Annotated in this window: 53 protein-coding genes and 2 pseudogenes (1 of these 55 cut by a window edge); 34 read left to right on the top strand and 21 right to left on the bottom strand. The window is 70.8% G+C overall.

Annotation, left to right across the window (positions count from 1 at the left end; genetic code table 11):
• Positions 1-560, top strand: partial view of a cytochrome P450 gene (locus HLB44_RS17830; RefSeq protein WP_173124968.1) — the final stretch only. Its footprint begins 868 nt before the window's first position; 560 of the gene's 1428 nt are visible here — the last part of the coding sequence; the start codon falls outside the window, past its left edge; the stop codon is at positions 558-560.
• Here the strand turns inward: HLB44_RS17830 and HLB44_RS17825 are convergent.
• Positions 514-1131 (bottom strand): DUF1415 domain-containing protein, encoded by a 618-nt coding sequence (locus HLB44_RS17825; RefSeq protein ID WP_173124966.1) that lies wholly within the window; start codon positions 1129-1131, stop codon positions 514-516. The two genes, HLB44_RS17830 and HLB44_RS17825, sit on opposite strands and share 47 nt — an antisense overlap.
• A 32-nt stretch (positions 1132-1163) precedes the next feature.
• Between HLB44_RS17825 and HLB44_RS17820 the strand changes: the two genes are divergently transcribed.
• Entirely contained in the window at positions 1164-2168 is a 1005-nt protein-coding gene (locus HLB44_RS17820; protein WP_173124964.1) for a tRNA dihydrouridine synthase, read from the top strand.
• On the opposite strand, the gene HLB44_RS17815 is transcribed toward HLB44_RS17820, so the two are convergent.
• Positions 2114-2518 (bottom strand): DUF1761 domain-containing protein, encoded by a 405-nt coding sequence (locus tag HLB44_RS17815; RefSeq protein WP_173124962.1) that lies wholly within the window; start codon positions 2516-2518, stop codon positions 2114-2116. The two genes, HLB44_RS17820 and HLB44_RS17815, sit on opposite strands and share 55 nt — an antisense overlap.
• An 89-nt stretch (positions 2519-2607) precedes the next feature.
• Here HLB44_RS17815 and HLB44_RS17810 point away from each other — a divergent pair, with 89 nt between their 5' ends.
• The 6 genes from HLB44_RS17810 to HLB44_RS17785 all read left to right on the top strand — a co-directional run bounded on the left by HLB44_RS17810 (position 2608) and on the right by HLB44_RS17785 (position 6899).
• Positions 2608-3678, top strand: a complete 1071-nt coding sequence (locus HLB44_RS17810) for a sensor histidine kinase (RefSeq protein WP_173124960.1) — start codon at positions 2608-2610, stop codon at positions 3676-3678.
• The gene (locus HLB44_RS17805; protein WP_173124958.1) at positions 3675-4463 is read left to right on the top strand and encodes a LytR/AlgR family response regulator transcription factor; all 789 of its coding nucleotides are present in this window, start codon (positions 3675-3677) and stop codon (positions 4461-4463) included. Before HLB44_RS17810 ends, HLB44_RS17805 begins: the two co-directional genes overlap by 4 nt.
• Positions 4460-5746, top strand: a complete 1287-nt coding sequence (locus HLB44_RS17800) for an NAD(P)/FAD-dependent oxidoreductase (protein ID WP_173124956.1) — start codon at positions 4460-4462, stop codon at positions 5744-5746. Before HLB44_RS17805 ends, HLB44_RS17800 begins: the two co-directional genes overlap by 4 nt.
• A gap of 109 nt (positions 5747-5855) precedes the next feature.
• Entirely contained in the window at positions 5856-6167 is a 312-nt protein-coding gene (locus HLB44_RS17795) for a hypothetical protein (protein ID WP_173124954.1), read from the top strand.
• Positions 6168-6246: 79 nt separating this feature from the next.
• Positions 6247-6507: an AbrB/MazE/SpoVT family DNA-binding domain-containing protein gene (locus HLB44_RS17790; RefSeq protein WP_173124952.1), complete on the top strand. Its 261-nt coding sequence runs from the start codon at positions 6247-6249 to the stop codon at positions 6505-6507.
• Positions 6504-6899, top strand: a complete 396-nt coding sequence (locus HLB44_RS17785; protein ID WP_173124950.1) for a type II toxin-antitoxin system VapC family toxin — start codon at positions 6504-6506, stop codon at positions 6897-6899. The genes HLB44_RS17790 and HLB44_RS17785 overlap by 4 nt, the downstream gene beginning before the upstream one ends.
• Before the next feature lie 9 nt (positions 6900-6908).
• Here the strand turns inward: HLB44_RS17785 and HLB44_RS17780 are convergent, their stop codons facing one another.
• Entirely contained in the window at positions 6909-8687 is a 1779-nt protein-coding gene (locus HLB44_RS17780) for a glutamine--tRNA ligase/YqeY domain fusion protein (RefSeq protein ID WP_173124948.1), read from the bottom strand.
• Positions 8688-8865: 178 nt separating this feature from the next.
• Between HLB44_RS17780 and HLB44_RS17775 the strand changes: the two genes are divergently transcribed.
• Positions 8866-12153, top strand: coding sequence for a hybrid sensor histidine kinase/response regulator (locus tag HLB44_RS17775; RefSeq protein WP_173124946.1), 3288 nt, complete (start codon positions 8866-8868; stop codon positions 12151-12153).
• A complete protein-coding gene (locus HLB44_RS17770) occupies positions 12150-13325 on the top strand; it encodes an MFS transporter (RefSeq protein ID WP_173124944.1) in 1176 nt (391 codons plus the stop codon). The genes HLB44_RS17775 and HLB44_RS17770 overlap by 4 nt, the downstream gene beginning before the upstream one ends.
• A 6-nt stretch (positions 13326-13331) precedes the next feature.
• Here HLB44_RS17770 and HLB44_RS17765 read toward each other — a convergent pair whose 3' ends face one another.
• The 8 genes from HLB44_RS17765 to HLB44_RS17730 all read right to left on the bottom strand — a co-directional run bounded on the left by HLB44_RS17765 (position 13332) and on the right by HLB44_RS17730 (position 20547).
• A complete protein-coding gene (locus tag HLB44_RS17765) occupies positions 13332-14147 on the bottom strand; it encodes a LytR/AlgR family response regulator transcription factor (protein WP_173125576.1) in 816 nt (271 codons plus the stop codon).
• A 2-nt stretch (positions 14148-14149) separates the two neighbouring features.
• The gene (locus HLB44_RS17760) at positions 14150-15259 is read right to left on the bottom strand and encodes a sensor histidine kinase (protein ID WP_173124942.1); all 1110 of its coding nucleotides are present in this window, start codon (positions 15257-15259) and stop codon (positions 14150-14152) included.
• Positions 15260-15269: 10 nt separating this feature from the next.
• Positions 15270-15782: a DUF6622 family protein gene (locus HLB44_RS17755; RefSeq protein WP_173124940.1), complete on the bottom strand. Its 513-nt coding sequence runs from the start codon at positions 15780-15782 to the stop codon at positions 15270-15272.
• 121 nt (positions 15783-15903) lie between these two features.
• Positions 15904-17190: a hypothetical protein gene (locus tag HLB44_RS17750; RefSeq protein ID WP_173124938.1), complete on the bottom strand. Its 1287-nt coding sequence runs from the start codon at positions 17188-17190 to the stop codon at positions 15904-15906.
• A gap of 4 nt (positions 17191-17194) precedes the next feature.
• Positions 17195-17929, bottom strand: coding sequence for an outer membrane lipoprotein-sorting protein (locus HLB44_RS17745; protein ID WP_173124936.1), 735 nt, complete (start codon positions 17927-17929; stop codon positions 17195-17197).
• A 10-nt stretch (positions 17930-17939) separates the two neighbouring features.
• On the bottom strand, positions 17940-19223 hold the full coding sequence (locus HLB44_RS17740) for an ABC transporter permease (RefSeq protein ID WP_173124934.1): 1284 nt from the start codon (positions 19221-19223) through the stop codon (positions 17940-17942).
• Positions 19220-19888 (bottom strand): ABC transporter ATP-binding protein, encoded by a 669-nt coding sequence (locus tag HLB44_RS17735; protein WP_173124932.1) that lies wholly within the window; start codon positions 19886-19888, stop codon positions 19220-19222. Before HLB44_RS17735 ends, HLB44_RS17740 begins: the two co-directional genes overlap by 4 nt.
• On the bottom strand, positions 19888-20547 hold the full coding sequence (locus HLB44_RS17730) for a hypothetical protein (protein WP_173124930.1): 660 nt from the start codon (positions 20545-20547) through the stop codon (positions 19888-19890). Before HLB44_RS17730 ends, HLB44_RS17735 begins: the two co-directional genes overlap by 1 nt.
• Positions 20548-20738: 191 nt before the next feature.
• On the opposite strand from HLB44_RS17730, the gene HLB44_RS17725 reads away from it, so the two are divergent.
• Positions 20739-21689: an EAL domain-containing protein gene (locus HLB44_RS17725; RefSeq protein ID WP_173124928.1), complete on the top strand. Its 951-nt coding sequence runs from the start codon at positions 20739-20741 to the stop codon at positions 21687-21689.
• Between the two features lie 123 nt (positions 21690-21812).
• On the opposite strand, the gene HLB44_RS17720 is transcribed toward HLB44_RS17725, so the two are convergent.
• A complete protein-coding gene (locus tag HLB44_RS17720) occupies positions 21813-22301 on the bottom strand; it encodes a cupin domain-containing protein (RefSeq protein ID WP_173124926.1) in 489 nt (162 codons plus the stop codon).
• Positions 22301-22975: an RNA polymerase sigma factor gene (locus tag HLB44_RS17715; protein ID WP_173124924.1), complete on the bottom strand. Its 675-nt coding sequence runs from the start codon at positions 22973-22975 to the stop codon at positions 22301-22303. The genes HLB44_RS17720 and HLB44_RS17715 overlap by 1 nt, the downstream gene beginning before the upstream one ends.
• A gap of 275 nt (positions 22976-23250) precedes the next feature.
• On the opposite strand from HLB44_RS17715, the gene HLB44_RS17710 reads away from it, so the two are divergent.
• From HLB44_RS17710 to HLB44_RS17700, 3 genes are all read left to right on the top strand, one after another.
• A complete protein-coding gene (locus HLB44_RS17710; RefSeq protein WP_173124922.1) occupies positions 23251-23742 on the top strand; it encodes a hypothetical protein in 492 nt (163 codons plus the stop codon).
• 182 nt (positions 23743-23924) lie between these two features.
• Positions 23925-24521 (top strand): hypothetical protein, encoded by a 597-nt coding sequence (locus tag HLB44_RS17705; protein ID WP_173124920.1) that lies wholly within the window; start codon positions 23925-23927, stop codon positions 24519-24521.
• A gap of 13 nt (positions 24522-24534) precedes the next feature.
• Positions 24535-25083, top strand: coding sequence for a hypothetical protein (locus HLB44_RS17700; protein WP_173124918.1), 549 nt, complete (start codon positions 24535-24537; stop codon positions 25081-25083).
• Between the two features lie 12 nt (positions 25084-25095).
• Here the strand turns inward: HLB44_RS17700 and HLB44_RS17695 are convergent, their stop codons facing one another.
• The gene (locus HLB44_RS17695; RefSeq protein WP_173124916.1) at positions 25096-26688 is read right to left on the bottom strand and encodes a helicase HerA-like domain-containing protein; all 1593 of its coding nucleotides are present in this window, start codon (positions 26686-26688) and stop codon (positions 25096-25098) included.
• 70 nt (positions 26689-26758) lie between these two features.
• Between HLB44_RS17695 and HLB44_RS17690 the strand changes: the two genes are divergently transcribed.
• The 10 genes from HLB44_RS17690 to HLB44_RS17645 all read left to right on the top strand — a co-directional run bounded on the left by HLB44_RS17690 (position 26759) and on the right by HLB44_RS17645 (position 39036).
• Positions 26759-27607 carry an N-formylglutamate amidohydrolase gene (locus HLB44_RS17690; RefSeq protein WP_173124914.1) on the top strand — a complete coding sequence of 283 codons (849 nt, stop codon included), beginning with the start codon at positions 26759-26761 and terminating at the stop codon, positions 27605-27607.
• Between the two features lie 62 nt (positions 27608-27669).
• Positions 27670-28395 (top strand): YebC/PmpR family DNA-binding transcriptional regulator, encoded by a 726-nt coding sequence (locus HLB44_RS17685; RefSeq protein WP_173124912.1) that lies wholly within the window; start codon positions 27670-27672, stop codon positions 28393-28395.
• Complete coding sequence (purD, locus tag HLB44_RS17680) at positions 28392-29672, top strand: phosphoribosylamine--glycine ligase (RefSeq protein ID WP_173124910.1); 1281 nt, start codon at positions 28392-28394, stop codon at positions 29670-29672. Before HLB44_RS17685 ends, purD begins: the two co-directional genes overlap by 4 nt.
• Positions 29673-29681: 9 nt before the next feature.
• A complete protein-coding gene (hemF, locus tag HLB44_RS17675) occupies positions 29682-30593 on the top strand; it encodes an oxygen-dependent coproporphyrinogen oxidase (protein ID WP_173124908.1) in 912 nt (303 codons plus the stop codon).
• A gap of 68 nt (positions 30594-30661) precedes the next feature.
• Positions 30662-31381, top strand: coding sequence for a ribosome silencing factor (rsfS, locus tag HLB44_RS17670; RefSeq protein ID WP_173124906.1), 720 nt, complete (start codon positions 30662-30664; stop codon positions 31379-31381).
• Positions 31381-31851 (top strand): 23S rRNA (pseudouridine(1915)-N(3))-methyltransferase RlmH, encoded by a 471-nt coding sequence (gene rlmH, locus HLB44_RS17665; protein WP_173124899.1) that lies wholly within the window; start codon positions 31381-31383, stop codon positions 31849-31851. The genes rsfS and rlmH overlap by 1 nt, the downstream gene beginning before the upstream one ends.
• Positions 31852-31924: 73 nt before the next feature.
• Positions 31925-35779 carry a response regulator gene (locus HLB44_RS17660; protein WP_173124897.1) on the top strand — a complete coding sequence of 1285 codons (3855 nt, stop codon included), beginning with the start codon at positions 31925-31927 and terminating at the stop codon, positions 35777-35779.
• A complete protein-coding gene (locus tag HLB44_RS17655; RefSeq protein ID WP_173124895.1) occupies positions 35772-36374 on the top strand; it encodes a Maf family protein in 603 nt (200 codons plus the stop codon). The genes HLB44_RS17660 and HLB44_RS17655 overlap by 8 nt, the downstream gene beginning before the upstream one ends.
• A 45-nt stretch (positions 36375-36419) precedes the next feature.
• Complete coding sequence (gene rng / locus HLB44_RS17650) at positions 36420-37898, top strand: ribonuclease G (protein ID WP_173124893.1); 1479 nt, start codon at positions 36420-36422, stop codon at positions 37896-37898.
• Positions 37899-37923: 25 nt separating this feature from the next.
• Entirely contained in the window at positions 37924-39036 is a 1113-nt protein-coding gene (locus tag HLB44_RS17645) for a mannitol dehydrogenase family protein (protein WP_173125574.1), read from the top strand.
• A gap of 27 nt (positions 39037-39063) precedes the next feature.
• Here HLB44_RS17645 and HLB44_RS17640 read toward each other — a convergent pair whose 3' ends face one another.
• From HLB44_RS17640 to HLB44_RS17615, 6 genes and pseudogenes are all read right to left on the bottom strand, one after another.
• The gene (locus HLB44_RS17640) at positions 39064-40092 is read right to left on the bottom strand and encodes an amidohydrolase family protein (RefSeq protein WP_173124891.1); all 1029 of its coding nucleotides are present in this window, start codon (positions 40090-40092) and stop codon (positions 39064-39066) included.
• Positions 40093-40184: 92 nt separating this feature from the next.
• Positions 40185-41192, bottom strand: a complete 1008-nt coding sequence (locus HLB44_RS17635; protein ID WP_173124889.1) for an alcohol dehydrogenase catalytic domain-containing protein — start codon at positions 41190-41192, stop codon at positions 40185-40187.
• A 10-nt stretch (positions 41193-41202) separates the two neighbouring features.
• Positions 41203-41802 (bottom strand): transporter substrate-binding domain-containing protein, encoded by a 600-nt coding sequence (locus tag HLB44_RS17630; RefSeq protein WP_343051365.1) that lies wholly within the window; start codon positions 41800-41802, stop codon positions 41203-41205.
• A 214-nt stretch (positions 41803-42016) separates the two neighbouring features.
• Positions 42017-42733: pseudogene (locus HLB44_RS17625) on the bottom strand (amino acid ABC transporter ATP-binding protein); the annotation flags it as partial.
• On the bottom strand, positions 42717-43367 hold the full coding sequence (locus HLB44_RS17620) for an ABC transporter permease subunit (RefSeq protein WP_173124885.1): 651 nt from the start codon (positions 43365-43367) through the stop codon (positions 42717-42719). The pseudogene HLB44_RS17625 and the gene HLB44_RS17620, both read right to left, overlap by 17 nt.
• Positions 43364-44047 carry an amino acid ABC transporter permease gene (locus tag HLB44_RS17615; protein WP_173124883.1) on the bottom strand — a complete coding sequence of 228 codons (684 nt, stop codon included), beginning with the start codon at positions 44045-44047 and terminating at the stop codon, positions 43364-43366. The genes HLB44_RS17620 and HLB44_RS17615 overlap by 4 nt, the downstream gene beginning before the upstream one ends.
• A 244-nt stretch (positions 44048-44291) precedes the next feature.
• On the opposite strand from HLB44_RS17615, the gene HLB44_RS17610 reads away from it, so the two are divergent.
• On the top strand, positions 44292-44987 hold the full coding sequence (locus HLB44_RS17610) for a FadR/GntR family transcriptional regulator (RefSeq protein WP_173124881.1): 696 nt from the start codon (positions 44292-44294) through the stop codon (positions 44985-44987).
• A gap of 36 nt (positions 44988-45023) precedes the next feature.
• Here the strand turns inward: HLB44_RS17610 and HLB44_RS17605 are convergent, their stop codons facing one another.
• Entirely contained in the window at positions 45024-45776 is a 753-nt protein-coding gene (locus HLB44_RS17605; protein WP_173124879.1) for a TetR/AcrR family transcriptional regulator, read from the bottom strand.
• Between the two features lie 208 nt (positions 45777-45984).
• On the opposite strand from HLB44_RS17605, the gene HLB44_RS17600 reads away from it, so the two are divergent.
• From HLB44_RS17600 to HLB44_RS37890, 9 genes and pseudogenes are all read left to right on the top strand, one after another.
• Positions 45985-46875: a fumarylacetoacetate hydrolase family protein gene (locus tag HLB44_RS17600; RefSeq protein WP_173124877.1), complete on the top strand. Its 891-nt coding sequence runs from the start codon at positions 45985-45987 to the stop codon at positions 46873-46875.
• Positions 46876-46881: 6 nt separating this feature from the next.
• Positions 46882-47679, top strand: coding sequence for an alpha/beta fold hydrolase (locus HLB44_RS17595; protein ID WP_173124875.1), 798 nt, complete (start codon positions 46882-46884; stop codon positions 47677-47679).
• Between the two features lie 11 nt (positions 47680-47690).
• Positions 47691-48980 (top strand): metal-dependent hydrolase family protein, encoded by a 1290-nt coding sequence (locus tag HLB44_RS17590; RefSeq protein ID WP_173124873.1) that lies wholly within the window; start codon positions 47691-47693, stop codon positions 48978-48980.
• A 13-nt stretch (positions 48981-48993) separates the two neighbouring features.
• Positions 48994-50277 (top strand): metal-dependent hydrolase family protein, encoded by a 1284-nt coding sequence (locus tag HLB44_RS17585; RefSeq protein ID WP_173124871.1) that lies wholly within the window; start codon positions 48994-48996, stop codon positions 50275-50277.
• The gene (locus HLB44_RS17580; protein WP_173124869.1) at positions 50274-51221 is read left to right on the top strand and encodes a branched-chain amino acid ABC transporter permease; all 948 of its coding nucleotides are present in this window, start codon (positions 50274-50276) and stop codon (positions 51219-51221) included. The genes HLB44_RS17585 and HLB44_RS17580 overlap by 4 nt, the downstream gene beginning before the upstream one ends.
• A gap of 1 nt (position 51222) precedes the next feature.
• Positions 51223-52344, top strand: coding sequence for a branched-chain amino acid ABC transporter permease (locus HLB44_RS17575; protein WP_217283706.1), 1122 nt, complete (start codon positions 51223-51225; stop codon positions 52342-52344).
• A gap of 11 nt (positions 52345-52355) precedes the next feature.
• On the top strand, positions 52356-53609 hold the full coding sequence (locus HLB44_RS17570) for an ABC transporter substrate-binding protein (RefSeq protein ID WP_217283705.1): 1254 nt from the start codon (positions 52356-52358) through the stop codon (positions 53607-53609).
• A gap of 24 nt (positions 53610-53633) precedes the next feature.
• The gene (locus HLB44_RS17565; protein WP_173124867.1) at positions 53634-54440 is read left to right on the top strand and encodes an ABC transporter ATP-binding protein; all 807 of its coding nucleotides are present in this window, start codon (positions 53634-53636) and stop codon (positions 54438-54440) included.
• Positions 54440-54949, top strand: a pseudogene (locus HLB44_RS37890) (ABC transporter ATP-binding protein); the annotation flags it as partial. The gene HLB44_RS17565 and the pseudogene HLB44_RS37890, both read left to right, overlap by 1 nt.
• Between the last annotated feature and the right edge of the window lie 245 nt (positions 54950-55194).

Genomic DNA, 55194 nt, shown 5'->3' with positions numbered 1-55194 from the left:
CCAGCACGCTGGCCTGGCTGCTGGTGCTGCTGGCGCAGCATCCCGAGGTCGCGCAGGCGCTGGCCGCCGAGTGCGACGCGGTGCTCGGCGACGCGCCGGCGGTGAGCGACGCGGCGCTGCTCGAGCAGCTGCACTACACCGAAGCGGTGATCCACGAGACGCTGCGCCTGAAGCCGGCGGCGCCGGTGCAGGCGGTGGAGACGCCGGTCGAGCGTGAAGTCGGCGGCGTGCGGGTGCCGGCCGGCACCCGCGTGTTCATGCTGACGCGCCTGGCCGCGCTCGATCCGGCGCGCTTCGACGCGCCGCTGGACTTTCGCCCCGAGCGCTGGGCCGGCCACACCGATCCGGCCAGCGAGCCGAACCGCAAGATGCTGCCCTTCGGCGGCGGGCCGCGCTTCTGCCCCGGCCGCTACCTGGCGCTGGTCGAAGCCAAGCTGGTCGCCAGCATGATCGCGCGCAACTTCCGCCTCGAGCCGCTGCCGGGCCTCGATGCGGTGCGCGAGGTCTTCACCTTCACGATGAATCCGAGCGCGGTGCCGGTGCGGCTGCGTCCGCGCTGAGCGGCTCGCCGTTCCAGCGTTTCTGCAGCGCCGCCCAGCCCTCCGGTCCCAGCCGCTGCATCGTCTCGATGTTCACCTCGTAGATCGCCTCGGCTTCGGGGAAGGCCTCGACCGCGCGGTCGATGCTGTCCTCGCGCAGCAGGTGCAGGATCGGATACGGCGCGCGGTTGGTGGCGTTGCCGATGTCGTCGGGCTCGGCATCGGCGAACTGGAACTGCGGGTGGAAGCTCGCCACCTGCAGCACGCCTTCGAGGCCGAGTGCCTGCACGGCCTCCTCGGCCAGGCCGAGGAACTGGTTGAAGTCGTCGAAATCCTGCAGCACCTGCGGGTGGATCAAGAGCGTCGTGTCGACCTCGTCGGGGTCGGCCAGCACCAGCTCGCGCAATTGTTCGACCAGCTCGACCTGCAGCGCCTGGACGTCGGTGGCGTCGCTGACGACGTAGCGGATCTGGCCCTTGGCGTGCACGGCCTTGGCGAACGGGCACAGGTTGAGCCCGATCACCGCGTGTTCGAGCCAGGCGCGGGTCGAAGCGATCACCGCTTCGTCGGAGGGCACGTTCGGCGCATTCATGCGCCCATTGTGGGCCGCGAGACAATCCACGGATGCTGTTACTTGCCCCGATGGAAGGGCTGCTCGACTTCAGCCTGCGCGACATCCTGACCCGCGCCGGTGGCATCGACCGCTGCGTTTCAGAATTCATCCGCGTCACCGACCAGCTGCTGCCGGACCGCGTCTTCCTGCGCGTGATGCCCGAGCTGCTGAACGGCAGCCGCACGCCGGCCGGCGTGCCGGTGCGCGCGCAGCTGCTCGGCTCGGACCCGGCTTGCCTCGCGGACAACGCCGCGGCACTGGCGGCGCTCGGGCCCGCCGGCATCGACCTCAACTTCGGCTGCCCCGCGAAGACGGTCAATCGCCATCGCGGCGGCGCGGTGCTGCTCGACGAGCCGGCGCTGATCCACGACATCGTCGCCGCGGTGCGCCGCGCGGTGCCGGCCGGCATGCCCGTGTCGGCCAAGATGCGGCTGGGCAACGCCAGCGACGGCCGCATGCTCGAGTGCGCGCAGGCGCTGGCCGCGGGCGGCGCCGAGGAGCTCGTCGTGCACGGCCGCACCAAGCTGCAGGGCTACAAGCCGCCGGCCTACTGGGATGCGATCGCCCGCATCCGCGAGGCGGTGGCGGTGCCGGTGATCGCCAACGGCGAGATCTGGAGCGTCGACGATGCACGGCGCTGCCGCGCCGAATCCGGCTGCGATGCGCTGATGCTGGGGCGCGGCATGGTCGCCGACCCCGGGCTGGCGCTGGCGATCCGTGCGCCGCATGCGCCGCCGCTCGGCTGGGACACGCTGCGGCCACTGCTGCGACGCTACTGGCAGGTGATTGCCGGCCACACCGAGCCGCGCCACCGGCCGGGGCGGGTCAAGCAGTGGCTGAACCTGCTGCGGCGGCGTTTCCCGCAGGCGCAGCAGACCTACGACGAGCTGCGCACGATCAACGACAGCGCCGCGTTCGAGGCGCGGCTCTTCGGCGCCATCGCGCCCATCGCACAGCCAGCCTACTTCCACCAGGCCAGCAGCCCGCCCATCAGCGTCAGCGAGAGCACGTGGTAGCCGCTGTTGATCAGCCACAGCACGACCGAGCGGCGTTCGAACAGGTCGTTGATTCCGAAGCACATCGCCACCCAGCCGATGCCGGCGGCCGCGCCCGCGGCCAGCCCGAAGCCGACCGTGGCCTGCGCGCCGAGAAAGGCCGCGAGGTTGGCCGCCATCACCAGCGAGCCCAGGTAGGCGAGGCCGAAGGTCCTGCCCATGTGAGCGTTCTTCAGCTGCTCGTCGCTCAAGCCCGTTTCGCGCTGCCAGCGCTTCGCGAACAGGATCGGCGAATACCAGACGCCCCCGATCAGGAAGGACAGTGCGGCGGCGACGGCGATTGCCAGCGGGTTCAGGTGCATCGACTCCATGGTGGGCGGGCCCTCGTGATGGTGGATGCAGCGCAGGCTAGGCGCCGCGTCGCCCGCCGCCCAGCGCCGCGGCACCGAAGCCGGATGCGATGGCGCTGAAGCCGGAATTCGTGCCGCCGAAACCGGTGCGGCGTGCCCACTTCGACGACCGAGCGCTGATGGCCGTCGGCATCCCCGCGTTCGGGCTGACGATCCCGCTGTTCTCGGGGCTGCTGCAGTTGGAAGCGCCAGGCATCACGCCGGACCAGGGGCCCTTCTGGGCCGGCATGGGCTGGTTCGTCGGCCTCGCGTTCTGCATCTGGTGGGGCAATCGCTGGCTGCTGTTCAAGCAGCGTGAGCACTGGGACTGGTTTGCCCAGCCGCTGCGCAAGCTGTCGATGCTGGTGGCGGCCTGCACGCTGTACACCGCGCCGCTGACGATCGCCTGGCTCGCCGCCTGGTACGCGGCACTCGGGGCACCGACCGACTGGGCGGTGGTGCGCATCGTCGCGCTGACCAACGTGATCTGCGTGATCTTCGTGACGCACGCCTACGAGACGCTGTTCCTGATCCGCGAGCGTGAATCCGATGCGCTGCAGCTGGCGCAGCTGCAACGCCTGCGCAGCGAGGCCGAGCTGGCGGCGCTGAAGGCGCAGGTGGATCCGCACTTCCTGTTCAACGGGCTCAACACGCTCGGCCACCTGATCAGCCACGATGCGCGCACGGCGCGCGAGTTCTGCGACTGCCTGGCCGAGGTCTACCGCTACGTGCTGGCCAACGGCCGGCGCGAGCAGGTGCCGCTGGCCGACGAGCTGAACTTCGTGCGGCAATACTTCCGGCTGCTGGAGCTGCGCTTCGGCAGCGACGCGGTGCAGCTGGACACGCCGCCCGAGTTGCCCGCGGGCCGGCTGATCGTGCCGCTGGCGCTGCAGGTGCTGGTCGAGAACGCCGTCAAGCACAACGCGGTCGCCGCGGACCAGCCGCTGCGCATCGGCATCGCGCTGCGCGCTGGCGATGCCTTGCACGTGCACAATGCGCGGCGGCCGCGACAGGGGCCGGCGCCGTCGACCGGCGTCGGCCTCGCCAACCTCGACGAGCGCTGCAAGCGGGTGGCTGGACGCGGCCTGCGCATCGAGCAGGATGCGCTGCATTTTGCCGTCGAGGTGCCACTGCTTTCATGAGTTACGCGCTGAAACTGCTGATCGCCGAAGACGAGCCGCCCGCGCTGGCGCGGCTGGTCGAGGCGTTGCAGCGCATCGCGCCGGCAGCCGAGGTGGTCGGCGCCGTCGGCTCGGTTCAGGCGGCGCGGCGCTGGCTGGCGGCGCACCCGGCGCCGGACCTGATGCTGCTGGACATCCAGCTCGGCGACGGCCTGTCGCTGGCGCTGTTCGAGGACCCGGCCGCGGCGCCGAGCGCGCCGGTGATCTTCACCACCGCGCACGACGCCTTCGTGCTCGATGCCTTCCGCTGCAACGCCATCGACTACCTGCTGAAGCCCGTCGCCGATGACGCGCTGGCCGCGGCCTTGGCGCGTTATGAACGCTTGAGCCGCCACTTCGCCGGCAACTTGGAAGGCCTGCTCGCCGCGCTGCACCTGCGCGGCGCCGAGGGCTCGGGCCGAGCCGGCTACCGCCAGCGCCTGGTGCTGCGCAAGGGCAGCGCCTTCGCCAGCGTGCGCAGCGAGGACATCGCCTGGTGCGCCTCGGTCGACAAGCTGACCTTCGTGCTGACGAAGGGCGGCGAACGGCTGCTGGCCGACGAGACGCTGGCCGAGCTCGAAGCCGGGCTCGACCCGCGGCGCTTCTTCCGCGCCAACCGACAGACGCTGGTGCAGCTCGATGCGGTGAAGAGCTTCCGCCCGCAGGGCAAGGGCCAGTTGAAGCTCGAGCTGCAGCCCGCCGCCGAGGCGCCGGTGCTGGTGAGCCAGGAGCGGGCGCGGGCGTTCAGGGAGTGGCTGGCTGGATGAGCGGTAACTACTACGAATCGACAATCGGCTTCCGCCCGCCGACGCGGCCGCTGGCCGGGCGCAACGAGACCGACGTCTGCATCATCGGCGCCGGCTTCGCGGGCCTCGCGACCGCGCTCGGGCTGATCGAGCGCGGCCGATCGAACCTGGTCGTGCTCGAAGCCGAGCGCGTCGGCCACGGCGCATCGGGCCGCAACGGCGGCTTCGTCTTCGGCGGCTACAGCCTCGACAACGCCGAGCTGCTGAGCCAGCTCGGCCCCGAGCGCGCCCGTGCCGCCTACGGCCTGACGCGCGAAGCGCTCGGCACGATCCGCCGCCGCATCGGGCAGCACGGCATTGCCTGCGACAAGGTCGAAGGCGGCGCGCTGCTCGTCAACTGGTTCGACGAGCCGGCGATCCTCGAGCGGCAGCAGCGGCTGATGCGCGACGCTTTCGGCGTCGAGTGGGGCTTGATCGACAAGCGCGAGCTGGACGCCTGCCACGTGCGCTCCGATCGCTACTTCGGCGCGCTGCTCGAACCCGATGCCTTCCACTTCCATCCGCTGAAGTACACGCTCGGCCTGGCCGCGGCGATCGGCGCCGGCGGCGGGCGCGTGCACGAGCACTCGCCGGTGCGTTCGATCCGGCGGCGTGGCGCCGTCTGGCGCGTACGCACCGCGCACGGCGAGGTGCACGCGCGCGAGCTGGTGATTGCCGGCGGCGGCTACCTGCGGCATCTGGTGCCGGCACTCGAACGGGCGATGCTGCCGATCGCCACCTACGTGATGGTCACCGAGCCGCTGGGCGCGCTGGGCAAGGCGCTGATCCCGAGCCCCGCGGCGATCTACGACACGCGCTTCGCGTTCGACTACTACCGCATGCTGCCCGACACACGGCTGCTGTGGGGCGGCCGCATCAACGTGCGCGACCGCCGGCCCGAGGACATCGCCGACTTTCTGAAGCGCGACCTGCTGCGCGTGTACCCGCGGCTGGCCGACGTGAAGGTCGACTTCGCCTGGAGCGGGCTGATGAGTTATGCCCGCCACAAGATGCCGCAGATCGGGCGCCTCGCCAGCGGCCCCTGCGCCGGCGCCTGGCATGCGATCAGCTTCGGCGGCCACGGCGTGGCGCCGACGACGGTGGCCGGCGAGCTGCTCGCCGCGGCGATCGCTTCAGCGCAGCCGATTCCCGAGGCCTTCGGCCGCTACGGCCTGCCGCGCACCTGGGGGCCGCTGGGCCTGGCGGCGGCGCAGGCCACGTATTCGTGGCTCGAAGCGAAGGACTGGATGCGCTCCCGCGGTTGAGGCATCGACATCCAGGTCGGGGGATGACGTGCGGCGCCCGCGAGCCTAGGCTCAAGTCACGCATCACCATCGAGCGCGCCGCGCCCTCGGGCCCGCGGTGCCTGCAGCCATGCACCACGCTTCGTTCACCGCAACCGTCGAAGGCGACCAGCTCGCGCGACGCGCGAAGGATCGTTCGCAAGCCATCGCACTGCTGCGTGAGCGCCGACACGCCGGCTTCTCGTGGACCCATGCCGGCTACTTCGCGGCCGGCGCGGTGGCCGGCTGGAGTGCATCGCTGGGCAACGACACGCCGTGGCTGGTGGCCGCCGCGGCCGGCGCGGCGCTCTTTCTCGCTGCCGCGGCGTGGCGCGAGTGCGCGATCCTGCGGCGCCGCGAGCAGGCGATCCTGAAGCTGCTGCTCGACCGGCACGCGCACTGAGCCACCGCGGTAAGAAACCTCCGGCTTGTCGGAGTGGCCTCCTGCAGTAGGATTGGCGCCGACATTTCGGAGCGTTGGCATGTCTTCCGTTTGCACCGTCAGCGACAAGGGGCAGGTGACGCTGCCCAAATCGTTGCGCGATCAGCTGGGCATCGGGCCCGGCACGCGCTTGCAGTTCAGCATCGATGGCGACGGCCAGCTGCGGGCGCAAGTGCTGTCGCGCGGCGCGGTGGGACTGTTCGGCCTGCTCGCCAAGCCGGGCGAGCGTGCGCGCAGCCTCGACGAGATGGACGCCGCGGTGGGCCAGACGGTGCGCGCCCGCGCGGGGCGCAAGTCTTGATCGCCGTCGACACCAACGTGCTGGTCCGGCTGCTCGTCAACGACGACGCGGACCAGGCGGCCAAGGCGCGCCGCTTCTTCGATGCCCAGGCCGAGCGCGAGGAGCCGGTATGGGTCGCCGATACGGTGCTGGTCGAGCTGGGTTGGACGCTGCTGCGCGCCTACGGCCGGCCGCGCGCCGACCTGGTGGTGGCGCTGCGCGCCTTGACGGCACACGCCACGGTGGCGCTGGAATCCCCCGAGGCGGTGTCCGAAGCGCTGGCGCTGTTCGAGCGCGGCCCGGCCGACTTCGCCGACTGCCTGCTGTGCGCCAAGGCCCGCCTCGCCGGCTGCGGCGGCGTCGCGACCTTCGATCGCGCAATGAAGACGCTGGCCGGAGTCAAGCTGCTGTAGTAGCGCCGCTCATTTTCCCCAGCCGTCCTTCAGCCCGGTGATGCGGTTGAACACCGGCGCATCGCTCCGGTGGTCCTTGCGATCGGTGATGAAGTAGCCGTGGCGCTCGAACTGGAAACGCGCTTCCGCCGGCAGGCCGGCGAGCGAGGGCTCGACGTAGCCCGCAACCACCGTCTTGCTCGCCGGGTTCAGCACGTCGCGGAAGTCGCGGTCGCCGGCATCGGGCTGGGCTTCGGTGAACAGGCGGTCGTAGAGCTTGATCGTCGCCGGCACCGCGTCGTGCACGCCGACCCAGGTGATCGTGCCCTTGACCTTGACCGCGTCGGCGCCCGGCGTGCCGCTCTTGGTGTCCGGCACCACGGTCGCCAACACCGATGTGACGCGGCCATCGGCGTCCTTCTCGCAGCCGGTGCACTCGATCACCATGCCGTACTTCAACCGCACCTTGTTGCCAGGGAAAAGGCGGAAGAAGCCCTTCGGCGGCACCTCGGCGAAGTCGTCGCGCTCGATCCACACCGCGGGGCCGAGGCTGAACTGGCGCTGGCCGAGCTCGGGCCGCTGCGGGTGCGCCGGCGCGTGGCAGGGCTCGTGATGTCCGGCGCCGAAGAGTTGATCCCAGTTCGTCAGTGTCAGCTTCAGCGGATCGATCACGGCCATCGCGCGCGGCGCCTGGCCCTCCAGGTCGTCGCGCAGCGCGATGTCGAGCGCGCTGTAGTCGACCCAGATGTTGGTCTTCGAGGCGCCGGTGTTCTCGGCCATCGTGCGCACCGAGGCCGGCGTGTAGCCGCGCCGGCGCATGCCGGCCAAGGTCGGCATGCGCGGGTCGTCCCAGCCCTCGACGATGCCCTCGTCGACCAGCGCCTTCAGCTTGCGCTTGCTGGTGATCACGTAGGTCAGGTTCAGCCGGCCGAACTCGTGCTGCTTGGGCAGTGGCCGCTGCAGCAGGCCGTTATCGGCCAGCGCGTTCAGCAGCCAGTCGTAGAACGGCCGCTGGTCCTCGAACTCCAGCGTGCAGATGCTGTGGGTGATGTTCTCGAGCGCGTCCTCGATCGGGTGCGCGTAGGTGTACATCGGGTAGATGCACCACTTGTCGCCGGTGTTGTGGTGGTGCGCGCGCTTGATGCGGTAGAGCGCCGGGTCGCGCAGGTTGATGTTCGGCGAGGCCATGTCGATCTTCGCGCGCAGCACCATCGCGCCGTCGGCATGCTGGCCGTCGCGCATCTCGCGAAAGCGCGCGAGGTTGTCCTCGCGGCTGCGCTCGCGCCACGGGCTGTTCGTGCCCGGCGTCGTGAAGTCGCCGCGGTTCGCACGCATCTGATCGGCGCTCTGCTCGTCGACGTAGGCCAGGCCGGCGTCGATCAGCGTCTCGGCGGCGCGGTACATGAAGTCGAAGTAGTTGCTGGCGTAGTACAGGTGACTGGTGCCGTTGGCGTCCCAGCTCCAGCCCAGCCAGTGCACCATCTCGACGATCGCGTCGACGTACTCCTGCTCTTCCTTCTCCGGATTGGTGTCGTCGAAGCGCAGGTGGCAGACGCCGCCGTAGTCGCGCGCGAGACCGAAGTTTAGGCAGATGCTCTTCGCGTGGCCGACGTGCAGGTAGCCGTTCGGCTCGGGCGGAAAGCGCAGCCGCACCTGTGCCGGATCCGGCCTGCCCGCCGCGTGGTGCGCTGCGTCGCCCGGAGTGCCGCCCCACTGTCGGCCTGCATAGGCGCCTTCGGCGAGCTCACGCTCGATGATCGTGCGCAGGAAGTTGCTGGGCTTGGGCGGAGCAGGCGGGGCAGCGGACATGGGGCGGCGCCGGCCAATGGGGCTCGAGCGCGTGTCGGGAAACGGATGCAAATTCTAGCCAGCGCCCTCCGTGCAGCTTGCCAGGCCCCGGCGCGTGCTCTTCCGTAGCGTCAACAGGCCCTGGCGGCCATGCGCATGGCATGATTGCCCACATCCGTCAGGGGGGGCATAGACCGAGATGGACAGCACCGCCGCAGCGGCCGGAGTGCCGCTTCGCCGCAGCCTGGTGGCGGCCGCGTTTTTCGCGGTGTTCGCATCGCTGCTGGTATTCCTGGCGGCGACCCATGTGTTCGTCGTGCGGCCCTCCATCGACGACTTGGCCAGCGCGCAGCTGCGCCTGGCGTCCGGCCGCGTCGAAGCCGACATGCGCACGCTGGTGCAGCGCATCGAGGCCGTGGTGCGCGTGAACCGCGACTGGGGCCGGCGCGGCCTGATCGACGAGACCGACGCGCTGCGCTTCGATACCTTGCTGGTACCGGCGCTGCGCCACGGGCCGCACCTGTCGTCGGTGGTGGTGGCCAATCAATCGGGGCGCGAGCTGCTGCTGCTGCGCCAGGGCGACGGCACCTGGCTCAACCGCCTGACCGACTCGGCCGCGCATGCCGGCCGCGCGCGCTTGCTGACCTGGGACGACCGCGGCCAGCTGCTGAAGGACGAGTGGCAGCCGTCGGACTACGACGCCCGGACCCGCCCCTGGTTCAAGGGCGGCATGGCGCTGGCCGACGACGAGGCCATCTTCTGGAGCGAGCCCTACGTGTTCCGCTCCTCCGGCGAACCGGGCCTGTCGGTCGTCGTGCGCTGGGTCGGCGCCGATGGCGTGCGGCGCGTGATGACCAGCGACATGAAGTTGCGCGACCTCTCGCGCACCACGCGCGAGATCGTGGCCGGCCAGAACGGCTTCGTCGCGGTCATGACGCGCGACGGCCAGGTGCTCGGCCTGCCGCGTGCGGCGGCGCTGGCGGACGAGGCGGCCGTGCAGCAGGCGCTGCTGAAACCGGCCGAAGCACTGGCCCTGCCGCCGCTGAGCGAAGGCCTGAAGCGCTGGCGCGCCGGCGGCGCGCGCGACGGCGAGCTGCTGCGCTTCGACGCCGCCGGGCAGCGCTGGCTGGCACGCATCGAGCCCGTTCAGTTCGGCGCCCAGACCTTCTGGCTGGCGACGATGGCGCCGGCGGCCGACTTCACGCCCGGCGGCCGCACCGAGCTGGTGGTGCTGGCGCTGATCGTCGCGCTGACGCTGCTGCTGGCCTGGGTCGTGGCCGCGCGGCTGGCCCGGCGCTTCGCCGACCCGCTGGCACAGCTGGCGCGGCAGAGCGAACGCATCGGCCGCCTCGAGCTCGACCAGCCGGTGGTCGTGCAGGCACCGTGGTGCGAGTTCCAGACGCTGGCGCGGGCGCAGGAGGCGATGCGCGGCGAGCTGCTGGCCACCACGCAGCGCCTGGCCCAAGCCAATGATTCGCTCGAGGCCAAGGTGGTCGAGCGCACGCGCGAGCTCGCCGATGCACGGGATGCTGCGCAGGCCGCGGCGCGCGCGAAGGCCGATTTCCTGGCCAACATGAGCCACGAGATCCGCACGCCGATGAATGCCGTGCTCGGCATGACCGACCTGGCGCTGCGCACCGAGCTGTCGCCGCGCCAGCAGGGTTACCTGGGCAAGACGCGGCAGGCGGGGTTGTCGTTGCTGGGCCTGATCAACGACATCCTCGACTTCTCGAAGATCGAGGCCGGCAAGCTGCAGGTCGACCAGCTGGAGTTCACGCTGCAGGCGGTGTTCGACCGCGTCACCGCGCTGGTCGGGCTGAAGGCCCACGAGCGCGGGCTCGAACTGCTGATGAACACCGCGCCCGACGTGCCGGCGCGGCTGGTGGGCGATGCGATGCGCCTGGAGCAGGTGCTGGTCAACCTGTGCAGCAACGCGGTGAAGTTCACCGACGAAGGCGAGATCGTGATCGTCACCGTGCGTGCGCTGCGCGACGACGGCGAGCGCATCGTGCTGCGCTTCTCGGTGCGCGACACCGGCGTGGGCATCGGCGCGGAACAGATTGCCGGGCTCTTCCAGCCGTTCAACCAGCTCGACACCTCGGTCACGCGCCGCCACGGCGGCACCGGGCTGGGGCTGGCGATCTGCAAGCAGCTGGTCACGCTGATGGGGGGCGAGATCGGCGTGCACAGCCAGCCCGGCAAGGGCAGCGACTTCTTCTTCACGCTGTCGTTCGGCCGCGTGCCGGGCGACGTGGCCTCCGCCGTGCCGGTGGCCCTGGCCCCGCTGCCCACCGGGCTGCGCATCCTGGTGTGCGATGACAGCGCCAATGCGCGCGAGATCTTCGAGGGACTGCTCACCGGCATGGGCTACCGGCCGGTGGTGGTGTCGGGCGGCGAGCAGGCGCTGGCCGAGCTGCGCCGGTCCCGGCCGCCGTACGACCTGCTGCTGCTGGACTGGAAGATGCCCGGCATCGACGGGCGCGAGGTGATCCGCCAGCTGCGCGCCGATCCGTCCGTGCCGGCGCCGGCCATCATCCTCGTCACCGCCTACGGCGACGAGGACCTGGTGCGCTGGGCATCCGAGCAGCGGCTGGCGGGCTGCCTGGCCAAGCCGCTCAGCGCATCCACGCTGCACGATGCGATGGCTGGCGCGCTCGGGCGGCAGGCGCGGGGCGCCGCGCCCGCCGGCCCGGTGGTGGCGCAGCCGCCGCCGGCGCTGCGCGGCCGCCGCGTGCTGCTGGTCGAGGACAACGAGTTCAACCAGATCGTCGCCTCCGAGCTGCTCGGCGACGTGGCCGGCATGCAGGTGGTGCTGGCGATGCAGGGCGAACAGGCCCTGCAGCGGCTGCAGGAGGGACCGGTCGACGTGGTGCTGATGGACGTGCAGATGCCGGTGATGGACGGCTACCGGGCCACCCGGCTGATGCGCGAGAACCCGGCGTGGGCCGGGCTGCCGATCATCGCGATGACGGCGCATGCGATGCAGGGCGACCGCGAGAAGTGCCTGGCCGCGGGCATGAACGACCACGTCGGCAAGCCCATCGAACCGGCCGCGCTGTTCGCGGTGTTGCAGCGCTGGCTGCGCGACGATCCGTCGCCGGTCGCCGCCCCGGGCGGTGGGAACGGCGTGCGCGGCGTGGGCGTGTCCTTCGAGCTCGGGCTGCAACGCTGCCTCGGCCGGCGCGAGCTCTACGAGCGCATCCTGCGCGTCTACGTCGAAGGCCATGCCGAACCGGTCGCGGCGCTCGCCGCTGCACTGACCCACGGTGACGCGCCCGCAGCGGCGGCGGTGGCGCATTCGCTGGTGTCCACCGCCGAGACCATCGGTGCCGAGGCGATGGCCGCCGCCGCGCGGCGCATCGAGCTGGCACCCGACCTCGCCCTGCCGGCGCGCCGCGCCCAGCTGCTGGAGGCCTACCAGCGCGAAGCGCGCCGCGTGCTGGCGGACATCCAGGCTTACCTGGGCAGCGAGGTGGCGGCGCCATGAGGGGAGCGGGCAGCGTCGGCCTGTACCTGGCGGTGGTGCAGTTCTTCTTCGCGCTGAGCTGGATCGTCTACGTGATCTACCTGCCGCAGCTGGCCGAGCGGGCCGGCCTGCCGCGCTCGGTGGTGCCCTGGCTGCTGATGCTCGATCAGCTGCTGTTCATCGTCTGCGACACCGCCGTCGGCTTCGCCAGCGATCGGGCGGCGCAGGTGCTGGGCAAGGTCGGCCGCTGGATGATCGTCGCGACGCTGGTGTCGATGGCCGCCTTCGTCGCGCTGCCCTTCGGCGCGCCCGGTGGGCCGGTGCTGCTGACGCTGCTGACTGTGGTGTGGGCGATCAGCTCGTCGGTGCTGCGCGCCCCGCCCTTGACGCTGCTGGGCCGCTACGTCGCGAAGCCGACGCAGCCATTGCTGGTTGCGCTGATGCTGCTGGGCAGCGGCATCGCCGCGGCGGTGGCCCCCTACCTCGGGCTGGTGCTCAAGCAGATCGACCCGCGCTGGCCGTTCGCGCTGTCGTCGCTGGCGCTGGCCGCGGTGGTGGTCGGCATGGTCGCGGCGGAGCGGGCGCTGGCGCGCTCGCATGCGGTGCAGCCGGCGCCGAAGGTGGTGCGGACGAAGCCGCTGACGACGCCGATTCCCGGTTTCCTGCTCGCCGCGCTGCTGGCGGCCGCCGCCTTCCAGCTGCATGCGAACGTGCTCAGCGCGCCGCTGTACCTGCGCCACGCGGCCGCCGCCGAGCTGCCGTGGCTGATGCCGGTGTTCTGGGTCGGGTTCAACCTCGCGCTGCTGCCGGCGAGCCTGTTGACCAAACGCTACGGTTCACTGGCGATGATGGCCGCCGGTGCCTTTGCGGCGGCCGGCTGCACGCTGCTGGCTTGGGCCGCCGGCAGCCTGCCGGTGCTGCTGGCGGCGCAAGGGCTGGCCGGCGCGAGCTGGGCCGTGCTGTTGATGAGCGGGTTCGCGTCGGCGCTGTGGTTCGGCCATGTCGGCCGCGAGGGTCTGCTCAGCGGCGCGATGAATGCGCTGCTGGCCGGCGCGGCGCTGGCGCGGCTCGGGCTGGTGGTCACGGTCGCGCCGGCACCGGCGGTGGCGCTCGGCTGGGGCTGGGTGCCGGCGCTCGGCTTCGTGCTCGGCGCGGCGCTGCTCGCGGTGATCTGGCAGCGCTCACGCGCCTGAACGGAGTCACATCCCCTTGAACAGGTGCGCGTAGAGGCGGCTCGCGGTCAGCTTCTCGGGCCGGCCACGCAGCGTCAGCACCACCTTGCCGGAGTCGTCGCGCAGCGCGGTGGTGATCGCGCTGGCGCGCACGACCAGGCTGCGGTGCACCTGCCAGAACTTCTGCGTGTCCAGCTGCGGCATCAGCTCACGCAGCGACAGCCGGATCAGGTGCTCGCGCTCGGCGGTGATCACGCGGATGTACTTGTCGGCGGCCTCGAAATACAGCACCTCGTCGACCGGCACCATGTGCACCAGGTTGCCGACGCTGGCCTGGATCACGTCGAGCCGCGGCGCCGCCGGCGCGGCGCTGGCGCCGAGCAGCGCGCGCAGTTGTTCGAGCGTGCGGTCGAGCGGGCTGTCACCGGTGTCGGCGGTGGCCGGCGCGCGGTCGCCCAGGCGCTTCTTCAGCCGCTCGATGCAGGCCGCCAGCCGCGCCGGCTCCACCGGCTTCACGAGGTAGTCGACCGCCTGCGCGTCGAAGGCCTGCAGCGCGTACTGGTCGTAGGCGGTGACGAAGACCAGCAGCGGGAAGGGTGCCGCATCGTCGGGCCAGTCTTCGGCCAGCGCCTGTGCGGCTTCGAGGCCGGTCAGCCCGGGCATGCGGATGTCGAAGAAGCACAGCGTGGGCTGCAGCGCCAGCGCCTGCGTGACCGCACTGGCGCCATCGCCGACGATCGCCGCGATTGCCAGCTCAGGCCACAGGCGCGCCAGCTCGGCCTTCAGCCCGGCGGCGAGCAGCGGTTCGTCTTCGGCGATCAGCGCGGTGAGCTCGGCGGTCATGGTCATGAGGAGGTCGTCGGCAGCGGCAGCGAGACGGTGGCCAGCACGCCGCCATCGGCGTCCGGCGCGGCGGCGAGATAGAACGACGCGGCGCCGCCGAACAGCGCGGCGAGGCGCTCGCGCACGTGCGCGGTGCCGAAGCCGCTGTCCGCACGCGCTGCCGCGCCGCTGCCGAGGCCGACGCCGGTGTCGCGCACCGACAGCAGCAGCCAACCGCTTTCGCGCTTGGCCGACACGACGAGGCGGCCCGGTCCGACCTTGGGCTCCAGCCCATGCTTGATCGCGTTCTCGACCAGCGGCTGCAGCAGCAGCGGCGGCACCGGCAGCTCGCGCAGCTCGGCGGGCAGGTCGAAGCGGGTTTCCAGCCGCGGACCCATGCGGATCGCCATCAGCGCGAGGTAGTCGGCCAGGCGCTCGAACTCCGCCGCCAGCGTGTGCTGGCTGGCGCGCGAGCCGTTCAGCGTTGCGCGCAGGAAGGCGATCAGCCGGTCGAGCATCGATTGCGCGGCCGGCGGGTCCATGCCGATCAGCACGCGCAGGTTGGCCAGCGTGTTGAACAGCATGTGCGGCTCGAGCTGCGAGCGCAGCAGGTCCAGCCGCGCCAGCGTCGCATCGCGCTCGGCGCGGGCCAGCAGCGCCTCCTGCACCGCCGTCTTGCCGCGGTGGTAGTAGAAGCCGGAGATCAGGGCGCCGATCGTCGCGGTGATCGCGATGTCGCGCGCGAGGTTGCGGCGGCCGAGGCGGTAGGTGTCGAACGGCGACCAGCCGTAGATCATGTCGCCGATCGCATGGCCGACGATGAAGCCGAGCATCGTGCCTCCGGTGATCAGCACGATGATGCGCCAGCCGCGCGGCCAGCCGCTGAGCGGATCGAGCTCGAACGCGAAGCGGCCGCCGTCGATGCTCAGCCAGGCCGACAGGCCGATGCACTGCGAATAGACGATCTGTTTCAGGTATTGGCCGTCGCCGACGAAGCCGAGCACCAGCCCGACGACCAGGTTCACCGCGGCCACCGTCAACCCGTGGCGCAGCATGTCGAGCCAGCGCGGGGTGCACTGCGGCTCGATCTCGCCGGTGAGCGGCGACAGCGTGAATCGGGTCGGAGCGGGCATGGCGGGATTGTCAGGCCAAGGCCGGCCGCGCCACTGCGGCGCTGCCGAGGATGCGCAGCGCGCGCCCGGCCATCAGGCCGGCCGGCAGGCCGTAGAGCAGCGCGGCACCGGCGCCGAAGAGCGTCTGCTGTGCCAGCGCCGGGACGACGGCCAGCGAGACGTTGACGGCATAACGCATGAAGAACACGGCCATCATCGTCACCAGCGGCAGCGCGCTGCCGCCGAGCAGCAGGCGGCCCTCGGGCAGCGCCTGCACGCGGCCTGCCGGCGGGAAGACACGCGTCAGCGCCAGGCCGAGCAGCACGCCGAGCAGCCACGGGCCTTCGACGGCCGCATGCAGGCCGAACGCACCGGCCACGCCCGACAGCGACAGCACGCCGAGCACGACCGGAAGGATGATCACCCGGCGCCGCGTGACCTCGCGCTCGCGCAGTTGCGCGAGGCCGAGCACGATCAGCCCAGCCAGCAGGACCCAGACCCAGACGGGGGTGCGGCTGATGATGGTCAGGAGGAAAGTGCTCATCGGTGTTCTCCGGGGCTTGTCGGTTGCGATGTCCGCATGGTGCGGATCGCCGGGGCTCGCGACGAGCGAGCTGCGACGAAACGGCGCCGCAGGTCGTGAAGTGGCGGCGGCGCGCCGCCAGTCAGAACGGCCGCGTGGCCGCCAGCAGCACGCTGCGGCGCGTCGGCAGCTGCGCGATCACCGCCTCGGCCGGCCCGCCGTTGATCCGTACCGCGGCATTCAGGCGCCAATGGTCGCCCTGCCACTGCAGGCTCGCGGTCAGCATGCGGCCGCGGTCGGCCGGCGTGATCAGCGCGTCGAAGGCCAGCTGCCAGGGTTCGGGCTGCCACGACAGGCGCACGAACAGGTTGTCGCGGCGCAGGCTCTGGGCGTTGAAGGGCGTCGCCTGCCAGGCCAGGTTGCCGGCCTTCGCAGCGGCGGGCACCGGCGGGCTGGGCAGGCGCTTCAGCGCGCTGCTGCGCGCGTTCCAGCGCTTCCAGTCGGCATCGGCGAGCGTCGTGCCGTCGTGCCAGTACTCGAGCAGCACCCCCTGGCGCTGCAGGCCGGTCCAACTGGCGCCGACCAGCCATTGCGTCGCGTGGCCGAGCGTGGCCGGCTGCCACGGGTTGCCAGCCACCGGCGCATCGCCTGCGGCGGGTGAGAAACGCCAGCCGTCATGACGCTGCAGCAAGCGGATCGAGCCGTGCAGCTCGAGCTCGTCGGTCGCGATCCAGGCCAGCGCGCTGCCGATGCTGGCGCCGGTGTGCGCGCCGTGGCGCGCGAAGCCGAAGGCATCGAGCCCGCCGAAGCGCCGGTAGGCGCGCCACGCGAACGCGCTCTCGGCCGCACCGCGGCTCGCGGCATCGTCGGCCGACCAGCGCTGCGGATTGACCCACACCAGCGACAGTGCGCTGTCGGCGTCGAAGCGCTCGAGCTGCAGCAGCGGCCGCCCCTCGGGCGTCGACGACAGCAGCGTGCGGCGCACCTCCTGCTGCACGAAGTCGTTGGGGCGGAAGCCGTAGCCGACGTCCCAGCCGAGCACCTTCTTGCCGGCGCTCGCCTGCCAGGCACCGAAGTCGGCCGACAGATGCAGCTCGTTGACCCGGGCCTCGCCGTCGGAGGCGCGGCCCTCGGCATGCTGGTGGCCGAGCCACAGGTTGCCGGCCAGCGAGAGCGGCGTTGCGCCGAGCCGAGTGCGCAGCATGTGGCGCAGCTCGGCCTCGGCGAGCAGCGCGCTCGCCGGCGGCGGCGCGATGCCCGGCTGCAGCGCTTCTGCCGCGGCCAGCGGTCCGCGCGAAGAGGCGCTGCGATCGGTCCACGACAGCCGCAGCTCGCCGCTCGGCGTCTCGCCTTCCGCCTGGACCGCGAACGACGCGCAGCCCGCCGCCAGCGCCACGCTCGCGAGGCGCTTGATCGACAACGATCGCACCGCGTTACTCCAGCGCCGGATTGCGCGCCAGGAACATCGGGTTCAGCCAGGCCTCGGGCACCTGCTTCGCCTGCCGCGAGACGTAGCGCACGCGCGTTTCCTTGTGCGAGCTGAGCTTGTCGGTGAGCACCATCTCCTGCACCTGCCCACCCGGCTTGTCCATCACGAAGCTGGCCAGCTTGGCGAGCTTGTCGGACTGCACGTAGAGCTCGGCCTTCAAGGGCTCGCCGCGTGCCTTGCCCAGCCACAGCTCGATGCGCGCGTACGACAAGCCCTTGCGCGCCGACTGCAGCGTGACGTGTAGGCACTTCTGCGCCTCGCACTGCTCCTCGCCGACCAGCGTGCCGGTGTAGTCCTCGGCCCAGCTCAGCGTCGCGATGTCGCCGGTCGACGCGTCGCCGAGCAGCTTCTGCGACGGCGTGATGCGCAGCGGCCGCTGGCTGCCGGGCAGCAGCAGCCAGAAGTCGTCGCCGAGCATCAGCACCTTCTGCCCGGCTTCAGCCGGCGAGCGCATCAGCACCAGCGACTTGTGCTGCGCCTGCGCGAACACCGTGTAGCGGCGCTCCTTGTCGGGCGAGCCGTCGCGGTTCAACACGGTGACCTGGGTCTCGACCTGCAGGTCGGCACCGCCGCCGGTGCGGTAGCGGTCGGCGGTCTTCAGCAGCGCGCCGACGTCGGTCGTCGCCTGCGCGGCAAGTGCGGCGGCGGCCAGCGCCAGCGCAGTGAACAGCTTCTTCATGATGAATCCTTCAGACATGGGCCAGCGCATCGACGATCGGCTTGTTGACCGTGCGCCGCGCGACCAGCGCCGAGGCGATCGTCGCCAGCAGCACCATCGCCGCCAGCGTGCCGAGGTACAGCGGCGCGTCGATCGCCACCTGCAGCGGGTAGCCGACGTTGCGCCCGGGCGGCGGCGGCATCTGCACCGGGAACACCAGCAGCGCGATCGCGACGCCCAGCGCGATCAACGCACCGACCAGCGCCCCGGCACCGCCGAGCAGCAAACCTTCGAGCGCGAAGCCACGCACCAGCTGCGAGGGCAGCGTGCCGACCGCGCGCAAGGTGCCGATCTCGCGGGTGCGCTCGATGATCGCCATCGCCATCGCATTGGTGACGACGAAGACCACGATCACGCCGATGATCAGGCCGAGCGCGCCGAAGATGCGGTTGTAGAGCTCCTTGACGCTGCGGTAGAAGCTCGCCTGGTCGATCCAGGTGCGCACCTCGAGCTGCGGCAGGGCGCCGCGCAGCCGCGCCTGCGTCGGCTCGGTCGATTCCATGCGGTCGAGGAACACGCCGAGGCTCGACACGCGCTGCGTGACCAGCAGCTTCTGCGCGGTGGCGATGTCGGTGTAGACCAGGCGCTTGTCGATGTCCGAGATGCCGGTCGAGAAGACGCCGGCGACCGTCACGTCGAGCGCGTTCAGCGCGCCGTCGGTGGTGCTGGCCAGCAGCGTCAGGCTGCTGCCCGGCGTCGCCTTCAGGCTGCGCGCGAGGCCCTCGCCGAGCATCACGCGCAGGGTCTCGCCGCTGGCGAGCACCTGGCCGGCGTGGATTTTCAGGAACGGGCCCTTGACCGCGAACTCGGCGTCCGGGTCGATGCCGGCGGCCATCATCACGGTGGACTTGTCGCCGTTGCTGATCAGCCCCGAGAACTCGATCTTCGGCAGCACCTGGCGCACGCGGTCGTCGACCAGCAGCTTGGCCCTCAGCGCGGCGACGTTGTCCAGCCCGTGCTGCAGCGGCGTGTCCTCGTCCTTCGAGAACTGCTCGGGCTTGCCGATGATCAGGTGGCCGGTCGAGCGCGCCGACGATTGCGCGAGGCCCTGATAGGTGTAGAGCGCAAAGCCGCCGGCGAGCAGGATCGCCGCGGTGCCGAGCGCGGCGATCGTCACCGTGACGGCCGAGCGGCGGCGGTTGCGCAGGGTGTTGAGCCAGGCGAACTTCAGCCATGGCCAGAACGCGAAGGACGTGCCGTGGTTGGCCGCGCCGATCGGCAGCGTGCCCGCGGACAGCGGTTGGTGAACGCTCATTGGATCCTCCCATCGAGCAGGGCTATCACGCGATCGCAGCGGCCGAGCAGCCGCGCGTCATGGGTCGCGACGAGAAAGGCCGCGCCGTGCGCGTGGCCCTGCTCGCGCATCAGCGCCAGCACCTGGTCGGCGGTCTGCGAATCGAGGCTGGCGGTCGGCTCGTCGGCGATCACCAGCGCCGGGCGCTTGACCAGCGCGCGGGCGATCGCCACGCGCTGGCGCTGGCCACCCGACAGCGCATCGGGCCGGTGCTTCGCATGCTCGTGCAGGCCGACCGCGCGCAGCATCGCCGCGACGCGCTCGCGCCGCTCGGCCGCCGGCACGCCGGCGATGAACAGCGGGTAGTCGACGTTCTCGGCCACCGTCATCACCGGCACCAGGTTGAAGCTCTGGAAGACGAAGCCGATCGCGTCGCGGCGCAGCAGCGTCGCGGCGTTGCCCGAGAGGCTGGCGACCGGTTCGCCGCGCAGCAGGATCTCGCCCTGGTCGGGCGTGTCGATCAGGCCGGCGAGGTTCAGGATCGTGCTCTTGCCGCTGCCCGACGGCCCGGTCAGCGCCAGCATCTCGCCCGGCGCCAGGCCGAAATCGACGCCTTGCAGCGCCGGCACGACGTGCTCGCCGAGCCGGTAGGTCTTGTGCACGCCGCGCAGTGAGAGCGCGTCCATCACAGCTCCTTCAGCTTGGCTTGAGCGGCCGCCGCCTGCGGCGCGCCACTGGCCACCACCTTCTCGAACCACTGCCGCGCTTCGGCCGCGTTCTGCCCCTTCGCGGCTTCCTGCCCGGCGCGCAGCCACACGGCGGCCTTGAAGGGCAGCGGCGAGCCGTCGAGCAGCGGGCTCTTCGCGACCTCGTCGAGCAGCTTCGCGCCGCGTGCCTGGCGGTTGAACATCGACGGCAGCGCGAGGAAGGTGCCGGCAGCGGTGAAGCGCGTCTCCAGGCTCGCCGGCACGCCGCGGTAGCCGGGCGCGTCGTGCTGCGGCGTCAGCAGTGCCAGCGCCTTGTCGATCTGCGCCAGGCCGTCCTCGGCGTGGCCCATCTTCTTCCACGGCAGCAGCGTCGTGCGTGCACGCATCGAGGTCGACGCGCCGGCGTAGGCGCGCAGCACCGGGTCGTTCGGCTCGGCCTGCGAGAGCTTGTTGAATTGCTCGGCCGCGGCGTCGATCGCCGCTTCGGCGCCTTCGTTGCCGCGCAGGAATTCGTTCAGCGCGGCGACGTAGGCGGCGGTGTCGGCGGCGTGCGCGGGCGCCAGCGGTGCGAGCAGCGTGGCGCCGAGCAGCAGCGCGGCGGCGAGCGTCGACAGGCGGGATGGGAGCGGGGTGTTCATGCGCGGACCTCTTGCAGGGGGTGGAAGTGGCCGCAGTCTGCGCAGCGGGGGGTCGCGGCGCCGCAGCCGGGCGACGAAACGCCGCCGCTTGTCGCGAGACGGCGCCGGCAGGCGCCAGATGCGCGGCACGCCGCTTGCGAAGAGGGGGGCCGCGGCGCCGAAGTGGTGCGCCGTGCCCACGAGGAGTGAACTTGACCGCCGCCGTTGCCACGTTGCCGCCCCCAGTCGGAGCCCGCACGCTCGAACTCCGCGGCCTGCGCCTGAACAGCGCGTTCCAGCCGATCGTCAGCCTGTCTCATCGGCGCGTCGTCGGCCATGAAGCGCTGCTGCGCGCGACCGACGCGCAGGGCCACGCGGTGCCGCCGCTGCAGGCCCTGGCACTGGCCACCGGCGCCGCCGCCGAGGCGCGGCTCGATACCGACTGCCTGCAGCTGCACGTCGCCAATTTCGGCCGCCAGGCGCAGGGGGCGCAGTGGCTGTTCGCGAACCTGCGGCCGGGCACCTTCCTGCGCGGCGCGCGCGAGGCGGTGATCGCGCAGCTCTCGACCGCGCTGCATGAGCACGGCCTGACGCCGCAGCAGCTGGTGCTCGAGGTCACCGAGGACGCGGTGGCCGATCCGAGCGCGTTCGAGAGCGCCGGGCAGGCCGCGCGCGAAGCGGGCTGCCTGCTCGCGCTCGACGACTTCGGCGCCGGCCATTCGAATTTCGACCGCGTCTGGCGCATCCGGCCCGACATCGTCAAGCTCGACCGCAGCCTGGTGCAGCGCGGCGCGCTCGATGGCGGCGTCGCGCGGGTCATCGCGCAGATGGTCTCGCTGCTGCACCAGTGCGGCGCGCTGGTGCTGATGGAAGGCATCGAGACTGCCGACGAGGCCAACGTGGCGCTCGACTGCGATGTCGACCTGGTGCAGGGCTACCGCTTCGGCCGCCCGATGCCGCAGCTGCAGGGCACCGAGCGCTTGTCGCGGCCGCTGGTCAGCGCCTGGTCGCAGTTCGAGCGGCGCGCGGGCGACAGCAGCCGTGCCCATCGCGAGCGCATCGCGCCGTACCTGAATGCGATCGGCCACGGCGGCAGCCTGATCGAGGCCGGGCGCTCGGTGGCCGCGGCCGCGGGGCCGAGGCCCCGGGCCAGGTGCAGGTGACGCGGCCCTACCTGTCGCTGCAGGGCGCGCAGCTGTGCGTGACGGTGTCGGTCGCGCTCGTGCGCGAGGGGCGGCGTTTCGTCTTCTGCGGCGACCTGGCGTGGAGCTGATCCGAAGCGGGCGTCAGATCAGCATCGAGTTGTCCGGCACTGCGCCGCGCAGGTAGATCAGCGCGCCGCTGTCGCTCTCGACGCGCATGTGCAGCACGTCCTGGCGCCCGAGGTGGAAGCCGCCGGGGCCGACGACGAGGTCGCCGACGCGCAGCGAGCCTTCGAGCACCAGGCATTCCTCGTCGACCGGATGGCGGTGCGGCGGCAACGCCGCACCGGGCGCCAGCCGCACGAGGTAGGACATGATGCCGCCCGACTCGTGCAGCACCTTCATCGTCAGGCCCGGGCCGAAGGGCTGCCACTGGCCCTCGTCGGCACGCACGGTCAGGTGGCGCGTGGTCTGCGCCTCGGCGATGCGCGCGAGCACGCGGCGTTTGACGCGTTGCAGGCTCAGCTGGTCGAGCGGCGACGGCGGCGCGGCGACGGCGTCGTTGAGCAGGTCGACGATGTCCGCGTCCAGCACGGCGGCGCTGTCGTCGTCGGGGAAGGATCGATCGTCCATCATCGGTGTCCGGTGGTTTCGGTGCCCACGCCCCCCACGCCCTCCACGCCCCCCACGCCCATCAGCGCGCGCAGTTTCTGCTGCGCCCGCAGCAGCAGCGATTTCACGGTGCCCAGCGGCAATCCGGTGGCCTGCGCGGTCGCGGCATGCGACAGCTCGCGGAAGTACGCCAGCCCGAGCACCCAGCGCTCCTGCGGCGACAGCGCAGCGAGCGCGCGGTACAGCCGCGAGCCGGCCTCGGCCAGCGCCAGCAGGTCTTCGGGCCCCGGCAGGTCGGAAGCCTGGCGGGCGAGCGGGTCGTCCTCGCTGTCGGGGGCGGGCGCAGCGCTGTCGTGCCGCTGCTGGCGGCGCAGGTCGATGGCCCTGCTGTGCACGCGGGTCAGCAGCCAGGTCGCCGCGCTGCCGCGCGCGGCGTCGAAGCGCGGGGCCTCGCGCCAGGCCTGGAAATAGGCGTCGGCGATCACGTCGTCGACATCGGCCTCGCGCAGCAGCCGCCGCGCAAAGGCGTGCGCGAAGACGATCGTCGCGTCGTAGAAGGATTCGAAGGCCTGGGCGTCGCCCTGCGCCGCCTGCTGCAGCCAGCCGGCGAGCTGGCGGTCACGCGCCTGGCGCGGATCAACGGTCACCCCGCCGGGCGGCGGCATCGGCAGCGGTTCGGAACGGGCAGGGTGCATCGCAACCAGGCGCAGCGGCCGGACGACCGCGGACGGCCGGCATCTTGCCAGAGGCAGCCAGGGCCGAACAGCATCGAAGTCCGGGGAGGCGATGGCGAGCGAGCTCATCGGAGTGAGATGGTGGGGGTTCGTTGGGATCTACGGCGCGCGGGACCGCCTGGATCAGGCCGACCCTGCGATCCAGAGGGTTGTTGCCGCGCGGGACCGGCTCGCAACATCCGGCAAGGGCCCGCCCGCGTAGACCGGGACATTGACGCCATCCGAAGGAGCCGTTCATGCCCCGCTTCGTCGAAGTCCAACACCAGGAATGGATCGCCGCACCGCGCGCTGCCGTGCAAGCGCAGTTCGCCGACCTGCAACACCACATTCACGCCAATGTGCATCCGAAGCTGAGCTTCGAGATCCTGTCGCAGGGGCCTGACAGCGCGCGCTACGTGCAGGTGGTCAGGCTGCTCGGCATCGCGCAGCGCGATGTCTTCGAGCGCCGCATCCATCCGGATGGCCGTCTGGTCGACACCTCGGTCGAGGGCTTCAACGCCGGCGGCTCGATCGAGGCGCGCTTTCGCGACGAGGCACGCGCGGGCCGCGCCGGCACCGCCGTCGACCTGACCGTGCGCCTGCCGCTGCCGCCGGTGATCGGCCCGTTGCTGCGCCCGCTGCTGGAAAGTCAGATACGCAAGGAGCTGTCGGCCGCCGCCGCCGAGGACAAGCGCGACATCGAGGAGCGCGGTTACGTGATGCCCGAGCTGCGCCGGCAAGCTGCTTGAGCCCCCACGCTCACTTCGTTCGCTGCCCCCCGAGGGGGCGCGTCAGCGCCTTCGGGCGGCCGGGCGGCGCTGACTGCCTGAAACACTGCCGGGCCACCGGGCGTGGCAAAGGCACTGCCAGCTTTGCAATGTTTCACGTCAACGCCAAGCGGGGTTGACGACGTTGCTGCAGGATGGCTGCCATGAGCTCACGCCCTTCCGTTGCCCGGCCGGCCGTCCAGCGGCTCGTGTCGTGCCTGCTGCTGGTCGCCCTCGGCGGCTGCGTCGTCGCCCCGCACCGGGGTTATCACGGCGGCTATCACGGTTACTCGTCACCGCCCGCCACGACCACCGTGGCCTCACCCCCGCTGTACTTCTACCCCGAGCAAGGCCAGGCCGAGCCGCAACAGGACCGCGACCGCTACGAGTGCTACCGCTGGGCCTCGGCGCAGACGGGGGCCGATCCCGGCATGACGCCGCTGCGCGTGCCGCGCGCGCCCGAGCCGCTGCCGCCGCAGCGTGACGGCGCCGATGTGGTCGGTGGCGCATTGACCGGCGCGTGGCTCGGCGCTGCGGTCTCGCGCCCGCGCTACGCCGGCGAGAACGCGGCGATCGGCGCGGTCTTCGGGCTGATCCTCGGTGCGATCGCGCAGGAGTCACGGGCCCAGTCGGTCGAGCGCATGCAGGCGCGCCAGCAGCAGGCGCACCAGAACGCCGTCGCCGCAGCGACGGCGCCGCACGAGAACTTCCGGCGCGCGATGTCGGCCTGCATGCAGGGGCGCGGCTACCGCGCCGCCTGACGAGGACATGGCGATGACACATCTCTTGCGTGGCCTGGCCTGGTTGCTCGCCGGGCTGCTGGTGTCGACCGGCGCCTTCGCCGGTGGCGGGCACGGTGGACACCGGCACGGCCATCACGGCCATTGGCATGGCCATCGCCATCACTCGATCGGCCTGCAGTGGCACATCGGCTATCCCTACTACCCGTACCGGTACGGCTGGTACGCGCACACGCTGCCGGCGGTCTACACGGCGGTCGTGATCGGCGGCATCACCTACTACCACGCGCAGGGCGTCTACTACCGCGTCCGCGACGACGGCGCCTACGACATCGTGCCGGCGCCGACGCAGGAGCCCGCGCAGCCGGCGCCTGCGCGGCAGTACACCTATCCGCGCCAGGGCCAGTCCTCGGCGCAACAGGCGAGCGACGACTACGAATGCCATCGCTGGGCGGCCAGCCAGAGCGGCTTCGATCCCAGCGCGTCGGCCACGGGCCAGGGCAGCGGCGATGCCGCGCGGCGCGCCGACTACGCGCGCGCCCGCAGCGCGTGCCTCGAGGGCCGCGGCTACACGGTGCGCTGAAGCCGCGCTGACTTAGCGGCGTTTGCCGCCGCCGAGGATCGAGCCGAGCACGCCGCGGATGATTTCGCGGCCGACGGCCGAGCCGATCGAGCGCATCGCCGAGCGCGCGGCCGATTCGGCGAGCCCCTCGTGGCGGCCGCCGCGCGGGCCGGTGCGGCCGAACAGCACGCCCTTCAAGTCATCCATCATGCCGCCGCCCTCGGCCGGCGCGGGCGCCGGGCCGCCGGGCAGCGTGCGGGTGGCAGCGGTGGCTTCGTCGGCCATGCTGCGGCCGGGCGCCGGGGCCGCCGCCGGGCCCTGCGGTGCCGCTGCGGGTGCCGACGCTGCAGCCGCGCGGCCCTTCAGCCGCTCGTAGGCCGATTCACGATCGACCACCTGTTCGTAGACGCCGGCCACCAGCGAGCCCGCGCGCAGGGTCTGGCGCTGCTCGGTGGCGATCGGCCCGATCTGGCTTCCCGGCGGCATCACGAACACCCGTTCGGTGACGCAAGGACGGCCCTTGGCATCGAGGAAGCTGACCAGCGCCTCGCCGACCGCCAGCTCGGTGATCGCAGCGGCCAGATCGCCGAGCTTCGGATTCGGCCGCATCGTGTCGGCCGCTGCTTTCACCGCCTTCTGGTCACGCGGCGTGAAGGCGCGCAGCGCATGCTGCACGCGGTTGCCGAGCTGCGCGAGCACGGTGTCGGGCACGTCGAGCGGGTTCTGCGTCACGAAGTAGACGCCGACGCCCTTGCTGCGCACCAGGCGCACCACCAGCTCGATGCGCTCGATCAGCGCCGCCGGCGAATCCTTGAACAGCAGGTGCGCCTCGTCGAAGAAGAAGACCAGCTTCGGCTTCTCGAGGTCGCCGACCTCCGGCAGCATCTCGAACAGCTCCGACAGCAGCCACAGCAGGAAGGTGGCGTACAGCCGCGGCGCGTTCATCAGCTGGTCGGCGGCGAGGATGTTGATGACGCCCTGGCCTTCGACCGTCTGCATGAAGTCGGCCAGGTCGAGCATCGGCTCGCCGAAGAAGCGGTCGCCGCCCTGCTGCTCGATCTGCAGCAGGCCGCGCTGGATCGCGCCGATCGAGGCCGCGCTGACGTTGCCATATTCGGTCGTGAACTCGCTCGCGTTGTCGCCGACGTGCTGCAGCATCGCGCGCAGGTCCTTCAGGTCCAGCAGCGCGAGGCCATGGTCGTCGGCGATCTTGAACACCAGGTTCAGCACGCCGGCCTGCGTTTCGTTCAGCGCCAGCATGCGCGCGAGCAGCAGCGGGCCCATGTCGCTGATCGTCGCGCGCACCGGATGGCCGTCCTTGCCGAAAACGTCCCACAGCGTCGCCGGGCAGGCCGCGTGCACCGGCTCGGGCAGGGCGCGCTCCTTGATGATCGCGGCGAGCTTCGGGCTCAGTGCGCCGACCTGGCTGATGCCGGTCAAGTCGCCCTTGACGTCGGCCATGAACACCGGCACGCCGATGCGGCTGAAGTTCTCGGCCAGCGTCTGCAGCGTGATCGTCTTGCCGGTGCCGGTGGCGCCGGTGATCAGGCCGTGGCGGTTGGCCAGCGCGGGCAGCAGTTCACAGAGGATGTCGCCGTGGCGGGCGATCGGCAGGGGGTCGGCCATGATGGTTTCTCGCAACGGCGGTGGCAGTTGCGCAGCAGTCTAGTGGGTCCGCCGCTGGCATCATCGGCCGATGGACCCGCATCCCGCCTACCAGCTGCTGCGCCCCGCCGCCGGCAGCGAGCTGCCGATCGTGCTCGACTCGCCGCACAGCGGCACCGAGTGGCCGGCCGATTTCGACAGCCTGCTCGACGAGACGGCGCGGCGCGACGCCGAGGACTGCTTCGTCGACCGGCTCTATGCCCATGCGCCGCAGCACGGCGCGACGCTGCTGGCGGCGCGCTTCCCGCGCCTGTACATCGACCCGAACCGCGCCCTCACCGAGATCGACGAGCTGCTGCTCGATGCGCCGTGGCCGGGCGAGGTGATTCCGTCGCCGAAGACCCGGCTCGGCTTCGGGCTCGTCTTCCGGCTGATGAAGCAGCGGCCGATCTACGGCCGGCCGCTGACGGTCGCCGAGGTGCAGCGGCGCATTCACCAGTGCTGGCAGCCGTATCACGATGCGCTGCGGTCGCTGCTCGACGACACCCACCGGCGCTTCGGTGCGCTGTGGCACCTGAACGTGCACTCGATGGGCGACGACGCCTACAAGACGCTCGGCCTGCCCGAGAAACCGCTGGCCGACTTCGTGCTGGGCGATCTCGACGGCACGACGGCCGACGAGCCGACGATGCTGCTCATCGAGACGGTGTTGCGCGACCACGGCTTCGGCGTCGTGCGCAACGATCCGTTCAAGGGCGTCGAGATCATCCGCCGCTCGGGCCGGCCGGCCGAAGGGCGGCGCGCGCTGCAGATCGAGGTCAAGAAGTCCTGCTACATGGATCGCAGGACGCTGCAGCCGCACGAAGACTTCGCGCGCGTGCAGCAGGCGCTCGATGCGATGCTGCAGGCGCTGGCCGGGCACGTCCGTCACCACGCTTGAGGGGCGGATGCAGACGCCCCGCCCGTTAGAATGCCCGGTTGCATAGTGAACCCAGGACCGACATGGCCGGACATTCCAAATGGGCCAACATCCAGCATCGCAAAGGCCGCCAGGACGAAAAGCGCGGCAAGGTCTGGACCCGAGTGATCCGTGAAATCATGGTCGCCGCACGCCAGGGCGGCGGCGACATCAGCGCCAACCCGCGCCTGCGGCTGGCGGTCGACAAGGCCAAGGCCGTGAACATGCCGGCCGACACGGTCAAGCGCAACATCGACAAGGCCACCGGCAACCTCGAAGGCGTCAGCTACGAGGAGATCCGCTACGAGGGCTACGGCATCGGCGGCGCGGCGATCATCGTCGACTGCATGACCGACAACCGCGTGCGCACCGTGGCCGAGGTGCGCCATGCCTTCAGCAAGTACGGCGGCAACCTCGGCACCGAAGGCTCGGTCGCGTTCCAGTTCAAGCATTGCGGGCAACTGGTGTTCGCCCCCGGCACCAGTGAAGACAAGGTGATGGAAGTGGCGCTCGACGCCGGCGCCGAGGACGTCATCGCCGGCGATGACGGCGCGATCGAGGTGCTGACGCCGCCGACGGAGTTCGAGGCGGTGAAGAACGCGCTCGAAGCCGCCGGGCTGAAGGCCGAGATCGCCGAAGTGACGATGCGCGCCGAGAACAGCATCGAGCTGGCCGGCGAGGATGCGCAGCGCATGCAGAAGCTGCTCGACGTCATCGAGGACCTCGACGACGTGCAGGACGTGTTCCACAACGCCGAGCTCGCCGAATGAAAGTATTGGTCATCGGCGGCGGCGGCCGCGAACACGCGCTGGCCTGGAAGCTGGCGCAGAGCCCGCGCGTGCAGCGCGTCTACGTCGCGCCCGGCAATGGCGGCACGGCGCGCCATGCGCACTTGGCCAACGTGCCGATCAGCGATCCGGCAGCGCTGGCCGATTTCGCCGAGAGCGAGAAGGTCGGGCTGACCGTCGTCGGCCCCGAGGCGCCGCTGGCCGAAGGCGTCGTCGACGTCTTCCGCGCCCGCGGACTGCGCATCTTCGGGCCGACCAAGGCCGCGGCACAGCTCGAGAGCTCGAAGGCCTTCGCGAAGGACTTCATGCAGCGCCACGGCATCCCGACCGCGCTGTACGCCACCTTCAGCGATGCCGCCGAGGCGCATGCGCATGTCGACAAGGTCGGCGCGCCGATCGTCATCAAGGCCGACGGCCTGGCGGCGGGCAAGGGCGTCGTCGTCGCGATGACGCTCGAGGAGGCGCACCAGGCGATCGATTTCATCCTCGTCGACAACACCCTCGGCGTGCAGCACAACGCCGGCGGCGCGCGTGTCGTCATCGAGGAATTCCTCGAGGGCGAGGAAGCCAGCTTCATCGTGCTGGTCGACGGCAACGACGTGCTGCCGCTGGCCTCGAGCCAGGACCACAAGCGCCTGCTCGACGGCGACGAAGGCCCGAACACCGGCGGCATGGGCGCCTATTCGCCGGCCGCGGTGGTAACGCCCAATGTGCATGCCCGCGTGATGCACGAGATCATCGGGCCGACGGTGGCCGGCATGGCCAAGGACGGCACGCCGTTCAGCGGCTTCCTCTATGCCGGGCTGATGATCGACGCCAACGGCCATCCGAAGACGATCGAGTTCAACACCCGCCTCGGCGACCCGGAGACGCAGCCGATCCTGATGCGCCTGAAGAGCGACCTGGCCGAAGTGCTGCTGCAGGCGACCGACGGCAAGCTGGCCGAAGTCGAACTGCAGTGGGACCGCCGCTTCGCGCTCGGCGTCGTGATCGCGGCCGCCGGTTATCCGCAGGCGCCGCGCAAGGGCGACGCGATCAGCGGCCTGCCGGAAGATGCCGAGGACGCGATGGTCTTCCACGCCGGCACGACGCAGGACGACGGCACGCTGCGCGTGAGCGGCGGCCGCGTGCTCTGCGTCACCGCCCTCGGCGATTCGGCCAAGCTCGCGCAGCAGCGCGCCTACGAAGCGCTGCGCGGCATCCAGATCGACGGCGCGCAGTACCGGCGCGACATCGGCCACCGCGCGCTCAAGCGCTGATCGACCTCGATGGACATCGGCGCGGTCCGCGCGTACCTGCTGGGGCTGCAGCAACGCATCGTCGAGGCGATGCAGGCGCTCGACGGCCGCGCGTTCCTGGTCGACGCCTGGACCCGGCCCCCAGGCGGACCGCTGACGGGTGACGGCAAGACCCAGGTCATCGAGGACGGTGCGCTGCTCGAGCGCGGTGGCTGCAACTTCAGCCACGTCAAGGGCACGACGCTGCCGCCGTCGGCAACGCAGCACCGGCCCGAGCTCGCCGGCGCGGCTTTCGAGGCGCTGGGCGTCTCGCTGGTCTTCCACCCGCGCAACCCCTACGTGCCGACGGTGCACATGAACGTGCGCATGTTCGCCGCGCTGCCCGCCGGCGGCGAGCCGGTGGTCTGGTTCGGCGGCGGCATGGACCTGACACCCTGCTACGGCTTCGACGGCGACGCGCGCCACTTCCACCGCGCCTGCCGCGATGCTCTCGCGCCCTTCGGCGACGAGCTGCATCCGCGCTTCAAGAAGTGGTGCGACGACTACTTCTTCCTGAAGCACCGCAACGAGCCGCGCGGCATCGGCGGCATCTTCTTCGACGACTTCAACGAGCTCGGCTTCGAGCGCAGCTTCGCCATGCTGCGCTCGGTCGGCGATGCTTTCCTGCCGGCCTACGTGCCGATCGTCGAACGCCGCCGCAACATGGCCTACCGCGAGCGCGAGCGCGACTTCCAGGCCTGGCGCCGCGGCCGCTACGTCGAATTCAACCTCGTGTTCGACCGCGGCACGCTGTTCGGCCTGCAGTCGGGCGGCCGCACCGAGAGCATCCTGATGTCGATGCCGCCGCTCGTGAAGTGGCGCTACGACTGGCGCCCCGAGCCCGGCAGCCCGGAAGCGTTGCTGATGAGCCACTTCCTGGTGCCGCGCGACTGGCTGGCTTGAAGCCGACCGCCCGTCGCGGCATATTGACCGACCCTATCCGCCAATTTCAGGCGACTCCCAGGAGCTGAATGGACATCCGCAAGCTGCAACGCGCCATCGTCGATGGCCTCGAGGACGTGAAGGCCCAGGACATCCTGGTCCTGAACACCGAGCACCTGTCACCGCTGTTCGAGCGCGTGATCATCGCCTCGGGCACCAGTAACCGGCAGACCAAGGCATTGGCGTCGAGCGTGCGCGACGCGGTGCGCTCGCAAGGCATGCCGGTGCTGGGCATGGAGGGCGGCGACAACGGCGAGTGGATCATCGTCGACTGCGGCGCCGCGGTCGCGCACATCATGCAGCCGGCGATCCGCGAGTACTACCGCCTCGAGGAGATCTGGGGCGGCAAGCCGGTGAAGATGAAGTTCGGCGAGGCCGCACCCAAGGGGCTGGTGAAGGCCTCCGAAGGCTTCGACGACGCCGACGACGACATCCCGCCACGCAAGGCGCCAGCGAAGAAGGCCGCTGCCAGGAAGGCGCCGGCGAAGAAGGCGGCACCAGCGAAGGCCGCGCCTGCGAAGACCGCCGCCCGCAAGGCGCCGGCCAGGTCGTCGGCCAAGGCGCCCGGCAAGACGGCTGGCAAGACGGCTGGCAAGGCGCCGGCCAAGGCACCCGCGAAGGCGCCCGCGCGCAAGGCAGCGCCGCCCAAGTCCGCCGCCCGCCCGGCGGCGCGCAAGGCGGCGCCGAAGACCGGGGTGCGCAAGGCAGCGCCGAAGACCGCCGCACGCAAGGCCGGCGCGCGCGGCTGATGCGCCTGGTGCTGGCGGTCGTCGGCCAGCGCATGCCGGCCTGGGTCGACACCGCGTACGAGGACTTCGCGAAGCGCTTCCCGCCCGAGATGCGGCTGGAGCTGAAGGCGGTCAAGGCCGAGCCGCGCTCGGGCGGCAAGACGGCCGAGCAGCTGATGGCCGCCGAAGCCCAGCGCCTCGAGGCGGCGATCCCCAAAGGCGCGCGCCGCGTCGTGCTCGACGAGCGCGGCAGCCGCCTGACGACGCTGCAGCTGGCCGAGCGGATGCAGGCCTGGCGGCAGGACGGCCGCGATGTCGCGCTGCTGGTCGGCGGGCCGGACGGTCTCGATCCGGCACTGAAGGCCGGCGCCGACGAGACGCTGCGCCTGTCCGACCTGACCTTGCCGCATGCCTTCGTGCGCGTGCTGCTGGCCGAGGGCCTGTACCGCGCCTGGTCGGTCAGCACCGGCCACCCCTACCACCGCGAGTGAAGCGCCGCTGCAGGCTCGCGCTGCACGCGCGCGCCTCGCCGCTGCCGCGCCCGCGTGGCAAGATGCCGCGGACATGGCGCCCCTGCAAGGCTCGACCCCCGACACTCGTTCGCGGCAGCGCCTGCGGCTGCTGGCCGTGCTGGCCGTGCTGTGGACGGCGGTCGTCGGCGGCGCCGCCGGCTGGCTGGTGAACCTGCGCGTGCAAGCCGAACGCCAGCAGACGCTGGCGCGCGCGGAGGCGCGCCTGTCCGCGGTGAAGAACGTGCTCGGCGTCGCGCTGCAGGACTTCGCCGCGCTGGCGGCGTACCTCGCGCGCCAGCCGCACGTGCGTGACTTCCTGGTCACCAATCCGGTGGCCGGCACCACCTTCACCACGCCGCGCGCCGATCCGGCCGCGATCGAGACCTACCTCGCGCGGCCGGCGGTGCAGGCGATCAACCGCTGGCTCGACCTGCCGCGGCGCGACTTCGGCCTGCCGGTGGTCGCACTGGTCGACGGCGAAGGCCGCAGCGCCGCGGTGGCGATCGCCGGGCGCGGACCGCTCGCGCCCTGGATGACGATCAGCCTGCGCGAGCGCAGCTACTTCGTCGACGCGCTCGAAAACGGCCAGGCGATGCAGTTCATCACCGGCCGCGTCACGCAGGTGCCGGGGCTGTTCTTCGCGCACCGTGTCGAGGACGACGGTTATCCGATCGGCGCGGTGATCATCAAGCTCGAAGCGGAGCGGCTGAACCGCCTGCTCGGCGATGCCGGCAGCAACGAGACCTTCATCGCCGACGACCTTGGCGTGCTGATCCTCGGCAGCCGGCCCGAGTCGCTGTTCCGCCGCTTGCCGACGGCCGAGCCGCAGGCCTCGGCGGCGCGCGCGGCGCGCTATCGGCAGGAGCCCGAGAGCGTGAACTGGGGCTGGGACATCGTGCGCATCGGCGAGCGGCGCATGCCCCGCGTCGAGCTCGCCGGCCGGCACCACCTCGCGCTCGACGCACCCCTCGAGGGCCGGCCGTTTCGCGTCTGGGTGCTCGGCTCGCTGGCCGACGAGGCGTCGATCGTGATGAACACCGCGGCCGGCGCGCTGGTGCTGTGGCTGGCCGGCGGCGCGCTGCTGTGGGCCGGCTGGCGCCGCTACCAGGCGTTGCAGGTGGCGCTGCAGGCGCGGCGCGAGATGTTCGAGCTCACCGGCGCCCTGCCGCTGACGGTCTTCCGCTACGTGCTGCCGCCCGAAGGACGCGGCCACTTCGCCTTCGTCGGCCACGGCGTCGAGGATCTGCTCGGCACCAGCGGCGGCGCGCTGACGCACGACCCGGAATTGCCCTGGCGCCTGGCCGGCAGCCCCGATCTGCGCCCGCCGGTCCAGCCGCAGGAGTTCGGACTGACGCGCGCCGGCACGACGCGGCGCATCCGCGTGCACAGCACGCCGATCATCGAATCCGACGGCACCGTCGTCTACAGCGGCTACTGGCTCGACATCTCCAGCCATCGCGAGACCGAAGCGCGCTTCGCCGCGGTCTACGAGCACGCGCCCAACGGTTACCTGTTCTTCGATCGCCGCCGCGGCGTCACGCACTGCAACCCGGCCGCGCTGGCGCTGTTCGGCGCCGAGCAGGTCGAGCAGCTGCTCGGCCGCATCATCTGGTTCCCGCCGCTGTCGCCTGAAGCGCAGCCGGACGGCCAGCCCAGCCGCGACAGGGCACTGGCCGACATGCGCCGCCACCGCGGCAGCGGCCAGCGCGTGCAGACCACCGAGTGGCGCTTCTGCAGCCTGGACGGCCGCTGCTTCGACGCCGAAGCCAGCGTGATCGCGATCGACTGGGGTGGCGAGGCGCAGTACTGCGCGATGATCGAGGACATCACGCAGCGCAAGCAGGTCGAGGCGGCGATGCAGCAGGCGCGCGAGGCCGCCGAGGCGGCGAGCCAGACCAAGTCGAGCTTCCTCGCCAACATGTCGCACGAGCTGCGCACGCCGATGAACGCGATCATCGGCATGACGCACCTGGCGCTCGAGGACGGCCTGCCACCGCGCCAGCGCGACTACGTCGACAAGGCCCACGGCGCGGCGCGCAACCTGCTGCAGATCCTCAACGACATCCTCGACGTCTCGAAGATCGAGGCCGGCCACATCGAGCTCGAGCAGATCGAGTTCGAGCTCGAGTCGGTGATCGACCAGATGGCCGACGTGCTCGGGCTGAAAGCCGACGAGAAGGGCCTCGAGCTGCTGTACAGCGCCGCGCCCGACCTGCCGCGGCGCCTGATCGGCGACCCGACGCGGCTGCGCCAGGTGCTGGTGAACCTCGGCAGCAATGCGATCAAGTTCACCGACCGCGGCGAGATCACCGTCGGCATCGCGCTCGAGCGGGTCGATGCCGACCAGGTGCTGCTGCACGGCTGGGTGCGCGACACCGGCGTCGGCCTCGACGCCGACGAGCAGGCGCGGCTGTTCCAGCCCTTCGTGCAGGCCGACAGCTCGACGACGCGGCGCTTCGGCGGCACCGGCCTCGGCCTGGCGATCTGCCGCCAGCTGGTCGAGAAGATGGGCGGGCGCATCTGGGTCGACAGCGAGCCGGGGCAGGGCGCGACCTTCCATTTCACCGCCCGCTTCGGCCGCGTCGAGGCCGCGCCGCTCGCGCAGCGCATCGCCGTGCTCGGCGGCCGCCATGCGCTGGTGGCCGACGACAACGACGCCGCGCGTGAGGTGCTCGGCCGCATGCTCGAAGGGCTGGGCGTGCAGGTCGAGCGCGTGCCCGGCGGCACCGAGGCGCTGCAGCGCGTGAATGCCGAGCCGCAGCGCTACCAGTGGATCCTGCTCGACTGGAAGATGCCGGGGCTGGACGGCGTGGAGTGCGCGCGCCAGATCCTCGCGTTGCATCCGGACAAGGCCGCCTGCATCCTGCTCGTCACCGCGTTCAACCGCGACGACGCGGCGCGCGCCAGCGCCGGGCTGTCGCTGGCCGGCGTGCTGCAGAAGCCGGTGACGCCGTCGAACCTGTTCGATTGCCTGGTGCAGGCCCAGCCCGGCACGGCACGGCGGCTGCCGCTGCGCACGCGCGGCGCCCGCCTGCCGGCGGCCATCGACGGCGCGGCGCAGCGGGCCGCGGACGCGGCGCCCGACCTGCAGGGCGCGCGCGTGCTGCTGGTCGAGGACCATCCGCTGAACCAGGAGCTGGCCTGCGAGCTGCTGCGCCGCGCCGGGCTCGAGGTGATCGTCGCCGAAAACGGCCAGGAGGCGCTCGATCGGCTCGACGACCAGGGGCCGTTCGAAGCGGTGCTGATGGATTGCCAGATGCCGGTGATGGACGGCTACAGCGCGACGCGCGCGCTGCGCGCCGATCCGCGCTGGCGCACGCTGCCGGTGATCGCGATGACCGCCAGCGCGCTGGCCGAGGACCGCGAGCGCGCCTTCGCCAGCGGCATGAACGCGCACATCAGCAAGCCGATCAACGTGCAGGTGCTGCTGCAGACGCTGGGGCAGTGGGTCGGCCGGCGCGCCGGCGACAACGGCGGCATGCCGCCGCCTGCCGCGCCGCCGGCGCCGACCTGGCCGCCACCGCCGCAGCCGGGTGCACCGATCGACACCATCGACGGCTTCGAGCGCTGCATCGCCAACGAGGCGCTGTACCGCCGGCTGCTCGACGGCTTCCGCGAGGCCAAGCGCGGCTTTGCCGAGCACGCGCGCACGGCGCTGGCCGAAGGCCGGCCCGATGAGCTCAAGCGCCGCGCCCACGACCTGCGCGGCCTGGCGGCGACGATCGGCGCGCGCGGACTCGCCGCCGACGCGCAGCAGCTGCATGCGGCGCTGGCCGCCGGCCAGCCGGCGGCGATCGCGACGGCGCTCGACCGTGTCGTGCTGTCGCTGCGCGCGGCGCTGGACCAGATCGACCAACTGCTCGCCCGCGATGCCGCCCCCCATGCCACCAGCCCACCGGATGCATGACACGATCTACCTCGCTTCGCAAAGCCCGCGCCGGCGCCAGCTGCTCGACCAGCTCGGCGTGCGCCACGAGCTGCTGCTGCCCGACGACGGCGAGGATGCCGAGGCGCTCGAGGCGGTGCTGCCGGGGGAGCTGCCCGGGCCCTACGTGCAGCGTGTCACCGGGCTGAAGCTGGCCGCCGCGCGCGCGCGCTGGAAACGCCGCGGCTTGCCCGAGCGGCCGCTGCTGGCCGCCGACACCACGGTCGCGCTCGGCCGCCGCATCCTCGGCAAGCCGGCCGATGCCGCCGAGGCGCGCGCGATGCTGCAGGCGCTGTCGGGCCGCACCCACCGCGTGCTGACGGCGGTGGCGCTGTGGACCGGCCGCCGCACGCTGGCCGCGCTGTCCGACTCGCGCGTGCACGTCGCGCCGCTGCCGGCCGCTGCGATCGAGCGTTACGTGGCCAGCGGCGAGCCCTTCGGCAAGGCCGGCGCCTACGCGATCCAGGGCCCGTTCGCCGGCTGGATCTCGCACATCGCCGGAAGTCACTCCGGTATCATGGGTTTGCCCCTCCACGAGACGGCCGAGATCCTGAGACAAGCGCGCGTGAGCTTCTAGACCGATCTCGCGGCGCCGCGAAAAGAGCAGACCACAAGCGCCGCCATGCACGACATCCTGATCAACTGGGCCCCGCAGGAAACCCGCGTTGCCCTCATCGAGAACGGCGCGGTGCAGGAGCTGCACATCGAGCGCGCGCTCGAGCGCGGGCTGGTCGGCAACGTCTACCTCGGCAAGGTCGCGCGCGTGCTGCCCGGCATGCAGAGCGCCTTCATCGATGTCGGCCTCGAGCGCGCGGCCTTCCTTCACGTGGCCGATCTGCACGGTGCCGGCCACCATGGCGCGCCGCGCGGCGACATCGCGGTGCCGGTGCCGATCGAGCGCCAGGTCTTCGAGGGCCAGACGCTGATGGTGCAGGTCATCAAGGACCCGATCGGCACCAAGGGCGCGCGGCTGTCGACGCAGATCTCGATCGCCGGGCGCATGCTGGTCTTCCTGCCGCAGGACACGCACATCGGCATCTCGCAGAAGATCGGCTCGGCCGAAGCGCGCGAGCAGCTGCGCGCTCGCATGCAGCGCCTGGTCGCGACGCCCGACGACTCGCCGCCCGGCGGCTTCATCCTGCGCACCAACGCCGAAGAGGCCAGCGACGAGGAGCTGGGCGACGACATCGCCTACCTGCGCAAGGCCTGGGCTGCGATCAAGGCGCAGGGGCTGTCGCAGCCGCCCGGCACCCTGCTGCACCAGGACCTGAACCTGGCCGAGCGCGTGCTGCGCGACCTGGCCAACGACGCGACGCAATCGGTGCGCATCGATTCGCAGCTGCAGTTCGAGGCGCTGCAGGCCTTCGGCGCGGCCTACACGCCGTCGTCGGCGGCCAAGCTCGAGCTCTACCGGGGCGAGCGGCCGATCTTCGACCTCTTCGGCATCGAGGAAGAGATCGCGCGCGCGCTGGCCCGGCGCGTCGACCTCAAGTCCGGCGGCTACCTGATCATCGACCAGACCGAGGCGCTGACGACGGTCGACGTCAACACCGGCGGCTTCGTCGGCGCGCGCAACTTCGACGACACGATCTTCAAGACCAACCTCGAGGCCGCCGGCGCGATCGCGCGGCAGCTGCGGCTGCGCAACCTGGGCGGCATCATCATCGTCGACTTCATCGACATGACGCGCGAGGAGCACCAGCAGGCGGTGCTGGCCGAATTCCGCAAGCAGCTCAGCAAGGACCGCACCAAGATCACCGTCTCCGGCTTCACGCAGCTGGGTCTCGTCGAGATGACGCGCAAGCGCACGCGCGAATCGCTGGCCCATATGCTGTGCGAGGCCTGCCCGACCTGCGAAGCACGCGGCCAGGTCAAGACCGCGCGCAGCGTCTGCTACGACATCCTGCGTGAGATCCTGCGTGAGGCGCGGCAGTTCAGCCCGAAGGAGTTCCGCGTCGTCGCCAGCGCGGCGGTCGTCGAGATGCTGCTCGACGAGGAGAGCCAGCACCTGGCGGGCCTGAGCGACTTCATCGGCAAGCCGATCTCGCTGAGTGCGGAGCCGTCGATGAATCCGGAGCAGTACGACATCGTCTTGATGTGAGGGTTGCCATGACACGGGACAGCCCATCCTCCAGTTCGGCACCGGCCGCTTCCTGCAGGCCCATGTCGACCTGCTCGTCTCGCAGGCCGCTGAACGCGGGGAGGCGCTGGGCGGCATCACCGTCGTGCAGACCACAGGGCAGCCGGCGAGCGTGGCACGCATGCAGGCGCTGGCGCGGGCCCGGGGTTACGAGGTGATCGTGCGCGGGCTCGTCGACGGCATGCCGCTGGAGCGGCACGAGACCTGCCGCTCGGTGCACGAGGCGCTCGATGCCCGCGCGCAGTGGCCTGCGGTACGCGAGCGCGTGCGGGGTCCGGTGCGCGTGATCGTGTCCAACACCGGCGATGCCGGCTGGTTGCTCGATCCGACCGACGGTCCGCACCTGCTGGCCGCGCGGGCCTCGGCGGCGATCTCCTTTCCCGCCAAACTGCTGGTGCTGCTGCACGACCGTTGGCGTGCCCAACCGGGGTCCGAGTTGACGCTGCTGCCCTGCGAGCTGGTTTCGCGCAATGGTGAACGGCTGCGCGAGATCGTCATGTTACTCGCGCGCGAGTGGTCGCTCGGTCCTGCATTCGTCGGCTGGATGCGTGAGCACCTGGTGTGGGCCAACTCGCTGGTCGACCGCATCGTCTCGCAGGCGCTCGATCCGGTGGGCGCGGTGGCCGAGCCTTACGCGCTGTGGGCCGTCGAGATGCAGCCGCGGCTGCAGTTGCCGTGCCGGCATGCGTCCATCGTCCTCACGGACGACCTGGCACCGTTCGAGCGGCGCAAGCTGTACCTGCTCAACCTGGCCCACACGATGCTGGCGCAGCAATGGATGACGGACCGCCACCCGGCGGACATGACGGTACTGCAGGCGATGCAGACGCCGGCCTTGCGGGATGCGATCGAGGCCGTCTGGGAAGAGGAGGTGCTGCCGGTGTTCGATGCCGTGGGTGACGGCGCGGGCGCGCGTGCGTACCTCGTCGAGCTGCGCGACCGCCTGCTGAATCCGTTCCTGGCCCACGCCCTCGCGGACATCGCACTGAACCACGCCCAGAAGAAGGCGCGCCGCATCGAACCCATCATCGAGCTGGCACGCACGCTCCCACCGGCGCTGGCGCAACCGCGGTTGCGAGCCGCGGTCTCTGCGCACTGAACGGGAGGGGCCGGGGCGTGCCCGGCGCTACGGCCGGTGCCTGCGATAGAAGGCGAGGGCGTTCTTGAACATCACCTTGTCGCGCACCTTGTGGCCGAACGGCGCGAGGTACTCCTCGGCGATGGCGATCTGCGCCTCGAAGGTTCCATGCAGCGTGATCACCGGCCAGTTGCTGCCCCAGACCAGCCGCTCCGGGCCGAATGCGGTCATCAGCACGTCGAAGTGCGCCTTGTAGGCGCCCAGGTCCGTGGGCGACGGGAAGACGACGTCGCCGGGCGCGTACATGTCGTAGTACGACGAGAACTTCATGTGCAGGTTCGGGCAGACGTCGGCGAGGCGGCGAATCTCCAGCTCCCAGGTGGGATCGATCGGCGGGGGACCCTTGGCGCCGCCGAGGTGGTCGATGATGATCCGCAGGTCGGGCACCGCGGTGCACAGCGCGATGACCTGGTCCTTCGGGTTCTTCGTTCCCCGGCTGATGATGTCCAGCGTCATGCCGCGCCGTGCCAGGTCGCGCAGGCTGGCCAGTTGCGCCGGACTGAGCGTGATGCCTTCGGCCGGACCGGTGAGATAGCCGCGGATTCCCACGAACCGATGGTCACGTGCGAAGCGCGCGAGATCCTTGGCGAAGGTCGGCGCGCCGATCTCGAGGTTGCCGACGAAGAACGAGTAGAACCTGTCGTGCCTGACCAGGTCGAGGATCCACTGGTTGTCCTCGACGATGCCGCTGGCTTCGACGATCCCGGCCTTGACGATGCCATTGGCCCGCGCGATGGCGGTGTACTCGGGCGGCAGCACGTCGCGGAAGATCGGCCCTTCGGCAGGGGTCGGCCAGGGCACGCCGCCGGGCCGCGTCACCTGCCAGAAGTGGATGTGGGTGTCGACGATGGGCCGCTTGCCCGCCGCGGCGCCGCGTTCGGCCTGTTCGATCGCAGCGCTCAGCGCCCGGTCGTCGGCACCGTCGTCCGCGCGCGCCGCGGAGGTCCACGCCACGCCCAGCAACGCTGCTGCCGCTGCGGCCCAGCACGCCAGGCCGTTCCTCATTGTCCGCTTCATGTGCGCTCCTCTACAGGTGGATCGTCTGCTGCTCGAGGCATGAGGGCGAAGCGTGGCGGTGCCTCGAGCAACAAACCGCCGCGAGTCCGGTTTCAACATTCGACGATGGCCTTCACGACGCCGGCATCCGGATCCAGCAGGCCGGGGAAGCAAGCGGGCACGTCGGCCAGAGCCATGCGATGGGTGTCCAGTCCGGCCGGGATGAGGCCTTCGCGCATGGCCCGCAGCACGGTCTCGAAGTCCTCGCTCGTCGCGTTGCGGCTGCCGAGCAATGTCGTTTCGCGCTTGTGGAACTCCGGGTCGTTGAACCTGATGTCCGACTGCACCACCGAGATCAGCACATAGGTGCCGCCGTGCGCCACGAAGCCGAAGCCGCGCTCCATGGCCGCGGCATGGCCGGTGGCGTCGAACACGACGTCGAAGAACTCGTTCGACGACAGCGCCGCGAGCTGTTCGGTGTCTCCGGCGCCCAGCGTCACGCAGCTGGCGGTGCCGAGCCGCTGCGCACAGAACGCCAGGCGGTCGGTGCGCGAATCCAGCGCGGTCACCGTCGCGCCGCGCAGCCTGGAGAAGATGATCGCGCCCATGCCGATGGGGCCCGCGCCGACCACCAGCACGCGCTGGCCGGCGCTCACCTGCGCGCGCCGAACCGCATGCGCGCCGATGGCCAGGAATTCGACCATGGCCGCCTGGTCCAGGGTCACGCCCTCGGCCCGGTGCACGAAGGGCTCGGGCACGCACAGGTACTCGGTGAAGGCGCCGTCACGGTGCACGCCCAGCACCTGCAGATGCGTGCAGCAGTTGGTTCGTCCCGCACGGCATGCCACGCAGTGGCCGCACGACAGGTAGGGCATCACGTAGACCACGTCGCCCGCGGCCAGCCGGCTGCCGCGCGGCGCCTCGGCGACGGTGCCCGACAGCTCGTGCCCCATCACCCTCGGGTAGTCCAGGTAGGGCTGGCGCCCGGCGAAGATGTGGAGGTCGGTGCCGCAGACGCCCACGCGCCTGACACGCAGCAGCACCTCCCCCTCGGCCGGGATCGGTGTGGGCCGGTCCTCGGCCCTCAACGTGCCCGGCGTGACGCAGACGACGCTCAGCACGACGCTGTCTTCAGCCGTGGAACTTCTTGTGGATGGCCGTCAGCTGGCCATTGGCGGTATTGGCCTGGATCCAATCGTTGATCCACTTCTGCAGCCGGGGCTCGCCCTTGCGCATGCCGATGCCCAGCGGGAATCCCTTCATCACGAACTTGACCTCGATGTCGCGCTGCGGCGCGTTCTCGCGCATCGTCTTGACCAGCGCCGGCGAGGTGGCGACGATGTCCACCTGGCCGCTCGTCACGGCCGTTATCAGCGTGGCGTCGTCGTCGAAGCGCACGATCTGCGCATCCTTGGCAGCTTCGGTCGCGAGCTTGTCGTTCGTGGTGCCGCGCGTGCTGGCCACCCGCTTGCCCGCCAGATCCTCGAAGCCCTTGATGCCCACCGGCTTCGGGCCCGCGATCACGGAGAGGATGTGCGCATACGGCACCGAGAAGTCGATGACCTTCTCGCGCTCGGGCGTCACCGACAAGGACGAGACCACGATGTCCGCCTTGCCGGTCTGCAGGAACGGGATCCGGTTCGCCCCGGTGGTCTGCACGATCTCGAGCTCGACGCCGAGGTCCCTGGCGAGCAGGCGCGCGGTCTCGACGTCAGAGCCGGTGGGTTTCATCTGTCCGTCGGTCATGCCGTACGGGGGCACGCCCAGGTCGATGGCGATGCGGATCTTCTTCGCGGCCTTGACGTCGTCGAGCAGGTCGGCGTGAGCGCTGGTCGTCGCGACGATGGTGGCAAGCGCCAGCGCGGCCTTCAATAGTGTGGAACGGCGGTTCATCGGCAGTCTCCTTGGGGTGGTGGAGCAGGGGCGCGGCCTCGGAGACCGTCTTGCCCAGGAACTGGCGCAGTTCGTCGGTCAGCGGTGCATCGAGCATGGCGGCGGGACCTTCTTCCCACACCTTGCCGCGGTGCATGAAGATCACGTGGTCGGCGACCTGGCGCGCGAAGGCCATCTCGTGCGTGACGAGGATCATCGACATGCCGTCGCGGGCCAGGCCCTCGATGACCTTGAGCACCTCGCCGGTGAGCTCGGGATCGAGCGCCGAGGTGATCTCGTCGAACAGCATCAGCTTCGGCGTCATCGCCAGTGACCGTGCGATCGCCACGCGCTGCTGCTGGCCGCCGGAGAGTTGCGACGGGTACGACCGCGCCTTGTCGGCCAGGCCCACCTGCGACAGCACGTGCGCGGCGAGCTCGCGCTGCTCGGTGCGCGGCAGCCTGAGCACGAGACGCGGCGCGAGCATGACGTTCTCTTCGGCCGTCAGGTGCGGGAACAGGTTGTAGCTCTGGAACACGATGCCGACGTCGCGGTGCAGGCGGTTCACGTCCAGCGCGGGCGACCTCAGGTCGTGCCCGCAGACCCGCATGCGGCCTGAGTCGATGGTCTCGAGGCGGTTGATGCAGCGCAGCGCGGTGCTCTTGCCCGAGCCGCTGCGGCCGATGATCGCCACCACCGATCCGGCGCGCACCTGGAACGACACGCCCTCGAGCACGCTGGCCATGCCGAAGCGCTTGCACACCGCCTCGACCTCAACGATGGGCGACATCGAAGCTCCGTTCGAGGCGCCGGCTCCAGGCCGACAGCGGATAGCACAGCACGAAGTACAGCGCCGCGATCAGCACGAAAACGATGAACGGGCGGAAGGTCGCGTTGTTGATCATCTGACCGGCGCGCACCATCTCGACGAAGCCGATCGCCGATGCCAGCGAAGTGTTCTTGACGATCTGCACCATGAAACCGACCGTCGGCGGCGTGGCGATCTTCACGGCCTGGGGCAGGATCACGTGGACCAGGCGCTGGTGCCAGCTGAGCGCCAGACAGGCGGCCGCCTCCTCCTGCGTGCGGGGAACCGCTTCGAGGCTGCCGCGCCAGATCTCGCCGAGGTAGGCCGACACGTAGGTCGACAGGCCGATCGCCGCGGCCACGAGCGGCTCGACGGCCAGACCGAGGGCCGGCAGCCCGAAGTAGGTCAGGAACAGCAGGATCAGCAGCGGCGTGCCCTGGATCAGCTTGATGTAGAGCATCGCCAGCGTGCGCAGCGGCCGTGCGGCATACACCCGGGTCAGCGCCAGCACGAAGCCGAGCGCCCCGCCACCCGCGAAGGCCAGCAGTGACAGCACGATGGTCCAGCCGAAGCCGCGCAGCAGGAACAGCAACTGATCGCTGGTCAGGCCGGTCACAGCGGTGTCCCCAGGCGGCGGCGGCGCGGGAATGCCGCGCTTGCCGCCGCCCAGAACAACGCGCGGAGCAACAGCGACAACGCGAGGTACGCGGCGGCGACGATCAGGTAGGTCTCGATCGAGCGGAAGGTGTCCGACTGCACGCGATTGGCGACCGCCGTCAACTCCTCGGTCGAGATCTGCGAGGTGATCGACGAGGCGAGCATCAGCAGCACGTACTGGCTCGTGAGCGCCGGCCACACGCGCTCGATCGCCGGCGGCAGGATCACGTGACGCAGCAATTGCCAGCGCCCGAGCGCCAGGCACTCGCCGGCTTCGCGCTGGCTGCGCGGAACCGACTCGATCCCCGCACGGATGATTTCCGCGGTGTAGGCACCGACGTTGACGACCAGCGCCAGGATCGCCGCCGTGAACGCGCCGAGCCTGATGCCGAGCGAAGCCAGGCCGAAGTAGACGATGAAGATCTGCACCAGGAGCGGTGTGTTGCGGATCCCTTCCACGTAGGCACTTGCCACGGCTGAAGCGGCGCGCGAGCGACCGGTGCGCGCAATGGCGCAGGCCACCCCGAGGCCGAAGCCGAGCACGGTGGCGGCGACCGACAGGCCCAGCGTGGTCACTGCGCCCGCCAGCAGTTCCTGCCAGTACGCCAGCGGTGCCGAGAACGCGAGCTCGTAGCGCATGCGGTCAGCTTCGCTCGGCAGGCCAGCGGCGATGGCGATCGAGACCTCTGCCAGCGCACATGGGCAGCTCCCCGGTGGTTGCGGAATTGGTCTGGCCAGATGGCCGAGACCCGACGCAGGGTAAGGCCACTTTACCGCCGTTGTAAAGAGGTCTTACCAGTTCCACCACTGGCCGCAGGGCTGGCGCGGTGACTGCGGCCAGCGCGCGCCGATAATGCGGCGTCGGTCACTTCGTCGCAGCGTCATGGCGTTCCAGTTCAAGGCGGTTGAGTCGCGTCGGCTCTATCAGCAGATCGCAGACCAGATTCGCGAACTGATCGATCAGGGCGGTTTCGAGACCGGCATGCGGCTGCCGCCGGAGCGCGATCTGGCCGTGCAGCTCGGCGTTTCGCGCCCCTCGCTGCGCGAGGCGCTGATCGCTCTGGACGTCGAAGGGCGCGTCGAGGTGCGCGGTGGGTCAGGCGTCTATGTCTCGGCCGCCAAGCCGGGCGCCGCGCCAGCCAGGACCGCCGCGATGGGCGAGAGCCCGAGTCAGCTCATGGAGGCGCGCTCGGTCATCGAGGGCGAAGTGGTGGTCCTGGCCTGCGCCCGCATCAATAACATGCAATTGGCGCGGCTGCGCGACATCCTGAAGGGCATGACGTCGGAGATCGATCGCCGTCAGACGCGCGTCGACCTCGATCGCCAGTTCCACTTGACTCTGGCAGAAGTGACGGGCAACGCGGTCCTGATCAGACTCGTCGGAGAGTTGTTCGACGAGCGGCACAGCCCGATCTCGGCCAAGATCAGCTCGCGCTTCGAGAGCAAGCGCACCTGGAAAGTCGCCCTCCAGGAACACGAAGCCGTGCTGAGGGCCGTCGAGCTGCGCGACCCGATTGCCGCACAAGCGGCGATGCGGGCTCACCTGCACGCCTCTGCACTGCGTTGGGTCGGCGATTGACGCGTGGCCGGGCCCTGGCGCGAGGGCGTCGCCAGGTCATTTCATGCGCCGGGCCGGCGCGGCGGTTGCCGGCGCAGTCGATGAGGAACGCCGCGCATCGCCGTTGCCGCGCGCGGCGGTACGCGCACCGTTCGGCCGCGGCGAGCGCGCCGCCGGTGCGGCTTCGCGCAGCGCGGCATCGATCAGTGCGTCGGCCATCCACAGCGCGGTGCGCTCGACCTCGCGGTCGCCCAGGCCCCAGATGTCCTTCAGGATGATGTACGGCTCGATCCCGTAGACGACCGACAGCGCGCGGTGCAGCCGGTCGTGCAGGGCGGGCGACAGCTGCGCCGCCAGCGGCGCGATGGCGTGTTCCAGGATGCGCACCCGGTGGCCGCGGCGGTAAGGCTCCTCTTCCAGCAGACCGGCACGCTCCAGCGCCCACTGCTCCAGCGTCAGCTGCGCGGCCGCGCGCAGCTGCGCCTCGAATTCCTTGAAGCGCGGGAAGGTCTTGACGAACAGCTCGTGCACGCGCTCCCGGCCATCGGGCGCGTCGGACGCGAAACGCCGCACCGGCCCGAGCGAGGTGTCGATCACCGCCGTGACCAGCGCGCTTCGGCTGGGGAAGTAGCGGTACGCCGTGGCGCGAGACACCTTGGCCCGGACCGCCACTTCGGCGACCGAAGGAATGTGGCCCAGCTCCTGGATCAGGCGCATCCCGGTGTCGAGCAGCAGGTTCCAGGTGGCCGCCTTGACGCCCCGTGCCGGCGGCTGGGGCGGTTCGGTGACGCGCAGTTTGGGTCGGGCCATGCGGGTTATTCCGGGTGCTTTGCGGCGGGCCCTTCTCTTGATGGGCATCGGCGGCGGCCCGTATGATGCGCCGGTTCCGATTTGAGACGCAAGTCTCAATTGCGGCACGGCGTCTCACGGCCACCAGCAGTTTCCCGGCAGCCGCGCAAGGCGCACGCAACCCATCGCCGGACCGAAGGCCCGCGGCGGACGTCAGGAGACAAACTGCATGCGCTTGGCCCACTGGAATTGGGGCGGACGGCCGCACGTCGGCCTGCTGTCACGCGACGGCCGCGAAGTGACGCCCTTGGGCGCAGCGCAGCCCGCGCTCGGCGCGCTGCCGCTGATCCAGGCGCTGGCCCGCGGCGAGCCGCTGCCGCCGCCCTCCGGCGCGCGACTGCCCACCGCCGCCGTCACGCTGGGCGCGCCGCTGCCCCGGCCCCTGCGCAGCGTGTTCTGCGCCGGCCGCAATTACCGCGCGCATGCCGAGGAGCTGGCCACCACCGTCTTCCGCGACAGCCTGCCCGAGAAGGACACCTGGCCGATCGTGTTCACCAAGCTCGGCGAGTGCATCGCCGGCCCGTACGACACCGTGCGCCTGCCGGGCGCGCAGGTGACGCTGCAGATCGACTATGAGTCCGAGCTGGCGGTGGTCATCGGCCGCGGCGGTCGCGACATTCCGCGCTCGCGGGCGATCGACCACGTGTTCGGCTACACGGTGGTCAACGATGTCAGCGCGCGCGACGTGCAGGTGCGGCACCAGCAGTGGGACCTCGGCAAGAGCTTCGACACCTTCCTGCCGATGGGCCCGTGCATCGTCAGCGCCGACGAGCTCGACGGCCGCGACACGCGCGTGCGCGGCTGGCTGATGGCCCGCAACGCCGAGCCCGAACTGCGCCAGGACGGCCGCACGAAGGACATGATCTTCGACATCCCGACGCTGATCGAGACCTGCTCGCGCGGCATCACGCTGTACCCCGGCGACGTCATCGCGACCGGCACGCCCTCGGGCGTCGGCATGGGATTCCAGCCGCCGAAATGGCTGGTCGCGGGCGACCGCTTCCGCATCGAGATCGACGGCATCGGTGCGATCGAGAACCTGTTCGACCACGTCGGGTGACGCACGATGACGCTGCACTGGGTCGACAAGGTCGCGGTCGAGGATGAAGGCGAGGGCGACGCCGTGGTCTGCGTGCATGGCCTCGGTGGCAGCAGCAACTCGTTCACTGCGCTGATGCCTGCGCTGGCCGGCCAGCGCGTGCTGCGGCTCGACCTGCCCGGCAGCGCACGGTCGTCGGCCGTCAGCGGCGTGCTGAGCATCGCGCGTTTCGCGGAATGCGTGCGCACGGTGTGCGCGAGGCTGGGCATCACGCGGGCGCACCTGGTGGGTCACTCGATGGGCACGATCGTCTGCCAGCACCTGGCGGTCGAGACGCCGAAGCTGGTGCGTTGCCTCGCGCTGTTCGGACCGCTGATCAGCCCGGCCGAAGCGGCGCGCGCGGCGATCCGGACCCGGGCCGGCAAGGCGCGCAGCGAGGGGCCGTCCGGCATGCAGGACATCGCGCAGACCTTGATGAACGGCGCCACGTCGGCCGATTCGCGCCGCCGCCATCCGGCGGTCGCGGCCTTCGTGCGCGAGAGCCTGATGCGGCAGGACCCGGACGGCTACGCGCGCAGCTGCGAGGCCCTGGCCGACGCGCCCGCCGCCGCAGTCGAGGAGATTCGCGCGCCGGTGCTGCTGGTCACCGGCGACGAGGACACCGTCGCGCCGCCGCAGGCCGTGCGGGCGATGGCCGAACGCCTCGGCGGCAGCGCCGGTGTGCGCACGGTGGTGCTCAATCGCTGCGGTCACTGGACGCCGATCGAGCGCCCCGACGAGTGCGCTCGCGAGCTGCGCGACTTCCTGGCCTCGGTGCGTTCCTGAGGAGATCCGGCATGGCCAACGTGCTCTTCACCAACGTGCGGGTCTTCGACGGCGGCGGCGACAGGCCGTTCAATGGCGAGGTGCTGGTGCAGGGCAACCGCATCACGCACGTCGTGAAGAGCGGTGCCGGGCTGCGCAGCGCGCCGGTGGCCGGCGCGACCGTGGTCGATGGTGCTGGCGCCTTTCTGATGCCGGGCATGGTCGAGGCCCACACGCACTTCTCGTGGAACAACCAGCCCAGCCTCGACGCGATCCAGCGCATGCCGCCGGAGGAGCACATCCTGTGGTGTGCCGAGGTGGCGAAGATCTACCTCGACATGGGCTGGACCTCCTGTGTCGGCGCGGCCTGCGCCAAGCCGCGGCTGGACGTCGTGATCCGCAACGCGATCAACGACGGCACCATCGTCGGCCCGCGCTACCTGGCGGCGAGCCAGGAGATCACCGTGCCCGGGGGCTTGGGCGACACCACGCAGCCGCACCTGCCGCAGCCCGAGTTCGCGTTCGGCGCCGTGGTCAGCGGCTGCGAGGAGATGCGCAAGTGCGTGCGCATCTTCGCGAAGTACGGCGTCGACTCGCTGAAGATCAACCTGTCCGGTGAATCGATCACCGGCATGCCCAGCGAGATGAGCCAGTTCACCGAGGCCGAGATCGCCACCTGCGTCGAGGAGGCCAAGGCCTGGGGCAAACGCGTCGCGGCGCATGCGCGCTCGACGCGGTCGATCAAGCAGTGCGTGCGCCACGGCATCGAGGTGATCTACCACGCGAGCTTCGCCGACGAGGAAGCGCTGGACCTGCTGGAAGCGCACAAGATGGCGCACTTCATCGCGCCCGGGCTGGCCTGGCTGATCAACACCTGCCACCACGCGTCCGCGTGGGGCCTGACGCCCGAGGTGACCCGCAAGATGGGCTACCACCGCGAGCTGGAGGCGGCCGTCGAGACGATGAAGGCGCTGCGCCGGCGCGGCGTGCGCATCCTGCCTGGCGGCGACTACGGCTTCGCCTGGACGCCGCATGGCACCAATGCGAAGGACCTCGAATACTTCGTGAAATACGTGGGCATGAGCACGATGGAGGCCCTGCTGTCGGCCACCGCGTGGGGCGGCCCGATGATGGGCCGCGGCAAGGAACTGGGCTACCTGCGCGAGGGCTGCCTGGCCGACATCCTGCTGATCGACGGCGATCCGTTGGCCGACATCACGGTGCTGCAGGACAAGGCCCGCATCCTGGCCGTCATGAAGGACGGCGAGTTCCACCGCGCACCGCCCGTGCGCGCGGCGCGCACGACCCGCTGGGCGGCCTGAAGGGAGGCTCTCGATGGCCACGGTGCTGTTCACCAATGTCCGCATCCTCGACGGCAGTGGCGCCATGCCCTATGCCGGCAGCGTGCTGGTGCAGGACGAGCGCATCCGCTCGGTCGGGCGCTCGCTGGCCGCCGCGGCGCCGGCCGGCGCGACCGTGATCGACGGCGCCGGCGCGACGCTGATGCCCGGCATGTGCGAGGCGCACACGCACTTCTCGTGGAACGATGCCGCCACGCTCGACGCCATCCAGCGCATGCCGCTGGAGGAGCACGTGCTGTGGTGCGCCAAGGTGGCGCGGCGCTACCTGGAAGCCGGCTTCACCTCCTGCGTCGGCGCAGCCTGCGCGAAGCCGCGGCTCGACGTCGTGATCCGCAACGCGATCAATGCCGGGCAGATCCCCGGTCCGCGCTACCTCGCGGCCAGCCAGGAGATCACGGTGCCCGGCGGCCTGGGCGACGAGACGCTGCCGCACCTGCCGTTTCCCGAGTTCAGCTTCGGCGTCAACGTCAACTCGGCCGACGAGATGCGCAAGGTCGTGCGCCTGTTCCTCAAGTACGGCGTCGACTCGATCAAGCTGAACCTGTCGGGCGACAACTTCACGCCGCAGTCGCCCGCCGAGACGACCTGGATGAGCGACGCCGAGGTGGCCGCGGCGATGGACGAGGTGCGCGTTCGCGGCAAGCGCGGCACCGCGCATGCGCGCTCGGCGGCGTCGGTGAAGCAGGCGCTGCGCCATGGCATCGACGTGATCTACCACGCCAGCTACACCGACGAGGAGACGCTGGACATGCTGGAGGCGGCGAAGGACCGCGTCTTCGTCGCGCCCGGCATCGCCATCCTGTACGCGATGCTGCACGAGGCCGAGCCCTGGGGCATCACGAACGCCAAGGCGGTGGCGATGGGCTACCAGCGCGAATGGGACGCGGCCATCGAGTCGCTCAAAGCCATGCATCGGCGCGGCGTGCGCGTGCTGCCCGGCGGCGACTACGGTTTCGCGTTCACGCCGCACTGCCAGAACGCGCGCGACCTCGAGTTCTTCGTCAAGTACCTCGGCTTCACGCCGGCCGAGGCCATCCGCAGCGCCACCCTCTACGGCGGCCAGATCATGATGCGCGCGCACGAGCTCGGGCAGGTGAAGGAAGGTCACCTGGCCGACCTGCTGCTGGTGGATGGCGACCCGCTGGCCAACATCGCGATCCTGCGCGACCCGAAGCGCATCCTGGCGGTGATGAAGGACGGCGTCTTCGCCAAGTCGCCGGAGATCGCTGACGAACGGCGCTGGAGTCGTGCGGCATGACGTCTCGCGCTGCGATCCTCACGTGGCTGCTGGTCGGCGGACCGCTGCTGGCCTTCTCGGCCTGGGCGCTGTTCGACAATCCGCGCCTCTACCTGATCACGATGCTGAACGGCCTGACACTGGCCTCGCTGTACTTCATCGTGGCCAGCGGCTTCACGCTCGTCTTCGGGCTGATGCGCAACGTCAACCTGGCGCACGGCTCGCTGTACCTGCTGGGCGGCTACGTCGCATTCATCGTCGCCGAGAAGACCGGCTGGTGGATCCTGGCGCTGGCGGCGGGCTTCGCGGCGGCGGCCATCGCCGGCCTGCTGATCCAGTGGCTGATCCTGCGCCACATGCAGGGCGAGGACCTGCGGCAGACGATGGTGACGATCGGCCTGTCCATCGTCATCGCCGACGTGCTGATGTGGATCTTCACCGGCCAGGTACACCAGATGGAAGCGCCGGCCTGGCTGCAGGGACCGATCCGCGACATCCCGCTGATCAAGGCCTATTCGGCCTACCGACTCAGCCTGCTCGGCTTCGGCCTGGCCATCGGCGTCGGGCTGTGGTGGCTTCTGAACCGCACCCGCGTGGGCATGATGATTCGCGCCGGCGTCGACGACCGCGGCATGCTGGCGGCGGCCGGCGTCAACGTGAACCTGGTGTTCGCGATCACCTTCATGCTGGGCGCGGGGCTCGCGGGCTTTGGCGGCGTGATCGGCGCGGTGGAGCTGTCGATGGTGCCGGGCGAGGACACGCGCCTGCTGCTGGCGTCGCTGATCGTGGTGATCGTCGGCGGCATGGGCAGCGTCATCGGTGCGGCCATCGGCGCGGCGATCCTGGGGCTGGCGGAGACCTACGGCCTGGCCTACGCGCCGACCTACAGCGTGGTCTTCACCTTCATCATCCTGATCCTGGTGCTGGCGTTCCGGCCGCGCGGCATCATGGGGAAAGCAGCTTGACATGGCCGCGGCCGACTGGCGCAAGGCGATGAACAGCGGCGCGGCCGCGTCGGCGGCGCGGTCGCGGCCTGGCATGCCGCGTGTGCCGCTTGCTGCGGTCCAGTTGCCTCCGGTCGCACCCGCGAGCCGGCTCGAGTCGTGGCGCCGCGTGTTCAATCCCCGCCGCGTGCTGGTGCTGCTTGCGCTGCTCGTGTTCCCCTTCGTCGCGACGCCCTTCATCACCTTCCAGGTCGCTGGGCAGTCGCTGGTGCTCGGCCTCGTCGCGCTGTCGCTGACCTTCCTCGGCGGCTACGGCGGCATGGTGTCGCTGGCGCAGATGACGGTCGCCGGCATTGCGGGTTATTCGCTCGCGATCCTCGGCACCAGCAGCGGCGCCGACATCAGCCATCAGTGGCCGTGGTGGGCCGCGATTCCGGCCACGCTGCTGATCGCGACTGCCGCAGCAACGCTGATCGGCTGGCTGTCGGTGCGCACCGAGGGTATCTACACGATCATGATCACGCTGGCCATCGGCGTGGCGTTCTACTACCTGGTGCTGCAGAACTACACGCTCTTCAACGGCTTCCAGGGCCTGCGCGAGGTGTATCCGCCGAAGGTGCTGGGCATCGACTGGCGCAGCCCGCTGCCGTTCTACTTCCTGTCGCTGGCCTGTGCACTCGCGGGTTATGCGCTGGTGCGCTGGACCGTGCGCACGCCCTTCGGCATCGCGCTGCAGGGCATCCGCGACAACCCGCGGCGCATGGCCGCCTTAGGCTTCCACGTCGTCGCGCACCGCGTCGCCGCCTACGCGCTGGCGGGCCTGATCGCCGCGGTCGGCGGCGTGCTGCTGGTCTGGTACAACGGCCTGATCACGCCGGGGTCGGTGCACACCTCCTGGCTGATCAACATCCTCGTCATCGCCGTGCTCGGCGGCATGCGGCACCCGATTGGCGCCTTCCTCGGCGCCATCGTCTTCGTGCTGCTGCAGACCTTCGCGATCGACCTGATCGACCGCGAACGCTTCAACCTCGTCATCGGCGTCGTGTTCCTCGCCATCGTGCTGTTTTCCCCCGACGGCCTGCTCGGTCTGTGGGCGAAGCTGCGCTCGCGCTTCGCGTCCAACCCAGGCGCCCATTCCCCCTGAAGGAGACAACCGTGAACCTGACAAAGCGAATCTGGATTCGATCGATCCTCGGCGCCGCGGCCATGGCGGCGGTGGGCGGCGCGGCCTGGAGCCAGGGGCAGCCGGTGAAGATCGGCCTGCTGGCGACGCTGGAAGGGCCGTTCGCCGCCGGCGGCGCCGACGGCATGCGCGGCGCCGAACTGGCCGTGAAGCAGCGCGGCGGCGTGGTCGCCGGCCGCAAGATCGAGATCATCAAGGCCTCGTCGGACGCCAAGCCCGATGTCGCCGTGAATGCGACGCGCAAGCTGGTCGAGCAGGACAAGGTCGACATCATGGTCGGCCCGCTGTCGGGCGGCGAGGGCATCGCCGTCAAGGACTACTCGAAGACGCAGCCGCAGGTGACCTTCATCAACGGCGGATCGGGCGCGCAGGCCACCACGCTGGTCAACCCCAGCAGCAACTTCTTCCGCTTCAACACCGAGGGCGCGCAGTGGATGGTGGGCCTCGGCAAGGCCGCGATGGCCAAGGGCTACAAGCGCACGATGGTGATCGCCGAGGACTATGCGTTCCCCTACTCGCAGGTGCAGGGCTTCATGTCCGAGTACTGCAGGGCGGGCGGCAAGGTGCCTGCGAAGGCGTGGGTGCCGCTGGGCGGCAAGGACTACTCGTCGGTGATCGCCAAGATCCCGAACGACGTCGACGCGCTGCTGGTGGTGCTGGGCGGCGCCGATGCGGTGAACTTCCTGAACCAGTACGAGGCCTCGGGCGGCGACAAGCCGATCATGGGCGGCTCGATCACCGTCAGCCAGGACGTGCTGAACTACCGCGGCAAGCGCCGCGAGTCGCTCGTCGGCACGCTGTCGGCCGGGCCGCTGGCCGATGCCTACGACGGGGCCGACTGGAAGGCCTTCGTCGCCGACTACCAGAAGACCTATCCGGTGGCGCAGGGCGGCTTCCCGAGCCCGAGCCTGTTCGCCTATGTCTACTACGTCAACATGAAGGCGGCGCTGGACGGCCTGGCTGCCGTCAACGGCGACCTGTCCAACAACCAGGCCAAGCTGCGCGAGGCCTTGTCGAAGATGACGCTGAAGACCCCCAACGGCGACGTCCGGCTGGACGGCAACCGGCAGGCCATCGGCACCACCTTCGTGACCGAGGTCGTCAAGGACGCACAGGGCAACCTCTTCAACAAGGTGCACAGCAAGGTCGACGGCGTCGAGCAGATGCTGGGCATGAAGAAGGAGGACTTCCAGATCGGCTCGCGCGACGTCCCGGCCTGCCCCTGAGTTGCCCGACCGATGGCTTCGTTGATGCCTTCCACGGCCCTGCGGCGCGCCGCGGTGGCGGCGCCGTCGGCGCGCGCGCCGCTGTCGTCGAACGACGCGCTCGTGCTCGACGGCGTGACGCGGGCCTTCGGCGCGCTGCGCGCCGTCGACGAGGTGTCGCTGACCGTCGCGGCGGGGCAGAAGGCAGCCATCCTGGGCTCGAACGGGGCCGGGAAGACGACGCTGTTCAATGCGATCACCGGCGACTTCCCGCCCACCGCGGGGCGCATTCATTTCTTCGGCGAGGACATCACCGAGCTGCCGCCGCACGAGCGCATCCGCAAGGGGCTGCGCCGCACTTACCAGTCGTCGCTGCTGTTTCGCGGCCTGTCGGTGCGCGACAACCTGTTCCTGGCGGTGCGCGGCGTCGCCAGTGGGCGCTTCAGCCTGTGGCGGCCACGCCCGTCGCACGCGTCGCGCCGCATGACGCAGGACCTGCTCGAGCGCGCGCGGCTCACGCACCTGGCCGACGAGCTGGTCGCGAACCTGGCGCACGGCCAGCAGCGCCAGCTCGAGATCGGCATGGCGCTGGCCGGCGCGCCGCGCCTGATCCTGTTCGACGAGCCGGCCGCGGGCCTGTCGCCGGCCGAACGGCGCGAGCTGGTGCTGCTGCTGCGCTCGCTGCCGGCGCACATGAGCTTCGTGCTGATCGAGCACGACCTCGACATCGCGCTGCGGGTCGTCGAACACGTCACGGTGATGCACAACGGCCGCGTGTTGCGGGCCGGCACGCCGGCCGAGATCGAGTCCGATCCGCAGGTGCAGGCGATCTACATGGGGAGCCGCCACTGATGGCCGGGCGCACGCACGGCGCAGCCGTCGAACGCGGCGCGGCGGGCGCGCGTCGAGGGCCGGTGCTGGCCATCGAGGGCCTGGACGTGTTCTACGGCCGGGCCCACGCGTTGCAGGGTGTGAGCCTGGTGCTGGATCGCGGCGTCTTCGGCATCGTCGGCCGCAACGGCATGGGCAAGACGACGCTGTGCAACGCGATCACCGGCCTGGTGCCGGCGCGCGGCAGCGTGAAGCTGGCGGGCGAGGAGATCCTGGGCTTGGCCGCGCACCGCATCACGCGCCGGGGCATCGCCTATGTGCCCCAGGGTCGGCGCATCTGGCCCTCGCTGAGCGTCGACGAAACGCTGCGCCTGGTGGCGGCGAAGAAGCGCGACACCGAGCGCGTCTATACGCTGTTCCCGCGCCTGGCCGAACGCCGCGGCCATGGCGGCGCGCAGCTGTCCGGCGGTGAGCAGCAGATGCTGGCGATCGGCCGCGCGCTGCTGCTGAACCCGACGCTGCTGGTGATGGACGAGCCCACCGAAGGCCTGGCGCCGGTGATCGTGCAGCAGGTGGCCGATGCGCTGCGCACGCTGGCCGCGCAGGGCGAGATCGCGGTGCTGCTGATCGAGCAGAACATGGGCGTGGCGATGGACGTCGCCGACCGCATCGGGGTGATGGTGAATGGCCGCATCGCGCACGAGATGCCGGCACGCCAGCTCGCCGCCGACCGGCCGCTGCAGGAGCGGCTGCTCGGCGTGCGCTCGGCCGACGA

Source organism: Pseudaquabacterium terrae, from assembly GCF_013266755.1.
Taxonomy (GTDB): Bacteria; Pseudomonadota; Gammaproteobacteria; order Burkholderiales; family Burkholderiaceae_C; genus Pseudaquabacterium; species Pseudaquabacterium terrae.
Note: the sequence above shows the minus strand (reverse complement) of the source record. Positions and strands in the feature narration are given on the sequence as shown.

Coding starts and splice junctions, on each gene's coding strand:
- HLB44_RS17730 (WP_173124930.1), bottom strand. CDS start 20,547: ATGAACACCCCGCTCCCATCCCGCCTGTCGACGCTCGCCGCCGCGCTG.
- HLB44_RS17640 (WP_173124891.1), bottom strand. CDS start 40,092: ATGAAGCGGACAATGAGGAACGGCCTGGCGTGCTGGGCCGCAGCGGCA.
- HLB44_RS17630 (WP_343051365.1), bottom strand. CDS start 41,802: ATGAAACCCACCGGCTCTGACGTCGAGACCGCGCGCCTGCTCGCCAGG.
- HLB44_RS17595 (WP_173124875.1), top strand. CDS start 46,882: ATGACGCTGCACTGGGTCGACAAGGTCGCGGTCGAGGATGAAGGCGAG.
- HLB44_RS17615 (WP_173124883.1), bottom strand. CDS start 44,047: ATGCGCTACGAGCTCGCGTTCTCGGCACCGCTGGCGTACTGGCAGGAA.
- HLB44_RS17765 (WP_173125576.1), bottom strand. CDS start 14,147: ATGACCGCCGAGCTCACCGCGCTGATCGCCGAAGACGAACCGCTGCTC.
- HLB44_RS17695 (WP_173124916.1), bottom strand. CDS start 26,688: ATGGCCGACCCCCTGCCGATCGCCCGCCACGGCGACATCCTCTGTGAA.
- HLB44_RS17585 (WP_173124871.1), top strand. CDS start 48,994: ATGGCCACGGTGCTGTTCACCAATGTCCGCATCCTCGACGGCAGTGGC.
- HLB44_RS17600 (WP_173124877.1), top strand. CDS start 45,985: ATGCGCTTGGCCCACTGGAATTGGGGCGGACGGCCGCACGTCGGCCTG.
- HLB44_RS17735 (WP_173124932.1), bottom strand. CDS start 19,888: ATGGACGCGCTCTCACTGCGCGGCGTGCACAAGACCTACCGGCTCGGC.
- HLB44_RS17700 (WP_173124918.1), top strand. CDS start 24,535: ATGACACATCTCTTGCGTGGCCTGGCCTGGTTGCTCGCCGGGCTGCTG.
- HLB44_RS17710 (WP_173124922.1), top strand. CDS start 23,251: ATGCCCCGCTTCGTCGAAGTCCAACACCAGGAATGGATCGCCGCACCG.
- HLB44_RS17690 (WP_173124914.1), top strand. CDS start 26,759: ATGGACCCGCATCCCGCCTACCAGCTGCTGCGCCCCGCCGCCGGCAGC.
- HLB44_RS17825 (WP_173124966.1), bottom strand. CDS start 1,131: ATGAATGCGCCGAACGTGCCCTCCGACGAAGCGGTGATCGCTTCGACC.
- HLB44_RS17575 (WP_217283706.1), top strand. CDS start 51,223: ATGGCCGCGGCCGACTGGCGCAAGGCGATGAACAGCGGCGCGGCCGCG.
- HLB44_RS17705 (WP_173124920.1), top strand. CDS start 23,925: ATGAGCTCACGCCCTTCCGTTGCCCGGCCGGCCGTCCAGCGGCTCGTG.
- HLB44_RS17655 (WP_173124895.1), top strand. CDS start 35,772: ATGCATGACACGATCTACCTCGCTTCGCAAAGCCCGCGCCGGCGCCAG.
- HLB44_RS17775 (WP_173124946.1), top strand. CDS start 8,866: ATGGACAGCACCGCCGCAGCGGCCGGAGTGCCGCTTCGCCGCAGCCTG.
- HLB44_RS17610 (WP_173124881.1), top strand. CDS start 44,292: ATGGCGTTCCAGTTCAAGGCGGTTGAGTCGCGTCGGCTCTATCAGCAG.
- HLB44_RS17720 (WP_173124926.1), bottom strand. CDS start 22,301: ATGGACGATCGATCCTTCCCCGACGACGACAGCGCCGCCGTGCTGGAC.
- HLB44_RS17810 (WP_173124960.1), top strand. CDS start 2,608: ATGGCGCTGAAGCCGGAATTCGTGCCGCCGAAACCGGTGCGGCGTGCC.
- HLB44_RS17580 (WP_173124869.1), top strand. CDS start 50,274: ATGACGTCTCGCGCTGCGATCCTCACGTGGCTGCTGGTCGGCGGACCG.
- HLB44_RS17565 (WP_173124867.1), top strand. CDS start 53,634: ATGCCTTCCACGGCCCTGCGGCGCGCCGCGGTGGCGGCGCCGTCGGCG.
- rlmH (WP_173124899.1), top strand. CDS start 31,381: ATGCGCCTGGTGCTGGCGGTCGTCGGCCAGCGCATGCCGGCCTGGGTC.
- HLB44_RS17745 (WP_173124936.1), bottom strand. CDS start 17,929: ATGAAGAAGCTGTTCACTGCGCTGGCGCTGGCCGCCGCCGCACTTGCC.
- HLB44_RS17660 (WP_173124897.1), top strand. CDS start 31,925: ATGGCGCCCCTGCAAGGCTCGACCCCCGACACTCGTTCGCGGCAGCGC.
- purD (WP_173124910.1), top strand. CDS start 28,392: ATGAAAGTATTGGTCATCGGCGGCGGCGGCCGCGAACACGCGCTGGCC.
- HLB44_RS17815 (WP_173124962.1), bottom strand. CDS start 2,518: ATGGAGTCGATGCACCTGAACCCGCTGGCAATCGCCGTCGCCGCCGCA.
- HLB44_RS17760 (WP_173124942.1), bottom strand. CDS start 15,259: ATGCCCGCTCCGACCCGATTCACGCTGTCGCCGCTCACCGGCGAGATC.
- HLB44_RS17790 (WP_173124952.1), top strand. CDS start 6,247: ATGTCTTCCGTTTGCACCGTCAGCGACAAGGGGCAGGTGACGCTGCCC.
- HLB44_RS17685 (WP_173124912.1), top strand. CDS start 27,670: ATGGCCGGACATTCCAAATGGGCCAACATCCAGCATCGCAAAGGCCGC.
- HLB44_RS17740 (WP_173124934.1), bottom strand. CDS start 19,223: ATGAGCGTTCACCAACCGCTGTCCGCGGGCACGCTGCCGATCGGCGCG.
- HLB44_RS17770 (WP_173124944.1), top strand. CDS start 12,150: ATGAGGGGAGCGGGCAGCGTCGGCCTGTACCTGGCGGTGGTGCAGTTC.
- HLB44_RS17795 (WP_173124954.1), top strand. CDS start 5,856: ATGCACCACGCTTCGTTCACCGCAACCGTCGAAGGCGACCAGCTCGCG.
- HLB44_RS17805 (WP_173124958.1), top strand. CDS start 3,675: ATGAGTTACGCGCTGAAACTGCTGATCGCCGAAGACGAGCCGCCCGCG.
- hemF (WP_173124908.1), top strand. CDS start 29,682: ATGGACATCGGCGCGGTCCGCGCGTACCTGCTGGGGCTGCAGCAACGC.
- HLB44_RS17820 (WP_173124964.1), top strand. CDS start 1,164: ATGCTGTTACTTGCCCCGATGGAAGGGCTGCTCGACTTCAGCCTGCGC.
- HLB44_RS17605 (WP_173124879.1), bottom strand. CDS start 45,776: ATGGCCCGACCCAAACTGCGCGTCACCGAACCGCCCCAGCCGCCGGCA.
- HLB44_RS17715 (WP_173124924.1), bottom strand. CDS start 22,975: ATGCACCCTGCCCGTTCCGAACCGCTGCCGATGCCGCCGCCCGGCGGG.
- HLB44_RS17590 (WP_173124873.1), top strand. CDS start 47,691: ATGGCCAACGTGCTCTTCACCAACGTGCGGGTCTTCGACGGCGGCGGC.
- HLB44_RS17800 (WP_173124956.1), top strand. CDS start 4,460: ATGAGCGGTAACTACTACGAATCGACAATCGGCTTCCGCCCGCCGACG.
- rsfS (WP_173124906.1), top strand. CDS start 30,662: ATGGACATCCGCAAGCTGCAACGCGCCATCGTCGATGGCCTCGAGGAC.
- HLB44_RS17755 (WP_173124940.1), bottom strand. CDS start 15,782: ATGAGCACTTTCCTCCTGACCATCATCAGCCGCACCCCCGTCTGGGTC.
- rng (WP_173124893.1), top strand. CDS start 36,420: ATGCACGACATCCTGATCAACTGGGCCCCGCAGGAAACCCGCGTTGCC.
- HLB44_RS17780 (WP_173124948.1), bottom strand. CDS start 8,687: ATGTCCGCTGCCCCGCCTGCTCCGCCCAAGCCCAGCAACTTCCTGCGC.